Here is a 54,967-nt window from a genome sequence, read left to right on the forward strand (position 1 = left end):
GCGGCTCGATCAGCGCTTCGAGCGCCGCCCACGGTGTCACCGCTTCGATCTGGGCAAGGAACCGGTCGCGGCGCGTCATCTTCTTCTTGGCCGCGTACTCAAGGTCGGAGAAGCTCGATTGCATCGGGATCGTCACCGTCGTGAAGGAACTATGCGTATTGTCTCAAACAGAGCCGCCCGTGGGGCGATATGCAAACGAAATAATCAGCGTTTCCTTAGCGCATTGATGTGCCGTAGGTTATCGCGGGTTCGGCGAGCGAAATCTTCTATGAGGTGCTGATATTCCATAGGCGGATCACCAAATGCGGTCTAACGACGCTGTAGAAAAACCCGTTTCCAGGCCGAGTCGATCTTCCCGGCGTTCGCCGGTGCGGGGGAATTCGTCATCCGTTCAGTCCATTCGCTTCGGCATCTTCCTGCCTTGATTCATCGATCCGCTCAGGGTGCCAAGTGCCGAGGGGTGTGCCACCCCCGTAATCTATCCCGCATACCCGTGATGCGCCAGCTTCTCGATGTTGTGCATCATGCACCACAGCTTCCACTGAGCATCGACCTTCTGTCTGCCGCGCAGCGTGAAGCGGGTCAGGCGCTTGTTGTGCCTCAGATTGCCGAACACCGGCTCGACCGTCGCGAAGCGCGCCGCGATCATGCGTTTGCCGGTGTCCGAATCGATCCTCGCCTTCATGCGCTCGGTGTGGCTTTGGGTGCCGTCCCGCTTGCCCATGAAGAAAGCCACCTGCCGGGTCTTGGTGGTGTCGGGTTTCCTCAGGCACTGGCTTCGTCGCTCACACGGCAGGCAGTCGCGTTCGGCTCCGCAGAACTTGATCGCGTGGCGTCCGCCGATGGTGCAGTTCGAGCCGTTGGCATACAGCCGCTTACCCGCCGGGCACAGGCAGTGGCTGTGATCTTCTGCAAGCTGGAAGTCCTGCGGCCGGAAGCAGCGCGTCTTGTTCTCTTTGGCCGACTTGTCCCACAGCGTGTCCGGCGTGGTCTTGTGCTTGGCCTGCCTCGCGTAGCGCGGGTCGCGACTGCGATAGTGGTTGTCGCAGATCCAGGCGGCGATGCCACGCTCGGCCAGTTGCTTGAGGTTCGCTTCCGAGTGGTATCCGGCATCGGCGGCAAGCGCCACCCACAAGGGATGTCTGCACCCCCTTCGGGTGGCGCCCCAGCCAACAGTCATCCGGGATCAAGTCTTGAAACCCAGCATGTCTGACTCGGCCAGCGCTACCTCGCCTGAATCAGCGGCGGCTCGTCCATCAACGCGATCTGTTCGCGCAGGTTGAGGATGTGGTCTTGCCAGTAGCGGGGGCTGTCGAACCAGCTGAAGGCGTGGGGGAAGGCGGGGTCGTGCCAGCGCTGGGCGATCCAGGCGGCGTAGTGGATGAGGCGCAGGGTGCGCAGGGCTTCGGCCAGATGGCGTTCGGCGGGGTTGAAGTCGTGGAACTGGCGGTAGCCTTCGAGCACCACCGCGAACTGGCGGCGCTGCTGCTCCGGCTCGCCGCTCAGGAGCATCCACAGGTCCTGGATGGCCGGGCCGCTGCGCGCGTCGTCGAAGTCGACGAAGTGCGGCCCGTCGGGTGTCCACAGCACGTTGCCGGCATGGCAGTCGCCATGCAGGCGGATCTGCGCCACCGGGCCGGCGCGGTCGAAGCAGCGTGCCACGCCGTCGAGGGCCTGGTCGACCACGCTGCGCCAGCTGGTTTCGAGCTCCCTCGGCAGATAGGGCGTGGCCAGCACGGCGTCGCGGGCGTCGATGCCGTAGGTCTGGGCATTGATGGCCGGGCGATGCTTGAAGGGCCGCAGCGCGCCGACGGCATGGATGCGCGCCATGAAGCGGCCCATCCAGCGCAGCACCTCGTCGTCTTCGAGCTCCGGCGCGCGGCCGCCGCGACGCGGGAACACCGCGATGCGAAAGCCGCCGGCACTGTTCAGCGTGCGGCCGTCGAGGGCGAGTGGCGCGACCACCGGGATCTCGCGCTCGGCCAGCTCGGCGAGGAAGGCGTGCTCCTCGTCGATGGCCGCATCGCTCCAGCGGCCCGGGCGGTAGAACTTGGCCACCACCGGCGGCCCGTCATGGATGCCGACCTGGAAGACACGGTTCTCGTAGCTGTTGAGCGCCAGCACGCTGCCGTCGCAGTCCAGCCCGATGGCCTCCAGGGCATCGAGCAGGTGCTCCGGCGTGAGCGTGGCGAAGGGCGCTTCGAGCTCGCTCATGGGCGCTCTTTGGCCGTTTCGGGCGTGTAGGCCTCATGCAGGTCGACCGGTTTCGCGGCCTTTTTGCGCATGCGCAGGTTGAGCATCTCGACCGTTACCGAGAAGGCCATGGCGAAGTAGATGTAGCCCTTGGGCACATGGTTGCCGAAGCCGTCGGCGATCAGCACCACGCCGACCACCAGCAGGAAGGACAGCGCCAGCATCTTGATGGTGGGGTGCTCGGAGACGAACTCGCCGATCGGCTTGGCGAAGAACATCATCAGCCCCACCGAGGCGACCACCGCTGCGACCATCACGCCGAGGTGATTGACCATGCCGATGGCGGTGATGATGGAGTCGAGCGAGAACACCAGGTCGATGACGATGATCTGCGCGATCACCGCGGCAAAGGTGTTGGCCACGGCCTTGGAGGCGCTGCCTTCCTCGCCCTCCAGCAGTTGGTGCACCTCGCCGGTGCTCTTCCACACCAGGAACAGGCCGCCGGCGACGAGGATCAGGTCGCGCCCCGACAGGCCGTGGTCGATCACCGGCACGGTGAACAGCGGCTCGGTCATGCCGGCCAGCCACGATAGCGCGGCGAGCAGCGCGATGCGCATGAACATGGCGAGGAAAAGGCCGAGGCGGCGGGCGAAATCGCGCCGCTCGGGCGGCAGCTTGTCGACCAGGATCGAGATGAAGATGATGTTGTCGATGCCCAGCACCAGTTCCAGCGCGGTGAGGGTGAAGAAGGCGACGATCAGTTGCGGATCGGTCAGGAATTCAAGCATGGGGTCCTCGATGATGGCATTGCGGCGGCGGCCGCGGACGACGCGCCATCATACCAAGCCGTCACTTCGCCATGACGCCGGCCGCGCTACACTGCGGCCCATGAATACGATGAACGACGCCGACACGCTGTTCAGCGGCCAGATGCTCGCTACCCTGCGCGAGGCGCGCCATGTGGTGGTGCTGACCGGCGCCGGGGTCTCGGCCGAAAGCGGCGTGCCGACCTTCCGAGATGCGCAGACCGGCCTGTGGGCGCGCTACGACGCCACCGCGCTGGCCACGCCCGAGGCCTTTCGCGCCGACCCCGCGCTGGTGTGGGGCTGGTACGAGTGGCGCCGCGCCGCGGTGCTGCGGGCCGCCCCCAATCCGGCGCACACGGCGATCGCCGCGCTGGCCGGGCAGGTGCCGGCGCTGACCGTGATCACCCAGAATGTGGACGACTTGCATGAACGCGCCGGCAGCGCCCCGGTCATCCACCTGCATGGCCGGCTGATGAAGCCGCGCTGCTTTCGCTGCGGCACGGCCTGGCGCTATCCGGCCGGGATTCCGGACGAGCCCGAAGGCGGGCGCCGTGTCGCCCCGCCCGACTGCCCACGTTGTGCCGGCCCGATCCGCCCCGGCGTGGTGTGGTTCGGCGAGAGCCTGCCGGCCGACGAGTGGCAGTCGGCGCTGGCCGCCGCGGCCGGTTGCGATCTGATGCTCGCCGTCGGCACCTCGGCGCTGGTCTATCCGGCCGCCGAGCTGCCGCAGATTGCCGTCAATTCCGGCGCTACCCTGGTGCAGATCAACCCGCAGGCCACCAGCCTGGACGGCATCGCCCACTGGAACCTGCCCGGTGCCGCCGGCATCACACTGCCGGCGCTGTTGCAGGCTGCCTTTGCCGGCGACATGAACGCGACGGCCTGAGGCCGTCCCTGACCGAAACCACAGGAGACACCATGCAACTGAACGACAAAGTCAGCCTCATCACCGGCGCCGCCGGCGGCATCGGCCTGGCCATCGCCAAGCGCTTCGTCGCCGCCGGCAGCCGCGTGGCGATCGCCGACATCAACATGGACGCCGCCCGCCAGGCGGTGGCCGAACTGGGCGAGGATCGCGCCATGGCAGTGGCCATGGATGTGACCGACGAAGCCGCCGTCAATGCCGGCGTGCAGGCAGTGGTGGACCGCTGGGGCACGGTCGACGTGCTGGTGTCCAACGCCGGGGTGCAGATCGTGCACCCGATCGAGGAATTCCCCTTCGCCGCCTGGAAGAAGATGCTCGCCATCCATCTCGACGGCGCCTTCCTCACCACCAAGGCGGTCTTGCCGCACATGTACGCTCAGGGCAGCGGCAGCGTGCTGCTGATGGGCTCGGTGCATTCCAAGCTCGCCTCGCCGCTCAAGTCGGCCTATGTCACCGCCAAGCACGGCCTGATGGGCCTGGCGCGCGTGATCGCCAAGGAAGGCGGGCCCAAGGGCGTGCGCGCCAACGTCATCTGCCCCGGCTTCGTGCGCACCCCGCTGGTCGACAAGCAGATCCCCGAGCAGGCGCAGGCGCTGGGCATCTCCGAGAAGGAGGTGGTGGACAACATCATGCTCGGCGGCACCGTCACCAAGGAATTCACCACCCTCGAGGACGTGGCCGAAGTGGCGCTGATGTTCGCCGCCTTCCCCACCAACGCGCTCACCGGGCAGTCGCTCATCGCCAGCCACGGCTGGCACATGGAATGAGTACCTTGGCCGCACCGGCGCATGGCTTCGAGCAGGTGGCGCTGGCGCTGCAGGGCGGCGGCGCGCTCGGCGCCTATCAGGCCGGCGCCTACCAGGCGCTGGCCTCACGCGGCATCGCGCCCGACTGGGTGGCCGGGGTGTCGATCGGTGCCATCAACGCCGCGCTTATCGCCGGCAATGCGCCCGAGGCCCGCATCGCCGCGCTCGAAGGCTTCTGGCGGCGGGTGACGCGCTTCGGGCCGGGCAACTTCGCCCTGCCCGAGCCGCCGCTGCCGCCGGTGTTCAACAACCTGCTGTGGGCCGGGCGCAACCTCAGCTTCGGCCAGCCCGGCTTCTTCGCCCCGCGCCTGCCGCCGCCCTGGCTGTGGCCGGACGACCGGCCCGAGGCCTTGAGCTACTACGACATCGCCCCGCTGCGCGACACGCTGCTCGAATTCGTCGACTTCGACCGCCTCAACGACGGCCCGGTGCGCCTGTCGGTGGGGGCGGTGGACATCCACACCGGCAACTACGAATACTTCGACAACCGCGAGCGGCGCATCGGCCCCGAGCACATCATGGCCTCCGGCGCGCTGCCGCCGGGCTTTCCGCCGGTGGAGGTCGAAGGGCGCTTCTACTGGGACGGCGGGCTGGCCTCCAACACCCCGCTCGACTTCGTGCTGCACCACACCCCGCGCCCCGACACCCTGATCTTCCAGGTCGACCTGTGGCCGGCGCGCGGCGATCTGCCGCGCAACATCCGCGACGTGGCCGAACGCATCAAGGAGATCCAGTACTCCAGCCGCACCCGCCTCAACACCACCCACATGGTGCGCGAGATGGCGCTCAAGCGCCGCGTGCGCGAACTGCTCGCCGCCCTGCCCGGGCATGCCGAGGCCGGCACCCTGCTGGCCGAACTCGAAAAGGACTGTGCTGGCGGTGTCGCCACCATCGTGCACCTGATCTACCAGAGCCGACCCTACGAGCACGAAAGCAAGGACTACAACTTCAGCCGCCGCATGATGGAAGAGCACTGGCACAGCGGGGGGCATGATGTCGACCGGGTGCTGGCGACCCCCGGCGTGCTCGAACGGCCGGACGACCATGAAGGCATCCGGGTGTACGCCAGCGACCGCGTGTGAGCGCCGGCTGCGTCACACGCTATCCTGAACGGATCGAGAGGAGGACACCACCATGCGGACATCCACCATCATCCTGCCCAGCCTCATGCTGGGCCTGCTGGCCGGCAATGCCTTGGCCGACCCTGTCCCGCTCAAGGACTACGACCCGCCGCTCGACCCGGCCTTCGCCCAGATGATCCGCAACGCCGACCTGGACGCCGGCGCAGCCTTCTTCGAGCGCAAGTGCTCGCAATGCCACGACGGTTTCAAGGAAGGCGGCGACTTCAAGGGCCCGCACCTGTGGAACGTCATGGGCCGCATGCCCGCCGCACGCGAGGGTTTCCGCTATTCACCGGCGATGCAGGCGGTCAAGCGGCCATGGACCTACGCCACGCTCAGCTACTACCTCAAGGACACCGACGCCGCGGTGCCGGAGCGGGCGATGAATTTCGTCGGTATCGAAGACGACCAGACCCGGGCCAACGTGATCGCCTACCTGCGCACGCTGCATGATGCGCCGCCGCCCTTGCCGTGATCGACGCTGTTCTCGGCACGCTTTTCGAGGCGGTTGGCGAGGCTGTGCTTTGGTTGGCCAGCCGGGCGGCTGGTCGGCTGTTCGATCTGGAAGCGGCCGATGCGCGTCGTGTCGGCGAGTGGGCCGTGCTGGCGACGGTTGTCGTGATGCTGTTTCTGCTGACGGTGCTGGCGCCATAGCGGGGGGTGGTGCCTTCGGGGGAGGTTCGTTGGCCGGGTTTCGCCCCGGCGGGCGAGTTACTTCTTTGTCGCGCGACAAAGAAGTAACCAAGAAAACGCGCCCCGCTGCCGTGGCCCTTCGGGCTTCCCTCCCTCCGCAAGCGCGGGGCGGGCGACTTCGCAAACTCGCCCTGCGGGCTCAGACAGCGAAGCCGCTTTTCCCGCCCCGCACTTGCTGCGCTCGGCACGACAGAGGGGGAGGCGGGTGCCCATCGGTAAGGTTTTCGGTTTTCGCGCGGGCGATGGCGAAGCCGAGCCCACGCCCCCTTCCCCTTCTGTGCCGCCGAACGGAGCCCGGGGACGGCGGGAATTGTCGTGTCGCTGTTTGAGCCCGCAGGGCGAGTTCGCGACACGACCCGCCGGCGCCGGGCGTAGAGAGGGTACCGGCGAAGCCGGCGGCACAGTCGGGGGCGTTTTCTTGATTACTTCTTTGTCGCGACAAAGAAGTAATTCGCCCGCCGGGGCGAGACCCGGCCAACGAACCTGCGATGCGCAGGCTGCACTGGAGTGCGGGCCAAAGGCCACTCGGGCGGGGCCAGAAACCCTATGCCTCCGGCACTTCCCGAATCGCCGGCAAGCTTTCCCCCTCGGGGATGAACCTGAGCGCCACCCCGTTATTGCAGTAGCGCTGCCCGGTCGGTGCCGGGCCGTCGCCGAAGACATGCCCCTGATGGCCGCCGCAATGGGCGCAGTGGTATTCGGTGCGCGGCACGATCAGTTTGAAGTCGGTCTTGGTCTCGACCGCGCCGGGCAGCGGGCGCCAGAAGCTGGGCCAGCCGGTGCCGCTGTCGAACTTGGTGTCATGCTTGAACAGCGGGGTGTGGCAGGCGGCGCAGATGAAGGTGCCGGGGCGTTTTTCGTCGTTCAGCGGACTGCTGCCGGCGCGCTCGGTGCCTTCGTCGAACAGCACGTGGCAGGCGGCTTCGGGCAGGTCGGCGGCCCAGTCTTGGGGGGCTTTGCGACTCATGATCTCTCCTTGGGGCAGTTCTGGCCAGTGGACCACGCTCGGCGCGGCTGGTTGCCTCAACCAGGCCGGCGGGCGGTCATGGTGTCGAGCCAGCTGGTCAGCACCGAGCGGGCGATCGGCGCCAGTTGCGGGCCGTGCAGGGCGGTGGCGGCGCGCAGGGCGGGCAGGTTGATGCCGGCGGCGGCCAGCTCGCCGGTGTGGCCGATGAGCCATTGCTCGACGCGGGCGGGGTCCATTTCGAGGTGGAACTGCAGGGCCAGCCCATGGCGGCCGACCGAGAAGGCCTGGTGCGGGGTGTCAGCCGAGGCGGCCAGCCAGGTGGCGCCCTTGGGGATGTCGAAGGTGTCGCCGTGCCAGTGCAGCACGGGCAGATCGCCGACGGCGGCCAGCGGCGAGGCGCAGCCGGCTTCGGTCAGTTGCAGCGGGGCCCAGCCCAGTTCCTTGTGGCCACGCGGATAGACCCGGGCGCCGAGGGCCGCGGCCATCAATTGGGCGCCGAGACACAGGCCGAGCGTCGGGGCGCCGGCGGCGAGGCGGTCGGCGATGGCGTCGATCTCCTCGCGCAGATAGGGGTAGCGGTCGGTTTCGTAGACGCCGATCGGCCCGCCGCAGACGACCAGCAGATCGGCGCTGCGCAGCCGGCGCGGATGGGCGTCGACGCCAGCGTCGACAATCTCGATGGAATAGCCCCGCTGGCGCAGCGGCCCGTCGAACAGCCCCAGGTCTTCAAAGGCGACATGACGCAGAACGAGGGCGCGGGGCATGGCGAATCATCCTTGTCTGAAACGTTGCCGGGCGGCCAGGCCGAGCAGGCCGGTGAGCAGCATCAGGGCGCTGGCCGGTTCAGGCACGGCGGTGACCGGTTGGTTCAGGGTCGGGTAGTCGAGGGTGGCGACGCCGACATCCTGAACCGTAGCGTAACGCAGGTCGAGAAAGGATGGTTGATAGGCCTGCCCGTTGCAACCCGCACCGGTGAATCCGGCTTGTTGGCAGACGATCTCCGGCACGATATTCGTGCCGGCCGGGTCGACGATGGTGCTGCTGATGCCCAGCGACAGCGTCAGCGTGTCGCGACCGGAGAGGTCGTTTCCTTCGAGGTCGAAGAAGTAGCCGCTGGCCAGCGAGCCGGCCACCAATTGCGCCTGGACGCCGACCTGACGCTGGATCGGGTCGATCTGGCCGCCGACCACCGTGAAGCGGGCGATGCGGGTGCCGTTGTCGGCGCCGTAGAAGCCCTGGGTGCCGCCGAAATCGAGGGCGCTGTCGGCATACAGGTCGAGGGTGCCGCCGGTAAAGCCGCTGCCGAGCAGGCCGACGGCGCCGGTCACGTTGTAGCTGACGGTCAACTCATGGCTGCCGGTGTTGCCGACAACCTGGTAGGCGCCATGTTCCTGGAAGGTGATGCCCAACACGGCCCAGGACAGTTCCTGTTCGACGAAGCCGGCGCCGGCCACGTTGAGCGAGGAGACGAAGCTGGCGCCGGACCAGCCGGTGCCGGCGGTATTGAGATACCAGCCGCTGGCGGCGCGGGTCGGCAGCGAGAGGGTGGCGAGGGTTGCCAGCACGGCCAGCGGGATCAGTCGGGAAGGGCGCATACGAGGGCTCCTGTGAAAAGAGGGAATGCCCGCGTATGGTATGCCAGGTTGAATTCCTATGTCATTTTGTCAGCATATGTTTCTTTCCTGCCGGGTGCTCAGCCAGTGCAGCGCGCCGGCTCCGGCGGCCCGGCCGGTGGCCAGACAGGCGGTGAGCAGGTAGCCGCCGGTGGGGGCGTCCCAGTCGAGCATTTCGCCGGCGCAGAACAGGCCGGGGCGGGCGGTGGACATCAGCCGGTGGTCGAGGCCGGCGAAGCGCACGCCGCCGGCGGTGCTGATCGCCTCGTCGATGGGGCGCGCGCGCAGCACCTGCAGCGGCAGCGCCTTGAGGGTGCGGGCGATGGCGCCGGTATCGTCGAGCGCTGCACCGGACAGCGCTTCGCGCAGCAACGCGGCCTTGATGCCCTTGAGGCCGATGCGCCGTTGCAGGTGGTTGCTCAGCGAGCGGGCGCCGCGCGGGGTGGCCAGCGCGGCGGCCAGTTGGGCTTCGCTGCGCTCGGGCATGAGGTCGAGCACGATGGTCGCCGGCCCGGTGGCCACCGCCTCGCGCAGCACGGCGCCGAGGGCGTAGATCAGCGGGCCTTGCAGGCCGGCGGCGGTGACCAGGCATTCGCCCTGGCGGGTGTGCACCTGGCCGGCGGGGTCGGTGATGCTCAGGCGGACGGCCTTCAGGGGCTCGCCGGCGAAGCGTTCGCGAAAATGCGCGCTCCAGGCGATCTCGTAGCCGCAGTTGCTCGGCGTCAGCGGGGCGACATCGAGGCCGGCGTCGGCAAGTACCGGCGCCCAGCTGCCATCGGTGCCCAGGCGCGCCCAGCTGCCGCCGCCGAGGGCCAGCACGGTGGCGTCGGCGCGGTAGCCAACCGGGCCGGCGGGGGTGTCGAAGCGCAGCGCGCCGTCGGCATCCCAGCCGGTCCAGCGATGGCGGGGGTGGAGGTGCACGCCCGCCGCTTGCAGCCGCGCCAGCCAGGCGCGCAAGAGCGGGGCCGCCTTCATGCCGACCGGAAAGACCTTGCCGGAGCTGCCGACGAAGGTGTCGATGCCCAGCCCGGCGGCCCAGGCGCGAACGGCCGTGGCGTCGAAGCGCGCGATGAAGGGGGCGAGCGCGCCGTGATGGCGGCCGTAGCGGGCGAGAAAGGTGCTCGGGTCTTCGGCATGGGTCAGGTTGAGACCGCCGCGGCCGGCCATCAGCAGTTTGCGGCCGACGGTGGGCATGCGCTCGAACACCGCCACCGCGACGCCGGCCTGCGACAGGACGTCGGCCGCCATCAGGCCGGCCGGCCCGCCGCCGATGACGGCGACACGCGGAGGGGCTGCGGACATGGGGCGGGTATGAGGCATGGTGACGACGGCGGATCGGGAAGCGCTGATGATACCTGCCCGGTGCCTGCCCACGTCACACCCTTTTGCCTTGTCGGCTTGCGCGATGCTGCCCTGCACCATAGGCTTGGGGCCTGGGTGCGACCCGACCGGCGGTGTCGGGCGGCGCCTGCCAACCGATGAATAACCGACGGAGAAGCCATGCTTGAAACACTGATGAATACCGAGGCGATGGCCGCTTACGCCCGTGATTGGGGGCTCAACCTGATCTTTGCCCTGTTGATCTTCATCGTCGGCCGCTGGCTGGTGAAGGGTGTCGTGGCGGTGGGGCGGCGGGTACTGGCGCGCGCGGAGATGGACGAGATGCTGTCGCATTTCGTGCTGTCGATCGTACATGGCGTGCTGTTGCTGGTGATCGTCATCGCGGCGCTGAACCGGCTGGGGGTCGACACCACCTCGCTGGTGGCCCTGATCGGTGCGGCCGGCCTGGCGATAGGCCTGTCGCTGCAGGATTCGCTCAAGAACTTCGCCGCCGGCGTGATGCTGATTGTGTTCCGCCCGTTCAAGACTGGCGATTTCGTCGAGGCCGGCGGCACCACCGGCGTGGTGGAGAAGATCAACATCTTCAGCTCCACCTTCCGCACCCCCGACAACCGCGAGATCGTGGTGCCCAACGGCGCCATCTATGCCGGGGTGATCACCAACTACTCGGCGCGCCAGACCCGGCGCATCGACCTGCTGGTGGGCATCAGCTACGACGACGACATCCGCAAGGCCAAGTCGGTGGCCGAGGCGGTGCTGGCGGCCGACGAGCGCGTGCTGGCCGATCCGGCGCCGGTGGTGGCGGTGGCCAGCCTGGGCGACAGCAGCGTGAACCTGCACATTCGCCCGTGGGTCAAGACGGCCGACTACTTCATGGCGATGTGCGAGCTGACCGAGAAGATCAAGATCGCCTTCGACGAGAACGGCATCTCGATCCCCTATCCGCAGACCGATCTGCATGTGCGCCAGGTGATCCCCGCGCTGGCACCGGCGCCGGCCAAGGGCGACTGAGCCGAACCTCAGGCCGGGTGCGGATAGTCCGCCACCTGGCTGTCGGCCTCGGTGACTGGCGTGCCCGCGGCCAGCGCCAGCGGCAGCACGCCGGCCCATACCGGCCAGTCCAGGTCCTCCGGGGCGTCCTTGACACCGCCGCTGCGGATCTTGGCCGAGGCCTCGTCGAGGCGCAGACGCAGCATCGTGGTGGCGCGCAATTCCTTGTCGCTGACCGGGCGCAGCGCCGCCCAGCGCCCCGGCGCCACCTTGTCGATGAAGGCTTCCAGCGATTCGAGGAAGTGCGCCGTATCGTCCACCGTCTCGAAGCGGCCGTAGGCCACCACCGAGCGGAAATTCATCGAGTGGTGGAAGGCCGAGCGTGCCAGCACCAGGCCGTCGACCAACGCGATGCTGACGCAGGCCTCGCGCTCGGTGAGCGCCTTGAGCATGCGCGAGGCGCGCGCGCCATGAATGTACAGGTACTCGCCCATGCGCCAGTGCGCGGTGGGGATGGCGTGTACCACCCCGTCGAGCGTGAAGGACACATGGCACACCCAGGCCGTGTCGATGATCGCGGCGAGGGTGTCGAAATCGTAGTGGCCACGCTCGGGATGGCGGCGCATGCGGGTGCGAGGGCTGGGGGCGACGATGTCGTTCATGATGTCTTCCGGTTCAGTCGGTGATCAAACGGGGTTGGCAATCGAGCTCGGATTTGACCGAGTTGGCGATGAAGCAGGCCGCGTGGGCGGCGTGATGCAGCGCCTCGTGCTCGGCCGCGCTCGGTGTCTTGCCGGCGAAGCGCACCGCCGGGTGCAGCGTGACGGCGCGCATCCACTGCCGGCCGTCGGGCCCGGCGCTCATCACACCCTCGGCGGCGTCCTCGTAGTGGTCCACGCACCAGCCGTCGCGCGCGGCGAGCGACAGGAACCACAGCATGTGGCAGCTCGACAGCGCCGCCACGAAGGCTTCCTCGGGGTCCACCGCGGCCGCATCGGAATAGGGCAGCGGCACCACATGCGGCGAGGACGAGCCGGGCACCACCGCGCCGCCGTCGAAGCGCCATTCGTGGCGCCGGCTGTAGCGGTTGTCGGTGAAGGCCTGTTCGCCGCGTTGCCACACGATGGTGGCGGAGTAGTTGGCCATGGCGGGTCTCCTGGGTCAGGGGTGTCGCCAGATTAGTCATTCGCTGGCACCATGCACAGTGCCACTGCGCAATGTCTTTTTGGGGCCACGATGGATCTCACCTGGCTGCTCGCACCGCCTCTGCCCGAGGGCGTGCCGACCCAGCGCCTGCTCTACCAGCGCCTGCGCGCGGCCATCGTCGATGGCCGGCTGGCTGCCGGTACCCGTCTGCCGGGCAGCCGCCAGCTGGCGTCGGAACTGGGCATCGCGCGCAACACCGTGTTGTTCGCCTACGAGCAACTCGGTGCCGAAGGCTGCCTGCTGGCCGATCGCCAGGGCACGCGGGTGGCGGCACTGGCCGTGGCTCCGGTGGCCGAGCGGCCGGCGAGCTGGCCGGCGCTGGCCCGGCGCGCGGCGCTGGCGGCGTCACCGCTGCCCGCGGGCGCGCCCGAGCATGGTGCCTTCGCGCCGGGCGTGCCGGACGTGGCGAACTTTCCCTTTCGCGCCTGGCGCGGCTGCCTCGACCGGGCCTGGCGCACCGCTCGGCCGCGGCATCTGGGCTATGCGGTGCCGGGTGGCGAGCCGGCGCTGCGCGCCGCGCTGGCCGGCTATCTGGCTGCGGTGCGCGGCTTTCGGGTGCGGCCCGAGCAGGTTGTGGTCACCGCCGGCACGCAGGCCGCGCTCGAGCTGTGTGCGCGCCTGCTGGCCGACAGTGGCGACACCGTGTGGGTCGAAGATCCTGGCTATCCGGCGGCGCGCACGGCGCTGGCGATGGCCGGTCTGAGGCTCCACCCGGTGCCGGTGGATGGCGAGGGCATGGCGCCCGCCACCGGCGATTGGCAGGCACATCCGCCGCGCCTGGTGCTGGTCTGCCCGGCGCACCAATATCCGTCCGGCGAAGTGCTCAGCCTGCCGCGCCGGCTGGCCCTGATCGAGGGCGTGCGCGCGAGCGGCGGCTGGCTGATCGAGGACGATTACGACAGCGAGTTCGCCCGCGGCGGCCCGGCCCTGCCGGCCCTGTTCGGCCTGCAGCCCGAGGCGCCGGTGGTGTATACCGGCACCTTCAGCAAGACCCTCTACCCCGGCCTGCGCCTGGGCTACCTGGTGGTGCCCGAGGCGCTGGCCGAGACCTTCGTGGCTGCCTCGGCCACGCTGGCGCGGGCAGGGCAGGGCATCGAGCAGGCGGCGCTGGCGGACTTCATCCAGCGCGGGCACTACACGGCGCACCTGCGCCGCATGCGGCGGCTCTATCAGGCCCGCCAACGCGCCCTGCGCGAGGCACTGGCGCGCTGGCCAGGGCCGGAGCTGGCGGTCCGCGGCGGGGCTGCCGGCCTGCATCTGGTGCTGCGCCTGCCCGACGATTTGCGCGATGTCGACATGGTCGAACGGGCGGCCGCGCTGGGGGTGACGGTGCGCGCGCTGAGCCGCTACGCCTTGGGGCCGGCCCCGTGCAACGGCCTGCTGCTCGGCTACGGCGCCGTGCCCGAGGCGCAGATGGACGATGCGGTGCGCCGGCTGCGCCGCGCCATGCGGGGCTGAATCAGCCCGCGCCGTGGGCCGGGCCGGGTGTGCCGAGAGGCTGGGCGATGCGCCAGGTGACACCGCTCGGATCGGTGAGGCGGAACTCGCGCATGCCCCAGGGGCGGTCTTGCGGGCGGGTCAGAGTGACGCCGTAGATGTCGGCCAGCCGGGCGTCGTGGGCGCGCTGCCACCAGGCGTCGACATCGGCCACCAGCAGGTGCAGGCTGAAATTCTCGGCGACGATGGCCAGGTAGTCGTTTTCCAGCAGGAAAGCGGTGCGGCCCGCTTCGAAACAGGCCAGGTCGGGCGAGGCCCAGGTACAGGTAAAGCCCAGTGCCTCGTAGAAGCGCCGCGAGCGCTCGAAGTCGCGGGCGGGCACGAAGGCTTTGAGATCGAGGGTGTCGAGCGTGGGCATGGCTGGGCTCGCATGTCGCGCAATCACGACAGAGTGCCTCGTCGGCGGCCGCGCGGGCAAGCCTGGCGGGCCTTCGCGGATTGTTGCACTTCGTAACCGAGCCAGGCAGCGAGCGGCGCGACATGGCAAGATGGAGCCGTCCCGCCGTGCCGCCATGCCCGGCAAGACCCCTCAGAACAGGAGAAAAACAATGCGCACGACGCTCATCATCGCAGCTTTGGCCGGGGTGCTGGCCCTGCCCGGCTGCACCACCACCGAAACCCAGAACAAGACCATCGGCGCGGTCTCGGGCGCCGTGCTCGGCGGCGTCGTCGGCAACCAGGTCGGCGGCCGTCGCAGCACCGTGGTCGGCGCTGCGCTGGGGGGTGCCTTCGGCTATCTGATCGGCTCCCAGGTGAAGGTCACCGAACAGCCGGACGGCTCGGTCAAGCTCAACATTCCGGGCTCGGTGCTGTTCGACACCAACAGCGCCCGCATCAACCCCTCGTTTGCCCAGACACTCGACCAGATCGCCGGTACGCTCAACGAGCATCCCAACGCCATGGTCAATGTGGTGGGGCACACCGACAGCACCGGCTCGGCCGACTACAACCAGCGCTTGTCGCTCGACCGCGCCACCAGCGTCACCAACTACCTGCAGGGCCGCGGTGTGGCACCGGGGCGGCTGACGCCGACCGGGCAGGGCGAGTACATGCCGATCGCCGACAACGCCACGGCCGACGGGCGGGCGCAGAACCGCCGGGTGGAAATGTACGTGCGCTGACGGCACGGCCGTCCCGGCCTCGACACGGCGCGCCGCGGGACACCGCGCGCGCCGTTTTCGTTCCGGTCGGGCCGGCGATGTGGCGTATCCTGAGCGCCGTTTTCCTTGGAGCTTGAGGTGGCATGAAGATCGACGATCCGTTTGGGCGCAGCGCCCAGCGTCAGGCGCGCAATTACGCCTCGGTGTGCGAGGCCTTGCAGGCGGCCGGGGTGGACACCCCCGAGCAAGTTGAGCGCTGCCTGCGCAGCATGACCCGCAATTTGCTGATCGGCCTGGCGGTGATCGCCGCCCTGGTGCTGGCGGTGGCGGTGCTGGCACCGAACGCACTGCCGGCCGCCTTGGTGGGCGCGGCGGTGCTCGGCTTGTGGATGGGCGCGATGGCGGTCAACGGCCGCCGGCATCTGCAGCGCTATCGCCGGGAACGCTTCGAGCGTTGAGGGCGCGGGCGCGCCCGCGCCCGCTCAGTCGCCGCGCTCGAAGCGCAGGTGGATCCAGTTGGCGCGGGTGCGCACAAAGGGGCGTTGCAGGCGCTGGCCGATGAAGGCGGCGCGCGTGAGCAGTTTCTGGCCGAAGGAGCGCGCCGCCGGCGCCCCCACGGGCCGCGCGCAGTGCAGGCAGGGTTCGTCCTGGCTGTAGGTGCCGTAGGGGTTGCCGGCGCGGTCCATCAACCAGGCGCTGAGCGCGTTGGTGCGCTCCCGGTTGCTACCGACCAGACTGCGCTGCACCAGGCGCAGATCGGGGAAGAGCCCGGTCAGGCGCGCCTCGTCGAAGCGATTGACATGCCCCCAGGGCGGATTGCGGCCGCCACAATGACTGCAGGTGGTGCGCCCGACGCGGATGTCCTGGTCGAAGGGAACGCCGATCAGCAGGTGTTTGCGGCACACTCGTGCCAGTTCGGCGCAGGCCTGCTCCAGCCCCGGTGAAGGAATGTGCTCGAGCACCTCGGCGCAGAACACCAGGTCGAAATGCCGGTCGGGGTAGTCCAGCGCGGTGACATTGCCGGCCACGCAGACGACCTTGGGGTGGTCGATGTCGGGGCGGCTCAGATCGAGCGCCGTCACCTGCCCGAAACGCTCGGCCATGAGACGCGAGAAGTGACCGTCGCGGGCGCCGACATCGAGGGCCGTATCGCCGCCCGCGGGCATCAGCGACAGCAGGTCGTCGGTGCGCAGGCGTTCGGCCTCGCTGGCCCGATAGGTGTCCAGATCGCGCATGCCGGTTGGCCGTCAAAGGGTGGGGAGGGGGTGCAGCCTAACGAACGCGGTGGCGCCGTGTCCACTGCGGCGCCGGGGCGGCGGTGCGCTCGGGCTTGCCGTGGGTCTTGCGGCTGGACCGCCGGGCCCGACGCTCATGGCGCCGGGCCGACAGGCGGCTCAGGGCGAGCATCACGCGGAAGGCGACGAACAGCAGGACGAGGGTGACCAGGACCGGATGGGTCAGTGTGTCCCACAACAGGAACAGGAACTTGCCCAGCAGATTGCGGCCCGACTCGCTGGCCCAGGCCGCATCGCTGGGGCCGTGGCCGTTGCCGGCCGCCTGGGCCGTCCAGCCCGACGTCTCGAGGCGGGCATCGGCGCGCGCCGCGATCAGGCGCGCTGTGCTGGTGTCTTCGACACCGAGCGATTCGAGCAGCTCGCGGCTGATCGCGTTGATCTTTTCGTTCAGGCCACCGTCGAGCAGCGCGTTGAAGCGGTCGCGCATGCCGCGCATGCGTTGCATCAGGTCTTCGTCGTCGGCAAACCAGGCTTTGCGGTCGGGGTTGTCGAATACCAGCTCGTCGAGATTCTCGATGCCGTCGAGGAAGGGGGCGGGCATTTCCTCCTTGGGCGGCGTGACGCGGCGGCGGTCGGCCGGGTCGATTAGCGCCTCGCTGGGGGGGACGCCGGCGGCACCCAGTTCGACCGGTGCGTCGAGCAGGCGCTCGGGCGCATCCCCGGTGACGAAGGCGTCGCCTCGCAGCTGGGGGGTGGCCGCGGGGACGGGCTGAACCGCGGCCGACTCGAAGCCGGTCAGCGGCAGGGCATGGCCGGGGCCGAGCATGCAAAAGCACCAGAGGCCAAGGCCGATCCGGGCTGTCGGGCAGAAAAGGGCGCGCATGCGAGTGCCTAAGCAAATCCCGCACCATAGCAACAATGCTTTGTTTTTAATTGAAATTTTGATGCATGGATGAGTGGCTGGGGAGGCGGTGTCAAATTTGCTGACGTATTTCGCCCGGGTCGTGACCGGCGCGGCCCAGGGGCAGGGTGGCGGCAAAACATACGCCCTCGCCGGCCGGCAGGTTGTGCGCGCCGAGCGTGCCGCCGTGAAAGCCGGCGATCAGCCGGGCGACATAGAGCCCGAGGCCCAGGTGGGGCTCGTCCGGATGCTCGCTGCGGCGCCCGCTCACCAGCGACTCGAAGAGCTTGCCCTCGAGCGCGGCAGGCAGCGTCGGGCCGCGGTTGACGACACTCAGTTCGGCATGCTGCCCGGCCACCGTCAGGCGGATGCGGATGGCGCTGCCGCGCTCGGCGAAATCGCAGGCGTTGTCGACCAGCTTGTCGAGCATCTGGGCCGCCAGGTCGGGGGCGCCGCGCACCCACACCGGGCCGTCGGGCAGCTCGGTGTCGAAGGCTTGCTCGGGGTGCGCCAGGCGGTAGCCCTGAACGCATTCGGCAACCACGGCGCGCAGGTCGAAATGCTCCGGATCGGTGGTGCCCAGCGCCTGCTCCATGCGCGTGGCTTCGCTCATGCGGGCGAGGATGCGGGTCAGGCGGCGCAGCCCGGCATCGGCCCGTTCGAGATAGGTGTTGGCCGGCGGCGGGAGGGCTTCGAGCTGCAGGTTTTCGAGCGAGGAGCGCACCACCGCGACGGGCGTGCGCAACTCGTGCGACAGCCGGCTGGCCATCGATTCGAGGTAGTGGTGATGCTGGGCCAGGCGCGCCAGCAGGGTCGAGAAGCTGCGCGACAGGTCGCCGACCTCGTCGCCGGCGGTGGAGGCGGCGGTCAGCCCAGTGATGCGGCCGCGCGCATCGATGGCGCTCTCGGCCTCGTCGCGCAGGCGGCGGATGCGCCAGGACAGGCGCGAGGCGAAGCCAAGCACCACCAGCGCGGCAATCGCCAGCCCGGCAAAGGTCAGCAGGGCCAGCCGTTCGACCGCCGCATCGCGCACTGACTGGATCGCCAGCGTGCTCTCTTCCACCACCACCGCGCCTTGCACCTTGTCGGCCACCCACACCGGGTGGGCGGCGGCGACCACCAGCACCTCGCTGTTGCCGACCGGGCGCAGCCACGAGGTGGTGGCGCCGAACAGCGTGCCGGAGATCGCCTGTCCGCTCGGGGGCGACGCGTCGGTGAGTTGGGCGACCACATCCTCCTGAGGCTGCCCGACCTGGCCGAGCAGGGCGCGCCACAGGCGCATGAGCGGGCCGGCGCCGTTGCGATCATGCTTCGGCGGGACCAGCGAGCCGCTGTGGGCAATCACTTCGAGATCGCGGTCGACCACCCAGATGCGGGCGGTGCTGCGCTCCAGTCCGCGCAGGATGGCGCCGACCTCGGCGGCACCATCGACCGTGGGGGCCGGCGGCGGCGCGGGTAGGGAGTCGGCCGGCTGTTGCGGCATGCTGGCAATGGCCAGTTCGAGCACCTCCTCGCCGGGCGCCAGCGAATCGCTCAGGCTGACCGCACTGCTGCCCGGCATCCGCCCGAACAGCTGTGGCCGCTCGTGCAGGGCGGTGGCCACGGCGCGGGCGGTGGCGATCAGGCCCTGGCGCTGGCCGTCGAGCAGGAAGCGCTCCATCTCCTGCACATACTGGTAGCCCACCCAGGGCAGGGCGAGCAGGACCACGGCCACCAGGGCGAGCTTGCTGCGCAGGCCGATGCGAAAAGGCGTCACGGGGGAATCCGGTCGGTGGGCGGTGGCAAAGGGGCGCCGGGGTGTGCTGCGGCGCCCGGCTGACTATAGCACCGCCCAAATCGGCGCGCGGCGCCAAGCCACGTATCGAAACGTAATGAATTCCTGAAGGATTTCGCCGGCGCGCATGGTACAAAGTGCATTGCGCTGCAACGTGCCGAAATTCAGGAGCTCTCCGGGATGTCCGCCCTCTATTCGATTGTTTTTTCCGGCGATCTGCGCGACGGCTTCGCGCCCGAGCAGGTCAAAGCGCGCTTCGCGGCGCGTTTCGCCCTCAAGCCCGCCCAGCTGGCCCAGATGTTTTCCGGCCGGGAGATCACCCTCAAGAAAGGCTTGTCCGCCGACCAGGCCCGGCGCTATGTCGCCGAGCTCGAAGCGATGGGCCTGCAAGCCCATGCCCGCGCGGTCGGCGGGGCCGAGCCGGTAGCGCCGCCCAAGCCCGCGGCCACCGAGGCGGGCTATCGCATCGTCTTTGCCGGCAAGGTGTTGCCGGGCTTCTCCCGCGAGGCCGTCATGCGGGCGTCGGCCAGTCGCCTGCATTTCGATGCGCGCCAGCAGGCCATGCTGTTTTCCGGCAAGCGCGTCACCATGAAACGCGGCCTGAGCGAGGAAAAGGCGCGCAGCTACCTGACCACGCTGCGGCACATGGGCATGGACGTCGCGACCGATCCGGCCCTGCCGCGCCCGGCGCCCGTGGAGACATCGGCGCATGACGAGGCCACCGAGGCGAGTCTGATGGAGACGCAGTTTACGCCCGCCGCGCCCTATAACTTCGAGAACACTTTCCACAGCAGCTCGTCGCTCGACATGCTGCGCTCGGACGACGATGATCTGCCGCCCCTCCCCGACCCGGCCAACCCAGCGCTGGGCCATGCGCGATCGGCGATGATGCAGACCATCATCAACCCGGAGGCGATGCGCGACTATGAGGCGGCGCTGGCCGACGACCCCGAGCTGTCGGCGCTGCGCGAAGCCCATGACGCGCCGGCGCCAGCGCCGCGGCGCGTGCCGTCCACGCCGGTCGATTTCGATTTCACCGCACCGCCGGTGTCCCGGCCGGTGCCACCGCCGACCGCCACGGAGCCGCCGAAACCGGCGCCCGAGCCGCAGCCAGTGCCGCCGTCGGAGCCCCCGGCTCCGCAGGCGCCGGCGGCCGTCCTGGCGCCGCTCGACGATCGGCTTGCCACCCAGACGCCGCCTGAACCGCCCGCGCGCACCAGCCGCACCGGCACCTTGATCGCCGTGCTGGCGGTGGCGGTGCTGGTGGCGCTGGCCTTGTTCTACCTGGGCGGCGGCTGACGGCCCGGCGATGCGCTATGGGCGCCAGCGATAGCCGGCGCCGTAGACACTCTCGATGCGGTCGAAGCCGTTATCCACGGCGGCGAATTTCTTGCGGATGCGCTTGATGTGTGAGGTGATGGTGCCGTCGTCCACCACCAGGTGGGCGTCGGCCATCAGCTGATCGCGGCTCTTCACATGGCCGGGGTGGCGCGCCAGGGTGTGCACCATCCAGAACTCGGTCAGCGTCAGCGGCACCGGCTGGCCGTGCCAGTGCGCCGTGAGCCGGCTGATGTCCAGCCGCAGCCCGCCGCGGTCCAGCTGTTCGTTCTGCGCCGGGGCGTCGGCCAGCACGTCGACACGGCGAAACAGCGCCGCCACGCGGGCCAGTAGATGCGGCAGGCTGATGTCCTTGGTCAGGTAGTCGTCGGCGCCGAGGCGCAGGCCCGAGACCACGTCGAAGTCGCTGTCGCGCGCGGTGAGGAAGATGATCGGCAGCCGCTGCGACAGGGCGCGCAACTCGGCACACAGGGTGAAGCCGCCTTCGGGCTCGTCGCCCAGGCCGATATCGATGATCGCCAGCTCCGGCAGGCGCTCGCGAAAGGCGGCCAGCGCGCTGGGCCGGTCGGCATAGGCCGACACCTCGTAGCCCTGGCGGGCGAAGGCGTCGGTGTAGTTGGCGCGGATGGCGGCTTCGTCTTCGACAATGGCAATTCGGCGTCCCATGGGGCGCTACTCTAGCACCGCGCGGGCGGCGTCGGCGCGTGCCATTTTTTTGCCACATTTGATCCCTGCTTTGCCCGAATCGGTGCCCGAATCGGCCGGTTTTCCCCGTTTCAATGGTGGTGTCCAAAAACGCCATTCGAATGGAGAACCCCATGACCCCCGCACCGCTTGGCTTTCGAGATCGTGCCCGCGAAGTCGCCGAACTGCTCGCTCGTCTGTTGCTGATGTTCGTTACCGGCCTCGGCGTCAGCCTGGCGCTCGGCGCGCTGGTGTTGATGCTGGCAGCGCCGGCGCAGGCGGCCGAATCCGGCGACGGTGGCGTGCAGCAGGGCACCTTGCTGTTTCGTGGCGCCGACGGCGGCGATCCGGCCGCTGCGCCCTTGTTGCACACCGATGTCACGCTGCGGGTTAGCGGCCCGATCGTGCGCGCCCGGGTGGTGCAGCGCTTTCGCAACCCGGCCGACGACTGGCGCGAGGGCACCTATGTGTTCCCGCTGCCGGAGAACGCGGCGGTCGATCGCATGCGCATCCAGGTGGCGGACCGGGTGATCGAGGGCCAGATCCAGGAGCGCGCGCAGGCCAAGGCCACGTATGAGAAGGCCAAGGCCGAAGGCAAGGCAAGCGCGCTGGTGTCGCAGGAGCGGCCCAATGTGTTCACCACCCGCGTCGCCAACATCGGGCCGAAGGACGAGATCCGGGTCGAGATCGAATACCAGCACACCCTCGACTACGCGGTCGCCGACGGCGTGGGGCGCTACAGCCTGCGCTTCCCGATGGTGGTGGCGCCGCGCTACATCCCCGGCCAGGTGGTGGGCGACGAGGAGAGCGGTGCCATTCTCGGTACCGACATGGTCCCCGATGCGGCCGCCATCCTACCGCCGATGCTGCTGCCCGACGAGGCCGGCCCGATCGTCAATCCGGTCAGCCTCAATGTCTATCTGGATGCCGGCGTGCCGATCGCTGCGGTCGACAGCCCCTTCCACCGGGTGCGCATCGATACCCTCAAGCCCTCGGTGCGACGCATCCGCCTGAGCGAGGGGCGCACGCCGGCCAATCGCGATTTCGTCCTCAACTGGACGCTGGCCGCCGGCGCCGCGCCGCATGCCACGCTCTTCGTCGAGCCGGGCAAGGACCGCGACCACGCCCTGCTGATGCTGGTGCCGCCGGCGCCCAGCGCGGTGGGCAAGCGCCTGCCGCGCGAGGTGGTGTTCATCGTCGATACCTCGGGCTCGATGGAAGGCGCCTCGATCGTCCAGGCGCGCGAGGCGCTGGCCATGGCGCTGGGCCGACTGGGGGCCGAGGACAGCTTCAACGTCATCGAATTCAATTCCAACGCCAAGGCGCTGTTCGACACGGCCCGGCCGGCCAGCGGCGAGCACGTCGCGCAGGCGGTGCGCTGGGTGCAGGCGCTGCGCGCGAATGGCGGCACCGAAATGGCCGGCGCGCTGGACTTGGCGCTCGACGGCCGGCGCAACCCCGACCGGGTGCGCCAGGTGATCTTCCTCACCGACGGCGCGGTCGGCAACGAGGCCCAGCTGTTCGGCCTGATCCAGCAACGCCTGGGCGACTCGCGGTTGTTTACCGTGGGCATCGGTTCGGCGCCCAACAGCCACTTCATGCGCAAGGCGGCGCAGGCCGGGCGCGGCAGCTTCACCTACATCGGCAAGGTCGAGGAGGTGCGCGCGCGCATGGCCGAACTGTTCGCCAAGCTGGAGTCGCCGGTGATCAAAGGATTGACCGTTACCTGGCCGAGCGGCGCGCGTGCCGACGCCTCGCCCGATCCGCTGCCCGACCTGTATCTGGGCGAGCCGGTAGTGGTGGCCGCGGCGATCGACCGCACCGTGGGCGGCGAGGTGCGCCTGAGCGGCGATTCGGGCGCCATCCGCTGGAGCAGCTCGCTGTCGCTCGATGACGCCAACCCGGGCGAGGGCATCGGCGTGCTGTGGGCGCGGCAGAAGATCGACCACTGGATGGACACCCTCGCCGACGGCGCCGACGAGGCCGCCGTGCGCGAGAAAGTGCTGGCGCTGGCGCTCGAATTCCAGCTGGTGAGCCAATTCACCAGCTTCGTCGCGGTCGACACCACGCCCGCCCGCTCGGCCGACGCGCGCCTCAAGTCTGGTGCCGTGCCCAGTCACTTCCCGGCCGGCTGGTCGCCGTCCGGCGTGTATGGCGAATTGCCCCGGGGCGCCACCGATACGCGCTGGCATGTGTTGATGGGCCTGATCGCGCTGGCCGCATTTTTCCTCACCCGTACGCCGCGCGTACGCCAACTGACGATGAAGGGGTAAGCCATGAGCACCGTGTGCCACAACTGCCGTCATCCTGAATTCCTGGGCGTCGAGTGCGCCTGGCCGGCGCCCGGTTGCAGCGCCACCGCCGCGCCGCGCCGTCGGCCTGTTGTGTCCTGGCTGGTCAGGACGGTGGCGGCCGCCAGCCTGCTGGTGGCGTTGCTGCAGTTCGGCCAGGCCGGCTACATCCAGGCCAAGGCCTGGCTGGCCCAGGCGCTGATCGCCCAGGCCTGGCAGAAGACGCTGGCCGGGCAGACGCAGGTCAAACCCTGGCCGTGGGCCGACACCTGGCCGGTGGCGCGGCTGAGGGTGCCGTCGCGCGGGGTCGAGCTGTATGTACTGGCCGGCAGCGAGGGGCGCAGCCTGGCCTTCGGGCCGGGGCATGTGTTCGGCACCGCCCAACCCGGCGCGGCCGGCAACAGCGTGATCGGCGGCCATCGCGACACCCACTTCGCCTTCCTGCAATGGGTGCAGGCGGGCGAGACGGTCGAGGTGGAGATGCCCACCGGCGCGGTGGCGGTGTACCGCATCAGCGACCAGCGGGTGGTCGACAAGTCCGACACCGGGGTGATGGCCTCGCCGCCGGACAGCCACCGGCTGACGCTGGTGACCTGCTACCCCTTCGACGCGCTGCGCGCGGGCGGGCCGCTGCGCTACGTGGTGACGGCCGAGGAGGCCGGCACGCCGCTGTAGGCGCTCGCCCTGCGCACATCAAACGCCGAAGGCGCCCGCGGGCGCCTTCGTTTTTTTGGGGCGGGGGTCAGGCGCCCAGTTCGTAGCGCAGCAGGCCGCGCTTGCCGGCGCCGAGCTTCAGCGCATGCTCTTCCATCGAGGTGCCCGAGCACAGCTGCAGGGTGTACTCGCCGGCCGGCAGCGGGCCGAGCGTGATGTTGCCGTGGGCACGCGCGAGCAGGATGCGACGGCCTTCGGCATCGAGCACTTTCACCTGGATGGCCTTTTCGGCCGCTTCGGTGCCGGCGGTGGCGGCCGGGCGCAGCTTGAGCGGGAACAGTTCGGGATGGGCGTCTTCGTTCTCGTTGGCGCGCGCGCTGCGCTTGCTCGCGGCGCTGCTGAAGGAGGCCTTGTCGGTCATCGACGGTGCGGGCGTGGTGGCTGCGGTGGCGGCCGTCGGCACGGCCAGGGCCATGGCGGCGGTGCCGAGAATCTTGCGGACGTTGCTATCCGATCTACGGGTCATTCTGTGCTCCAGGTCGCCGCCGGCTCTCGGTGGCTGGCGGGCGGGTCAGGGTCGGTCAATGCCATTTTGGGGCACTTGTTCGAGTTTCAAGTCCCGGCTCGGTGACTCGGGACGCCTGTGTGACCGGGGCGGTGGCGCCGAGTTCGGCGCCGTTACAACTGTAAAGATGCGGATTCAAAAAGGGTGCCGGCACCCGCAGGTGCCGGCTGGCCGAATGCCCCGGTTGGGGCCGGGGCTGGGGGTGACGCGGGGCCTCAGGCGACGGCCGCGATGGCCGCAGCGAGGATGTCCAGGCCTTCGTCGAGCGTGGTCTGCTCGATGGTGAGCGGCACCATCAGGCGCAGCACGTTGCCGTAGCTGCCGCAGGCGAGCAGCAGCAGGCCGCGGCGGAAGGCCTCGGCGATGACCGCGCGGGTCAGCTCGGCCGACGGCTTGGCCGGATCGCCACCCTCGAAGAACTCCACCGCCACCATGGCGCCGAGGCCGCGCACGTCGCCGATGACGGCGTGCTGCCCGGCCATGTCGCGCAGGCGCGCCTGCATGTGCGCGCCGATCTCGGTGGCGCGTGCGCACAGCCCTTCGGCCTCGACCACGTCGAGCACCGCGTGGGCGGCGGCGCAGGCGGTCGGATGGCCGGCATAGGTGCTGCCCAGGCCGCCCGGGGCGAGGGCGTCCATCACCTCGGCGCGACCGACCACCGCGGCGATCGGGAAGCCGCCGCCCAGGCCCTTGGCCAGGGTGGTGATGTCGCCGGCCACGCCGGCATGCTCCATGGCGAACAGCTTGCCGGTGCGGGCGATGCCGGTCTGGATCTCGTCGGCGATGAGCAGGATGCCGTGCGCGTCGGCCAGCGCGCGCAGGCGCTGGAGGAACTCGGGCGGCGCCGGGTAGTAGCCGCCTTCGCCCTGCACCGGCTCGACGATGAAGGCGGCCACGCGGTGCGCCTCGATGTCGCACTTGAAGAGCTGGTCGATGGCCTGGAAGCTGTCATCGATGCTCACCCCGTGCAGCGCGCAGGGGTAGGGCACATGGTAGATCTCGGCCGGGAAGGGGCCGACGCCGGCCTTGTAGGGGGCGATCTTGCCGGTCAGGCCGAGGGTCAGCAGGGTGCGGCCGTGAAAGCCGCCCTGGAAGGCGATCACGCCGGGGCGGCCGGTGGCGGCGCGGGCGATCTTGATGGCGTTTTCCACCGCTTCGGCGCCGGTGCTCATGAGCAGCGTCTTCTTGGCGAAGTCGCCGGGGGCTGCCGCATTGAGGCGCTCGGCCAGGCGCAGGTAGCCGTCATAGGCGACGACCTGGAAGCAGGTGTGGTTGTACTGGTGCAGCTGGGTTTCGACGGCTTGCACCACGGCCGGATGGCTGTGGCCGGTGTTGACCACCGCGATGCCGGCGACGAAGTCGATGTAGCGGCGGCCTTCGACGTCCCAGATTTCGGCGTTCTTTGCGCCGCTGGCGAACAGGCCGTGGGCCTGGCCGACGCCGCGCGGCAGGGCGCTCTGGCGGCGGGCGAGCAACTCGGCGTTGTTCAGGCCGGGGAGCTGGGTGTGTGCGTTCATGCGGTTCTCCGAGGTGTTGTTGTTGGCGGCGCTTATTGCACGCCGCCCATGCACAGATATTTGATTTCGAGGTAGTCCTCGATGCCGTATTTGGAGCCTTCGCGGCCCAGGCCGGAGGACTTCATGCCGCCGAAGGGCGCCACTTCGGTGGAAATGATGCCGGTGTTGATGCCGACGATGCCGTACTCCAGCGCGCCCGACACACGCCACACGCGGTTCATGCCTTCGGCGTAGAAGTAGGCGGCCAGGCCGAATTCGGTGTCGTTGGCCATGGCGATGGCCTCGGCCTCGTCCTTGAAGCGGAACAGCGGCGCCACCGGGCCGAAGGTTTCCTCGCGGGCGACGGCCATGGCGGGGGTCACGTCGGCCAGGATGGTCGGCTCGAAGAAGGTCCGGCCGAGCGCATGGCGCTTGCCGCCGGCGACGATGCGGGCGCCTTTGGACACGGCGTCGTTGATGTGCTCCTCGACCTTCTCGACCGCGTTCATGTCGATCAGCGGGCCCTGGCTGGTGCCGTCGTCGAGACCGTTGCCGACCTTGAGCCCGGCCACCGCGGCGGCCAGTTTCTCGGCGAAGGCGTCGTACACGCCGTCCTGCACCAGCAGACGGTTGGCGCACACGCAGGTCTGGCCGGTGTTGCGGTACTTGGAGGCCATGGCGCCCTGCACGGCGGCGTCGAGGTCGGCGTCGTCGAAGACGATGAAGGGGGCGTTGCCGCCCAGTTCGAGCGACAGCTTCTTGATGGTCGGCGCGCACTGGGCGGCCAGTTTGATGCCGATCTCGGTCGAGCCGGTGAAGGTCAGCTTGCGCACCGTGGGGTTGGCGGTCAGCTCGCCGCCGATGGCGGTGGCCGAGCCGGTGACCACGCTGAACACGCCTTTGGGCACGCCGGCACGCTCGGCCAGCACCGCCAGTGCGAGCGCCGAGAACGGCGTCTGGCTGGCGGGCTTGAGCACCATGGTGCAACCGGCGGCCAGGGCCGGGCCGGCCTTGCGGGTGATCATCGCGGCCGGGAAGTTCCACGGCGTGATGGCGGCGCACACGCCGATCGGCTCCTTGGTGACGACGATGCGCTTGTCCGGCTGGTGGCCGGGGATCACGTCGCCGTAGATGCGCTTGCCTTCCTCGGCGAACCACTCGATGAAGGAGGCGGCGTACAACACCTCGCCGCGCGCTTCGGTCAGCGGCTTGCCTTGCTCAGCGGTCATCAGCACGGCCAGGTCGTCCTGGTTGGCGACGATCAGGTCGAACCAGCGGCGCAGCACTTTGGCGCGATCACCGGCGGTGCGCGCGCGCCAGGCCGGCCAGGCGGCGTCGGCGGCGGCGATGGCACGGCGGGTTTCGTCCGCGCCCATGCGCGGCACGCTGCCGAGCGTCTCGCCAGTGGCGGGGTTGGTGACGGGCAGGGTCTCGCCGGAGTCGGCGTCGACCCAGGCGCCGTCGATGTAGGCCTGCTGGCGCAGCAGGCCGGGGTCCTTGAGTGTCAGGCTCATGTCGGTTTCCGTTCTTCAGGGGTGAGGTCAGGCGGTGCGGGCACCGCGAATGCGTTCGTTGCGGCGTCGCAGCGCTTCGAGGGTGATCAGCATCAGGGTGGACAGCACGATCAGGATGGTGGCCACGGCGGCGATGGTGGGGCTGATGTTCTCGCGGATGCCGCTGAACATCTGGCGCGGCAGCGTGGCCTGCTGCGGGCTGGCCATGAACAGGGTGACCACCACCTCGTCGAAGGAAGTGGCGAAGGCGAACAGCCCGCCGGAGATCACGCCCGGCGCCACCAGCGGCAGGGTGACGCGGAAGAAGGCGGTCACCGGGTTGGCACCGAGGCTGGCCGCGGCGCGCACCATGTTGAAGTCGAAGCCTTGCAGCGTGGCGGTGACGGTGGTGATGACGAAGGGCACGCCGAGCACCGCGTGCGAGAGGATCAGCCCGGTGTAGGTGCCGGTCAGCCCGAGCGGGGCGAAGAACAGGTACATGGCCACGCCGACGATGACCAGCGGCACCACCATCGGCGAGATCAGCACCGCCATCAGCAGCGTCTTGCCGGGGAAGTCGCTGCGCACCAGGCCGATCGAGGCCAGGGTGCCCAGCGCCATGGCGATGATCGTGGCGGCCGGCGAGACGATCAGGCTGTTCTTGAGCGACTGCTGCCAGGACGGCGAGGTCAGGAAGTCTTCGTACCAGCGCAGCGAGAAGCCCGACATCGGGTACATCAGGAAGCTGTCTGAATTGAAGGACAGCGGGATGATGACCAGGATCGGCAGCACCAGGAAGGCCAGCACCAGGCCGACCAGCACGCGCAGGCCGATGTACCAGGCGCGCTCGAGGGGGGAAGCGTAGGCGTTCATGACGACTCCTCCGAACTTGTGAATAAATCTACTGCGCGTGCCGATTGCTGCGTTGCTCACTCGCTCACTCCTCGCCTATCCAATTGATATGTCTCGTCGTTCGCTCGTTCGCGCCTTGCACTCGGCCCTGCTCGCAACGATTTCTTCACAAGTTCTCAACGCCCGGCCGGGGCTTGACTGGCCCCCAGCCGGCGGGCGTAGAACACATACAGCACCAGGGTGGCGGCGAGCAGTACGGCGGACAGCGCGGCGGCCATGCCCCAGTTGATGGTCTGGTTGGTGTAGAAGGCGATGAAGTAGCTGACCATCTGCTCCTGCGGGCTGCCCAGCAGCGCGGGGGTGATGTAGTAGCCCATGCAGATGATGAACACCAGCAGCGAGCCGGCGCCGATGCCCGGCAGCGTCTGCGGGAAGTACACCTTCCAGAAGCTCTTGAACGGCGGACAGCCCAGCGACATGGCGGCGCGCATGTAGACCGGCGAGATGCCCTTCATCACCGAATACAGCGGCAGCACCATGAAGGGCAGCAGGATGTGCACCATCGCGATGTAGACGCCGATGCGGTTGAACACCAGCTGCAGCGGGGCGTCGGTGATGCCGAGCGCGATCAACGCCTGATTGACCAGGCCGTCGTTCTGCAGCAGCACGATCCAGGCGGCCACGCGCACCAGCACCGAGGTCCAGAACGGCAGCAGCACGAAGATCATCAGGTTGTTGCTCTTGTCCTGCGGCAGGTTGGCCATCAGGTAGGCCACCGGGAAGCCAAGCAGCAGGCAGCACACGGCGACGATCAGGCTCATCCAGAAGGTGCGCCCGAGGATGTCGAGGTAGATGGACTCTTCGGGCGGCGTGGCGGCCAGATCGCCGTCGGCGTCGATGGTCAGGTCGAGCGCCGAGAGCATGTAGAAAGCGGTGTAGGGCGAGCCGGTGCGCTTGATGGTCTGCCAGATGTCGACATCGCTCCAGCGCGAGTCGATGCTCATCAGCGCGCCTTGCGGATCGACGCCGTCGTCGAGCGGCATCTTGCGCGCGGTTTTCATGATCAGCGAGCGATAGCCCGGCGTTTCGCGATTGAGCCGCTTGGCGGCGGTGCCCAGCTCCGGCGTGCCGCGGATGGCGGTCAGCTCGCGGGTGAGGGCGGCGTAGGCCTCGGCCGGCGGCAACTCGTCGCCCGACCAGTGCTTGAGCACGGCGAGGGTCTGCGGCAGGGCGCCGTGCACTTCGGGGTTGTCGACACTGCGTTTGAGCAGTGCGGCGATCGGCCAGATGAAGGCAATGGCGAGGAACAGCGCCAGCGGCAGGATCAGCGCGCCGTACAGCAGCTTGCGGCGCCGCTCGGCGCGACGCAGTCGCTGCTTGAGGCCGACGACGGGATCGTTCGGCGGTGCGCTGAGCGACAAGGTCTCGGTAGGCATGGGCGTCTTCCCGGTCTTGGAGGGGCTGGCCCGCCCGGGGGATTCGGGGGCGAGCAGGCCAGCGGGAGCGGTGCGTCAGGCGATGGGCTGCCGGCCCGTGGGCCGGCAGCGGCAGGGCTGGCTCAGCGAGCGGCCCAGGCGTTGAAGCGCTGCTCCAGGTCTTCGCCGTACTCGACCCAGAACTCGGTGTTGCTCGGCAGCGCGCCCTTCAGGTTGGCCGGGGCGGTGGGCAGATCGGCCGCCACCTTGGCGTCCATCATGCCGACCGCGCCCTGATGCGTCGGGCCGTAGGGGATCAGCGCGGCGTACTGGCTCTGCGGCTTGGCCTGGCTGGCGAAGCGGATGAAGTCGTAGGCTTCCTTGATGCGCGGCGAGCCGGTCGGGATGGCCCAGGAATCGACGTCGTACACGCTGCCGTTCCAGACGATCTTGAGGTTCTTGCCCTCGGCCTGGGCGGCGGCGATGCGGCCGTTGTAGGCCGAGCTCATGACCATGTCGCCGGAGGCGAGCATCTGCGGCGGTTGGGCGCCGGCTTCCCACCACTGGATGTTGGGCTTGAGTTCATCGAGCTTCTTGAAGGCGCGATCGACACCGGCGGGGGTGGCCAGCACGGTGTACACATCGGCCGGCTTGACGCCGTCGGCGAGCAGGGCGAATTCCAGCGTGAACTTGGCGCCTTTGCGCATGCCGCGCTTGCCGGGGAAACGCTTGACGTCCCAGAAGTCGGCCCACGAGGTCGGCGCCTGTTTGAGCTTGTCGGCGTTGTAGGCCAGCACGGTGGACCACACGAAGGTGCCGATGCCGCATTCGCCCACGGCCTTGCCGATGTAATCGCTCTTGTTGCCGATCTTGCTGTAGTCGAGCTTCTCGTACAGACCTTCCTCGCAGCCGCGCGCCAGCTCGGGCGATTCGACCTCGACCACGTCCCAGGTGACGTTCTTGGTCTCGACCATGGCCTTGATCTTGGCCTGTTCGCCGTTGTACTCGCCGGCGACGATCTTGACGCCGCTGGCGGCCGCGAACGGCTCGTAGTAGGCCGCCTGCTGCGCCTTCTGGTTGGCGCCGCCGAAGGAAATCACGGTCAGGTCGGCATGGGCGGCACCGCTCAGGGCAGCGGTGCCGAGCAGGGCGAGGGTGGACGTCAGCTTCATGGAAAGTCTCCTTGGTGTTTGCGTTTTGGCTGAGGGGTGAAGCGATCGGTCAGGCCGGCATGGGGGTGAGCGCCCGGATGTGCTCGGGGGCGATCTCCACATGCACCTGCTGTCCGGCGCCGGGGCTTTGCGCGAGCCGCGACACCGGGGTTTTGACGGTAAAGGTGGTGCTGCCGGCGACGCGCAGGCGGATGCGCAGGTGGTCGCCCAGGTAGATCAGCTCTTCGACCTGCGCCGGCAGGCGGTTGGCGCCGTCGGCGTCGGCGACGATGCGCACCCGCTCGGGGCGGATCGACAGCATCGCCGCCTCGCCGCTGCGGCCGACGCCGCCGTTGGCCGCCTTGAGGAAGCTGCCGTCGACCAGGCGCACGCCGCAGCTGTCGCCGTCGTCATGCTCGATGCGCCCGTCGAGTGCGTTGTTCTCGCCGATGAAGCTGGCGACGAAGGCGTTGGCCGGTGCGTCGTAGAGGGCGTCGGGGCGGTCGATCTGCTGGATGATGCCCTTGTCGAACACGGCGATGCGGTCCGACATGGTGAGCGCCTCGCTCTGGTCGTGGGTGACGAAGACGAAGGTCACGCCGAGGCTCTGGTGAATATGCTTGATCTCCAGCTGCATGTGCTCGCGCAGCTGCTTGTCGAGCGCGCCGAGCGGCTCGTCCATCAGCACCAGCTTGGGCTCGAAGACCAGTGCCCGGGCCAGCGCGATGCGCTGCTGTTGGCCGCCCGACAGTTGTTGCGGGTAGCGGCCGGCGAAGTCCTGCAGCTGCACCATCTCCAGCGCCCGCTTGACCTTGGCGTCGATCTCGGCGGCCGGCAGCTTGCGCACGGCGAGCGGAAAGCGCAGGTTCTCGCCGACGGTCATGTGGGGGAACAGGGCGTAATTCTGGAACACCATGCCGATGCCGCGCTTGTGCGGCGGTACGGTGTCGATGCGCTGGCCGTCGAGGCGGATCTCGCCGCCGGTCGGTGTCTCGAAGCCGGCGAGCATCATCAGGCAGGTGGTCTTGCCGGAGCCGGAGGGGCCCAGCAGGGTCAGGAACTCGCCCCGCGCGATGTCGAGGTTGAGATCCTTGACGATGAGGTTCTCGCCGTCATACGTCTTCTGGACACGGCGAAAAGTGACGATCGGGTCTGCGATGGGCTGCATATGAGCTCCTTTGACGCTGGATCGGTGCCGTTTGTGGCAACAAGTGATGCAGTTTAAGCGCACAATTGTCTTGAATCGGGAACCAATCTGGATAGGTTTGAAGGAACCAATCGAAAACTCATGAATGCAGAGCTGATAGGTGCGCTGATCGCCCAGCGCTTGTGGAGCCAGCCTGGCGCGTCGCTGCTCAAGACGCGCCTGTATCTGGTGTTGCGCCAGGCGATCCTCGACGGCGCGATTCCGACCGGCATCAAGCTGCCGCCATCGCGCATGCTGGCCGACGCGTTGTCGCTCGGCCGCAATACCGTGGTGCGGGCCTACGACCAATTGCTGATCGAGGGCTACCTGGAAACCCGGGTGGGTGACGGCACCTACGTGGTCGAGTCGCTCAGCGTGCCCGGTCGGCGGGCCGCGTCGCAGACACCCCGGCCGCCGGCGACGACTGAGTTGCTGTCGCTGCGCGGTCGCCGGATCGCCGGCACGGGCGCCTCCAGCTCGGTCCAGCACGGCGCCTTCATGCCCGGCATTCCGGACACCGAGCATTTCCCCTTCACCACCTGGCGGCGCCTGCTGTCCAAGTATGTGCGTCGCGAGCAATCGCATCTGCTGCACTACGGCGTCGGCGGCTTCGGCCCCTTGCGCACGGAGCTGGCCGACTATCTGCGCGCTACCCGCCTGATCCAGTGCGAACCGCGCCAGGTGATGATCTTCAACGGCACGCACCAGGCCATCGACCTGTGTGCCCGGCTGCTGTGCGATGCCGGTGATCGGGTGTGGATGGAGGAGCCCGGCTACTGGGGGGCGCGCACCGTGCTGCAGGCCGCCGGGCTGCAGGCCGAGCCGATCGCACTGGACGACAAGGGCATCGCACCTACCGAGGCGGATTGGGAAAAACCGCCGCGGCTGGTGTTCATGTCGCCCTCCAGCCAGTATCCGACCGGCATCGTGCTGTCGCTGGAGCGTCGGCTGGAGTTGCTGGCCAAGGCGCGCGAGCACGGCGCCTGGTTGATCGAGGACGACTACGACAACGAGCTGCGCTATCACAATCGCCCGGTGGCCTCGCTGTTCGGCCTCGACGGTGCCGAACGGGTGATCTACCTGGGCACCTTCAGCAAGGTGATGTACCCCGGCCTGCGACTGGCCTACCTGGTGGTGCCGCCGGCGCTGGTCGACGCCTTCGCCGCCGGCAATGCCGAGATGTACCGCGAGGGGCGGCTGACCGACCAGGCGGCGCTGGCCGAGTTCATCGCCGAGGGGCATTTCGCGGCGCATCTCAAGCGCATGCGCGCGATCTACCGCGAGCGCCGCGATGCCTTGCGGAGCATTCTCAGCACCCGGCTCGGCGACGCGCTGACCGCCTCGGGCGGCGACGGCGGCCTGCACCTGCTCTACTACTTCAATGCGCCCGTCGACGACGCCGTGCTGGCCGCGGCGAGCATGGCGCGCGGCGTGGTGTTCCGGCCGCTGTCGATCTACTACCTCGACCCCGACCGGGCGCGCAGCGGCATGAACCTGGGCTACGCCTGCGTGCCGATGCCGCGCATCGGGCCGGCGGCGGACATCCTCTGCCAGGTGCTCGAACAGGGCTTTGCAGAGCTCGGCCGCAGGTGTCCGGTGGGCTGTTAGAATCGGCAGCTTCGACTTTCCGACGCAAGGACGAGGCCGGTGCTGCCGGCGGGAAACGCGATGTCTGGAACCCTGTTTATCGTCACCGCGCCCTCCGGCGCGGGCAAGACCACCCTGGTCAAAGGCCTCCTCGAGCGCGATGATGCGGTGCATCTGTCGATCTCCTACACCACCCGGGCGCCGCGCGCCGGCGAGGCCGACGGGCGCGAATACCATTTCGTGGATGTGGCTAGGTTCCGAGAATTGCGCGATCGCGGCGAGTTTCTCGAATGGGCGGAAGTGCACGGCAACTACTACGCCACCTCGCGCGTCTGGCTGCAGGCGCAGATCGAGGCCGGGCGCGACATGCTGCTGGAAATCGACTGGCAGGGCGCGCAGCAGGTGCGCAAGGCCTTTCCCGGTGCGGTCGGCGTGTTCATCCTCCCGCCATCAACCGACGAGCTCGAACGCCGCCTGCGCGGACGCGGCACCGACAGCGAGGATGTGATCGGCCGTCGGCTGCTCGCGGCACGTGGCGAGATGCGCCATGTGGCCGAGTTCGATTACGTTATAATTAACAACGAATTGCCTGCAGCGCTGGATGATCTGGTGGCTGTTGTGCGCGCCGCCCGGCTGCGCTATGCCAACCAGCATGCGCGTCACCTGACCTATTTTGATTTCCTCGAGAAGGATTGAGCTTTCATGGCCCGTATCACGATTGAAGATTGTCTGAAGAAGATCCCCAACCGCTTCCAGCTGACCCTGGCAGCGACCTACCGTGCACGCCAGCTGACCACCGGCAACGAGCCGCAGATCGAGCTGGACCGCGGCGACAAGGACAAGCCGACGGTCATCGCCCTGCGCGAGATCGCCGCCGGCAAGGTCGGCCTGGAAGTGCTCAACCGAGGCCAGGCCTGAGCGTGCGATGACGCACCGCGCGGCTGGCATCTGAACCGGCAGGATCGGGTTTCACATGGATGTCGGCCGCCCTGTTCCCGCGCCTTTCGGACCACCGGCGTCCAGCGTGCCCACGCTGGACTTCGAGCGGCTGAAGGCCAAGATCAGCACCTACCTGCGGCCCGAAGACGTCGGTCGCGTCGAGGCCGCCTACCATTTTTCGGCCGCGGCCCACACCGGGCAGTACCGCATCAGCGGTGAGCCCTACATCACCCATCCGGTCGCCGTCACCGAACTGGTGGCCGAGTGGAACCTCGATGCCCAGGCGCTGACCGCCGCGCTGCTGCACGACGTGATGGAGGACACCTCCGTCACCAAGGCCGAGATCACCGAGCGTTTCGGCCGGGTCACCGCCGAGCTGGTCGATGGTCTGTCCAAGCTCGACAGGATCGAATTCCGCTCTCAGGAAGAGGCCCAGGCCGAGAATTTCCGCAAGATGCTGCTGGCCATGGCCACCGATCTGCGGGTGATCCTGATCAAGCTGGCCGACCGGCTGCACAACATGCGCACACTCGACTACGTGCGCCCCGCCAAGCGCCGGCGCATCGCCCGCGAAACTCTCGAAATCTACGCCCCGATCGCCAACCGGCTGGGCCTCAACGGCTTGTACCGCGAGTTGCAGGAACTGTCGTTCATGCACAAGTACCCCTTGCGCTACCAGGTGTTGTCGAAGGCCATCAAGGCGGCCCGCGGCAATCGCCGCGAGGTGGTCGGCAAGGTGCTGGTGGCGCTGGAGGCGCGCCTGCCGCAGTGGGGGATCTCGGCCGAGATCCAGGGGCGCGAAAAGCACCTCTACGGCATCTACCGCAAGATGATCGAAAAGCGCCTGTCGTTCTCGCAGGTGCTCGATATCTACGGCTTTCGCGTGATCGTGCCCGACGTGCCCTCGTGCTACCTGACCATCGGCTCGCTGCATGCGCTGTACAAGCCGGTGCCGGGCAAGTTCAAGGACTACATCGCGATCCCCAAGGCCAACGGCTACCAGTCACTGCACACCACGCTGATCGGCCCCTACGGCACGCCGGTCGAGGTGCAGGTGCGCACGCGCCAGATGCATCATGTGGCCGAATCCGGCGTGGCCTCGCACTGGCTGTACAAGGATGACGAATCGAGCCTCTCCGAGCTGCACCAGAAGACCCACTCCTGGCTGCAGTCGCTGATCGACCTGCAGTCGGCCTCGGCCGAGGCCACCGAGTTCCTCGAACACGTCAAGATCGACCTCTTCCCGAGCGAGGTCTACGCGTTCACGCCCAAGGGCCGCATCCTCTCGCTGCAGCGCGGCGCCACGCCGGTCGATTTCGCCTATGCGGTGCACACCGACATCGGCAACCGATGTGTGGCCTGCCGGGTCAATGGCGATCTGGTGCCGCTGCGCACCGAGCTGCGCAACGGCGATCAGGTCGAGATCATCACCGCCGCCCATGCCGGCCCCAACCCGGCCTGGCTGGCCTATGTGCGCACCGGCAAGGCGCGCGCGCAGATCCGCCACTTCCTCAAGTCGGCCCAGCATGACGAAGCCGTGGCGCTGGGCGAGCGCCTGCTCAATCAGGCCTTGCGCGAGCACGGGCTGACGCTGGGGCAGATCAGCATGTTTGCCTGGGACCGCTTCCTCGGCGATGCCGGGGTGCGTGACCGGCGCGAGATGTTCGCCGACATCGGCCTGGGCAAGCGCCTGCCGGTGATCGTCGCGCGGCGGGTGGCCGAGGCGCAGGACCAGGAGTCCGGCCGGCCCAACGTGATCAAGCCCAAGCCGCTCGGCGCGGTGCTGATCCGCGGCAGCGAAGGCACGGCGGTGCAGCTGGCCAAGTGCTGCCACCCGATCCCCGGCGATGACATCATCGCCACCATCCGCAAGGGGCAGGGGCTGGAAGTGCATGTGGACGATTGCCCGGTGGTGGCGCGCCGGCGTGGCGACCGCGGGCGCTGGATCGATGTCGGCTGGGAGCCGGCCGAGGGGCGGCTGTTCGAGGCGGCGATCCGGGTGCTGACCATCGACAACCGCGGCGTGCTGGCCAAGGTGGCGGCGGCGATCGCCGATGCCGACGCCAACATCCTCAACGTCACCATGGATGTCGAGCAGGCGCCCTACACCGCCCTGCAATTCGTGCTCGAGGTAGAAAACCGGGTCCATCTGGCGCGGGTGATCCGGGCGGTGCGGGTGCAGCCTTCGGTGACCCGCGTGTCGCGCATCAAGAGCGACGCCAAGCGCTGAGGCGGCGCGAAATTGACCGCCGCCACTGGCGCATCGATGGCGACTTCCCTAGAATCGCGCGGCTGAATCAGGAGAGAGCAATGGCACTGTACGAATCCGAGCACACCAAATTCATGCGCGAGTGGATGGCCCAGCACCCGCAGGAGCAGCAGGAGCAGCAGGCCGGTCGTGCCCTGTGGTGGGACAAGCCGCAGGACGCCGAAGCGCGCAAGCGCGCCGCCGCCGCCAAGGTGCCGACCAAGGCCTACTACTACCAGCCCGATTGATGCCTTGACCCTGCCGCACCGCCTGGCGGTCGTCGATCTGGAAACCACCGGGGCCCACCCGCTGCGCGACCGGATCACCGAGATCGCCATCGTTCTGCTCGAAGACGGCCGCGAGGTCGAGCGCTGGAGCAGTCTGGTCCGGCCCGGGCGGCCGATCCCGGCGACGATTCAGACCTTCACCGGCATCACCGATGCCATGGTGGCCGACGCACCGCCCTTCGACGCGCTGGCCGACACCGTGCTGGCGCTGCTCGACGATGCAGTGTTCGTGGCGCACAACGCGCGCTTCGATTTCGGCTTCCTCAAGTCTGCCTTCGCCGAACTCGACAAACCCTTCGACGCCGCGGTGCTGTGCACCGTCAAGCTCTCGCGCGCTCTTTACCCGCAACATCACCGCCACGGCCTGGACGCCCTGATCGAGCGCCACAGCCTGCGCTGCTCGGCACGCCACCGGGCGATGGGCGATGTCGAGGCGCTGTGCCAGTTCCTCGACCAGGTCCGCGACGCTTTCCCGGCCGACACCCTGGCGCGCGCGGTCGAGCGGGCCATGAAGGCCCCGTCGCGCCCACCCGGGCTGCCCGATGGCGTACTCGAAGGCATGCCCGACAGCCCGGGCGTGTATTTCTTCTTCGGCGAAAACGACCTGCCGCTCTACATCGGCAAGAGCAAGCGCATGCGCACCCGGGTGATGTCGCATTTCGGCGCCACGCGCCTGAGCGGCAAGGCGGCCGATTTGGTGCGCCAGGTGCGGCGTGTCGAATGGGAGCAGACTGCCGGCGAGCTCGGGGCCCTGCTGCTCGAAGCCTGTCTGGTCAAGCATGACGCGCCGCTGCACAACCGGCAGTTGCGCAAGAACGAGGAGGTCTTCGGCCTGCGCCTGTTGCCGAGCAACAAGCGCAAGGGCGCGGTGCTCGAACGTGTCCCCTTGTCCGGCGGCGATCCGCGCGCCTGGGCGGATGTGCACGGCGCCTTTCGCACCCGCAAGGAGGCGGACAACCTGCTGCGCGAGCTGGCCTATCTGTATCGGCTGTGCCCGCGCCGGCTGGGTCTGGAGAGCGGCCGCAGCGGCGCCTGCATGGCCCATCAGATGAAGCGTTGCGCCGGGGTGTGTGCCGGCAAGGAGACCCCCGCCGCGCACGACCAGCGCCTGGCCGGCGCGCTTGCCGGCAAGGGGCTCAAGCCCTGGCCCTGGTCGGGGCCGGTGCTGGTGCACGAACAGGATCCGGCCACCGGGCTCGCCGCCTGGCATGTGCTCGACGCGTGGTGTTATCTGGCCACCGAAGAGACCGAGACGGCCGCGCGCAAGGCGCTGGCCGGGGCGACCTACGCCTTCGATCTCGACATCTACCGTGTGCTGTTGCGCTGGTTCGATGCGCCGGCGCATCGCCAGGCGGTCACCGAAAGATTGACCTAGATTCGGTCCCGACCGATCAATCGCCCAAGTTTGATCGCAATCAAGTCTGACCGGTCGTGACGGGTGTCCAATAAGAACCCACACGGTTTCTAGGGATTTTTCCCCGTCATGGATGTCGCCCGTCGCGGATTTCTCCGCGGCCGTTTCCGCTCTGTCACTGCCGAGTCCCGCCCCCCCTGGGCGTTGGCCGAAGCCGCTTTCCTCGATCGGTGTTCGCGTTGCGATGCGTGTGTTACGGCCTGTCCGACCGGGGTGGTGCGCGTGGGCGACGGTGGTTACCCGACGATCGATTTTTCGCGTGGCGAATGCACCTTCTGCGGTGACTGCGTCACGGCCTGCGAGACCGGTGCCCTTCGGCGTGAAGCGGATGCCCCGGCCTGGACGATGAAGGCGCGTCTGGGCGACGCGTGTGTGGCCCGCAAGGGCGTGGAATGCCGGATCTGCGGTGAAAACTGCGAAGCCGGCGCAATCCGTTTCCGGCCCGCCCTGGGCGGCATCTCGCGGCCGGAAATGAACGAGGGGATATGCACTGGCTGTGGCGCCTGCGTGGCGCCGTGTCCGGTCGGCGCCATTGCCGTCAGCAACCCGATGGAGGGTCAACAATGAAAATCGCAAGTCTTGTGGTTCGGGTCGCCCCCGAACACGTCCGGGCGCTGACCGAGGCGCTCCTGGAAATTCCCGGTGTCGAGGTACATGGCGGGTCGCCCGATCAGGGTCGCTTGATCGTGACCGTGGAGGATGGCGAAGGCTACTCGACGATGGATTCCATTCTGGCGGTCAACCTGAACAAGCACGTGCTCGGGGTGACGATGGCTTATGAATATACCGATGAAGGTCTCGAATTGCAGGAACAGGAGGCGTGAAATGACTATGGATCGACGTGGTTTCATCAAGGCCAATGCCGTTGCGGCGGCTGCGGCAACAGCGGGGATCAGCCTGCCTGTGACGGTACAGGCGGCCGACGCGACAGCGACCGATGTGCGTTGGGACAAGGCGGCCTGTCGCTTTTGCGGCACCGGCTGTTCGGTGCTGGTCGGCGTGCAGAAGGGACGCGTGGTGGCCACCCAGGGTGACCCGGATGCACCGGTCAACCGGGGCCTGAACTGCATCAAGGGCTACTTCCTGTCCAAGATCATGTATGGCGAGGACCGCCTCACCAAGCCGCTGCTGCGCATGAAGAACGGCAAGTTCGACAAGAACGGCGAATTCACGCCGATCTCGTGGGATCAGGCCTTCGACATCATGGCCGAGAAATGGAAGGCCGCGCTGGCCAGCGACATGAAGACCAACGCCGGCAAGCCGGCCGACCAGCTCATGTCCAGCATCGGCATGTTCGGCTCCGGCCAGTGGACGGTGTGGGAAGGCTATGCCGCCGCCAAGCTGTGGAAGGCCGGCTTCCGTTCCAACAACATCGACCCGAACGCGCGCCACTGCATGGCCTCGGCTGTGGCCGGTTTCATCCGCACCTTCGGCATCGACGAGCCGATGGGCTGCTATGACGACATCGAGAACGCCGACGCCTTCGTGCTGTGGGGTTCGAACATGGCCGAGATGCACCCGATCCTGTGGTCGCGCCTGACCGACCGGCGCCTGACCCACAAGGGCTGCGAGGTGCATGTGCTGTCGACCTTCGAGCACCGCTCCTTCGAGTTGTCGGACAACGGCATGATCTTCACGCCGCAGACCGACCTGGCGATTCTCAACTATGTTGCGAACTACATCATCCAGAACAAGGCGGTGAATCTGGAGTTCGTGAAGAAGCACGTCAACTTCAAGAAAGGCAAGGACGACATCGGCTACGGCCTGCGTCCGACCGATCCGCGCGAGAAGGCGGCCAAGAATGCCGACAAGGTCGGCGGTGCCGATCCGATCACCTTCGAGGAGTATGCGGCCTTCGTGTCCGAGTACACCCTGGAGAAGACCGCCAAGCTGTCCGGCGTACCGGCCGAGCGCCTCGAAAAGCTCGCTCAGCTGTATGCCGATCCGAGCAAGAAGATCGTGTCGTTCTGGACCATGGGGTTCAACCAGCACACCCGCGGGACCTGGGCGAACAACATGATCTACAACATCCACCTGCTGACCGGCAAGATCTCCACGCCGGGGTCGGGGCCGTTCTCGCTCACCGGCCAGCCGTCCGCCTGCGGCACGGCGCGCGAAGTGGGCACCTTTGCCCACCGCCTGCCGGCCGACCTGGTGGTCATGAACCCGGCCCACCGCGCCACCTCCGAGAAGATCTGGAAGCTGCCCGAGGGCCTGCTCAACGGTAAGATCGGCTTCCATGCCGTGCTCCAGAGCCGCATGCTCAAGGACGGCAAGATCAGCTGCTACTGGACCTCGACCACCAACAACATGCAGGCCGGTCCGAACATCAACGACGAGATCTACCCGGGCTGGCGCAATGACAAGGCCTTCGTGGTGGTGTCGGACTGCTACCCGACCGTCTCCGCGCTGTCGGCCGATCTGATCCTGCCGACCGCGATGTGGACCGAGAAGGAAGGCGCCTACGGCAACGCCGAGCGCCGCACCCAGTTCTGGCGCCAGCAGGTCGCCCCCCCGGGCGAGGCCAAGTCCGACCTGTGGCAGTACGTCGAGTTCTCCAAGCGCTTCAAGGTCGAGGAAGTGTGGCCGGCCGAGTTGATCGCCAAGAAGCCGGAGTACAAGGGCAAGACCCTGTACGAGGTGCTCTACGCCAACGGTCAGGTCGACAAGTACCCGATGTCGGACATCGCCAAGGCCAACGATCACGCCTGGAAGGGCTACATGAACGACGAGTCCAAGGAATTGGGCTACTACCTCCAGAAGGGTCTGTTCGAAGAGTACGCTGCCTTCGGCCGTGGCCATGGTCACGATCTGGCCGACTTCGATGCCTATCACAAGGCGCGCGGCCTGCGCTGGCCGGTGGTCGACGGCAAGGAGACGCTGTGGCGCTTCCGCGAGGGCTACGATCCGTATGTCGAGAAGGGCACCGACGTGCAGTTCTACGGCCACAAGGACAAGCGCGCCGTGGTCTTCGCGCTGCCCTACGAGAATCCGCCCGAGATGCCGGATGCCGAATACGACATGTGGTTGTGCACCGGCCGGGTGCTGGAGCACTGGCACACCGGCTCGATGACCCGCCGCGTGCCCGAGCTGCACCGTTCGGTGCCCGAGGCGCAGGTCTTCATGCATCCGGACGACGCGGCGCGGCGCGGTCTGCAGCGCGGCATGCAGGTGAAGGTGACCTCACGCCGGGGCGACATGGTCGCCCAGCTGGAGACCCGTGGGCGCAACAAGCCGCCGGTCGGCCTGATCTTCGTGCCGTTCTTCGACGAAGGCCGCCTGGTGAACAAGCTGACGCTCGATGCGACCTGCCCGATCTCGAAAGAGACGGACTTCAAGAAGTGTGCCGTCAAGGTCACCAAGGCCTGATGGTGTCACACGCAAAGTGAGTAAGTGCGACACACGCGGGGCAGCCACACGCCCCGCCGCGTCGCCACACATCATGAGTACGCAAAAAAACACCCGCCCCTCCGCTGATGGCAAGTCTGGCCAGGCGCGCCGCCGTTTCCTCAAGGAAATGGCCGGCGCGGCGGGCGGCGCCTGCATGCTGGCACTGGGGGTGGGGCTGTATGGCACGGAAGCCTCGGCCCGCCCGGCGAGCGCGATCCGGCCGCCCGGCGCCTTGCCGGAGCCGGAATTCCTGGCTGCCTGTGTGCGCTGTGGCCTGTGTGTGCGGGACTGCCCGTTCGATACCCTGAAGCTCTCCGAGCTGGGGGACAACGTGGCCACCGGCACGCCGTATTTCGAAGGGCGCAAGGTGCCCTGCGAGATGTGCGAAGACATCCCCTGCGTGAAGGCCTGTCCGACCGGTGCGCTCGATCGCGAGCTGACCGACATCGGCAAGGCGCGCATGGGGCTGGCGGTGCTCATCGACCAGGAAACCTGCCTCAACTTCCTCGGCCTGCGCTGCGACGTGTGCTATCGCGTGTGCCCGGTCATCGACAAGGCCATCACGCTGGAGCTGGTGCACAACCCGCGCTCCGACCGGCACGCCATGCTGCTGCCGACGGTGCATTCGGACGCCTGTACCGGCTGTGGCAAGTGCGAGCATTCGTGCGTGTTGCCCGAAGCGGCGATCAAGGTCCTGCCGTACGCGCTGGCCCAGGGCAAGGCGGCCGAGCACTATCGCAAGGGCTGGGTCGAGAAAGAGGCCGCGGGCGGCTCGCTGATCGGCGAGCAGCAGCAGTTGCCGATGCGCGGGCTGGAAGATCGCAAGTACGGCGACACTCGCGTGGCGCCCGGATACGTGCCGCCGTCGGCCGAGCCGTCCCGGCCTGCCGGGATCGATTCGGGGTGGAAGCCATGAGTACCGTCAGCCAGACGCATACCGCCGTGCCCGCGACCTCGGTGAAAGGCGCCGCCCGTGCGGGCGTGATGGCCCGCCCGGGGGCCGAAGCGGTGCAGGAAAAAGGTTGGTGGCGGGCGCACAAGTGGTTGCTGCTGCGCCGCGCCAGTCAGCTGGGGATCCTCGCGCTGTTCCTGCTCGGGCCGTGGTTCGGGCTGTGGATCGTCAAAGGCAATCTGTCGTCGAGCCTGACGCTCGGCGTGTTGCCGCTGACCGATCCCTACCTGCTGCTGCAGTCGGTGGCCGCCGGCCAGTGGCCGTACAAGGAAGCCGTGCTCGGTGCCGGCATCGTCGCCGCCTTCTATCTGCTGTTCGGCGGCCGCCTGTTCTGTTCGTGGGTGTGTCCGGTGAACCTGGTGACCGATGCCGCCGCCTGGCTGCGGCGTCGGCTGGGCATCAAGGGCGGCAAGGTGCCGAGCGAATACACCCGCTACTGGCTGCTCGGCCTGATGCTGGCGGCCTCGGCGCTGACCGGCAGCCTGGCCTGGGAATGGGTCAATCCGGTCTCGATGCTGCATCGCGGGTTGATCTTCGGCTTCGGCCTGTCCTGGGGCATCGTGCTCGGCGTGTTCGTCTATGACCTGCTGCTCGCCAGCCGCGGCTGGTGCGGACATGTGTGTCCGGTGGGGGCGTTTTACGGCGTGCTGAACAAGACGGCGTTGATCCGCGTCACGGCGGACAAGCGTGCCGAGTGCAACGATTGCATGGACTGTTTTGCCGTCTGCCCGGAACCGCAGGTGATCCGGCCGGCATTGAAGGCGGTGGCGCAGGACCACCCATTGATTCTTGACCAAGACTGTACCAGCTGTGGGCGTTGCATTGACGTTTGCAGCAAGGATGTATTCAGATTGACCACCCGATTCGATAGGAGCGAGTCATGAAAAACAAGACCCGTAATCTTGTAGTCGCCTTGTTGGCAACCGTGAGCCTGGGCATTTCTCTGGGCGTTCAGGCGGACGAAGTCCAGTCGCTGCGGGGGCGGGATGTTGCGGCGCCCGAGTTGCCGACCGGCGGATATGTCGTCAAGAAGGACCAGGCGCCGATTCCGCGCGACTATGTCCAGCAACCGCCGTTGATTCCGCACAAGATCGACGGCTACACGGTCACGACCAACTTCAACAAGTGCATGGACTGTCACTCCTGGACCCGCTACCGCGAGACCGGGGCGACCAAGGTCAGCCTGACGCACTTCAAGGATCGTGACGGCAAGGAATTGTCGAACATCTCGCCGCGGCGCTACTTCTGCAATCAGTGCCATGTGCCGCAGACCGACGCGCCGGCCCTGGTCGACAACACGTTCAAGAAAGCCGAAGGCTTGCGCTGAACACCGCAACAAGGGAGCTAGATGATGAGCTACGACAATAAAAAGGGCGGCCTCCTGGGGCGCCTGCGCGGAGCCGGGCTCGGGCTGGTGCTGCTGGTGTTCGTGGCGGGCATTCTGTTCTGGGGCGGCTTCAACACCGCCATGGAATGGACCAACCGCGAGGCGTTCTGCATCTCCTGCCACGAGATGGAAGAGAACGTCTACAAGGAATACCGCAACACCATTCACTACTCGAACCGTAGCGGCGTGCGTGCGACCTGTCCCGACTGCCATGTGCCGAAGGACTGGACGCACAAGATCATCCGCAAGATCCAGGCCTCCAAGGAGCTGTGGCATCACTTCCTCGGTACGGTCGACACCCCCGAGAAGTTCGACGCCAAGCGCCTGCAGCTGGCCGAGAACGAATGGCGTCGGATGAAGGCGACCGACTCGCGCGAGTGCCGCAACTGCCACAACTTCGAGTACTTCGACTACTCGATCCAGGGCCGTCGCTCCACCCGCATGCACCAGGACGGTTTCGCCGAAGGCAAGACCTGCATCGACTGCCACAAGGGCATTGCCCACCAGTTGCCGGCCGTCGAGCAGGACATCGGCGCCGACAAGGGCGGTGCCGCGCCGGACGTGTTCCATCCGGCGGAAGAAAAGCCGGCCGGCACTCAGAACTGACGCCGTCGGCACAAGCAACGAATCGGGCGAAGGGCCGCGCAAGCGGCCCTTTTTTTCGACGCATCGATTTGATTTTGCACATATCCTTTTGCGCTGCAATGTGATGAAATCGCGCCCATGCTGGAAGTGACCGAACTCGCCTGCCTGCGCGGCGATCGCATGTTGTTTGCCGATGTGGCGCTGACCGTCCAGGCCGGTGAGCTGGTTCGTATTGCGGGCCCCAACGGGGTCGGCAAGACCAGTCTGCTGCGTCTGCTGTGTGGCCTGGCGCAGCCCGAGCATGGGCAGGTGAGCTGGAAGGGCCAGCGGCTCGAGCGCACCCGCGAACGCTTTCACCGCGAAGCGCTGTACCTGGGCCATGCCGCGGCGCTCAACGATTTGCTGACACCCCTCGAAAACCTGCGCTTCGCCGCGGCCTGTCACGGCCTGGGTGTGGATGCCGGCCGCTGCGAGTTGGCGCTCGAGCGCATCGGTCTCGGTCCGCAGCGCGACCTGCCGGCCAAGGTCCTGTCGCAGGGGCAGCGCCGCCGGGTCGGCCTGGCGCGGCTGTATTTGTCCGAGAACGTGCCCCTGTGGGTGCTCGACGAACCCTTCACCGCTCTGGACGTGGCCGCCGTGCGCGATCTGGCCGACTGGCTCGATGCCCATTGCGCCCATGGCGGCATGGTGGTGATGACCACCCACCAGGACGTGCCTTTCGCCACCCCGATGCGCACCTTCGATCTGGCGGAGTCGGCATGCTGAGTGTCTTCCTGGAGGTGCTGCGCCGCGACCTGCTGCTGGCCTGGCGCAACCGCGCCGACGTGCTGGTGACGCTGGCCTTCTTCACCATCGTCGCCTGTCTGTTCCCCTTCGGCGTCGGCGCCGAGCCCAATTTGCTGCGCACCATCGCCCCCGGCGTGCTGTGGGTGGCGGCGCTGCTGGCGACCCTGTTGTCGCTGCACCGCCTGTTCGCGCAGGACCACACCGACGGCGTGCTCGAGCAACTGCTGCTGTCGCCGGAGCCGCCGGTGCTGTGGGTGCTGGCCAAGGTGCTGGCGCACTGGCTGACCACCGCCGTGCCCCTGATCGTCGCGGCACCGGCGCTCGCGTTGCTGTTTGACATGACGCAAAGCGCCACCATGGTGCTGGTCCTATCCTTGCTGCTCGGTACGCCGATCCTGTCCTTGCTTGGCGGGGTCGGGGCGGCGCTGACCCTGGGCTTGCGCGGCGGTGGCATGTTGCTGGCGCTGCTGGTGTTGCCGCTGTTCGTGCCGATCCTGATTTTCGGGGCGGGCGCGGTCGATGCCGACCTCGCCGGCACCGGGGCTGCGGCGCACCTGATGCTGCTCGGCGGCGGTTCGTTGGCGGCGCTGGCACTGGCGCCGTGGGCGAGTGCGGCGGCGCTGAGAATTGCGGTAGAGTAGGGCCCCGAAAAAACAAGCGGTTACATTTGGTGGCCGCTGCTATCGACCTTGCAAGGCCATGGAAACCGGACAACGCTTCAGTCTCTTTCGCTATGCCGCACCGCAGCAGTTCTATCCGCTGGCGGGGCGCCTGGCGCCCTGGTTCGCGGCGGCCGCAGTGGTGTTCACGCTGATCGGCCTGTATCTGGGCTTTTTCGTCGCGCCGACCGATGCGGTGCAGGGCGAGGTCTATCGGGTCATCTTCATCCATGTGCCGGCGGCCTGGATGTCGATGTTCGTCTATTTGATCATGGCCTTCTGGTCGGCGGTCGGCATCGTCTTCAACACCCGCCTGTCGGCGATGATGGCGCAGGCGCTGGCGCCCACCGGGGCGATGTTCTGTTTCGTGGCGCTCTGGACCGGCGCCCTGTGGGGGCGGCCGACCTGGGGCGCCTACTGGGTGTGGGACGCGCGGCTGACCTCGCAGCTGCTGCTGCTGTTCCTGTATTTCGGCTTCATGGCCCTGACCCGCGCCATCGAAGACCCGCGTCGTGCCGACAAGGCCGGCGCGATCCTGGCGCTGGTCGGCGCGATCAATGTGCCGATCATCTATTTCTCGGTCAAATGGTGGAACACCCTGCACCAGGGCGCCTCGGTCAGCCTGACCAAGGCGCCGAGCATGGCCACCACCATGTTGATGGCCATGCTGGTGATGGCGCTGGCCGCGTGGGCCTACACCATCGCCGTGGTGTTGTGGCGTGTCCGGCCGCTGATCCTGGAGCGCGAGCGCCATACCGAATGGGTCGGCGACGTGCTCGAAACGTCGGAGGCACGGGCATGATCTGGCAATCCTGGTCGGACTTCTGGTCCATGGGCGGCGCGGCCTTCTTCGTGTGGGGCTCGTATGGCGTCACCTTTGCGCTGATCGCGCTGGAACTTGTACTGGTATTGCGCCGTCGGAAGCAGGTGGTTCATCGGTTGCAGCGTCTGCGTCAGGCCATGAAGGCCAGCGCCAGGCGCAAGGAGATTCATCAATGAAAGCCAGACAGAAACGTCTGATCCTGATCCTCGCCGGCGTGGCGCTGCTGGGCGGTGCCGTAGCCCTGGTGCTGTCTGCCTTCCAGCAGAACCTGGTGTTCTTCCACACGCCCACCGAAGTGGCCGACGGCAAGGCGCCCTCCGGGCGCACCTTCCGCATCGGCGGCATGGTCGAGGACGGTTCGATCAAGCGCGACGCCGACGGCATCACCGTGCGCTTCTCCATCACCGATACCGCCAAATCGATCCCGGTCTCCTACAAAGGGCCGCTGCCCGACCTGTTCAAGGAAGGCAAGGGCGCCGTGGTGCAGGGCGCGCTGGGCCCCGACGGCCAGTTCGCCGCCACCGAAGTGCTCGCCAAGCACGACGAAAACTACATGCCGCCCGAAGCCCAGGACGCCATCGACCAAGCCCACAAGACGGCAGCGACGGTGGCCCAATGATTCCCGAGCTCGGCCATTTCGCCCTCATTCTCGCCTTCCTCGTCGCGCTGCTGCAGGGCGTCGTGCCGCTGATCGGTGCGCACCAGTACCGCACCCCCTTGATCGCCGTGGCCCGGCCGGCCGCGCTGGCCCAATTCGCCTTCATGGCACTGGCCTTCGCCTGTTTGACCTGGGCCTTCGTGGCCAACGACTTTTCGGTCGAGTATGTCGCCCAGCATTCCAACACCAAGCTGCCGGTCTACTACCGGATCACCGGGGTGTGGGGCAGCCACGAAGGCTCGCTCTTGCTGTGGGGGCTGATCCTCTCCGGTTGGACGCTGGCCGTGGCGGTGTTCTCGCGCACGCTGCCCGACATCTTCGTCGCCCGCGTGCTCGGCGTGCTCGGTCTGGTCAGCGGCGGCTTCACCTCCTTCATCCTGTTCACCTCCAACCCCTTCACCCGGCTGCTGCCGGCGGTGGCCGAAGGGCAGGATCTGAACCCGCTGCTGCAAGACCCGGGCATGATCATTCACCCGCCGCTCTTGTACATGGGCTACGTGGGCTTCTCGGTGGCCTTCGCCTTCGCCATCGCAGCGCTGATTTCCGGCCGGCTCGACGCCGCCTGGGCGCGCTGGTCGCGCCCCTGGACCAGCGTGGCCTGGGTGTTCCTGACGCTCGGCATTGCGGTCGGCTCGGGCTGGGCCTATTACGAGCTGGGCTGGGGCGGCTGGTGGTTCTGGGATCCGGTCGAAAACGCCTCCTTCATGCCCTGGCTGGTCGGCACCGCGCTGATCCACTCGCTGGCGGTGACCGAAAAGCGCGGCGCCTTCCGCAGCTGGACGGTGTTGCTGGCGATTGCCGCCTTCTCGCTGTCGCTGCTCGGTACCTTCCTGGTGCGCTCCGGCGTGCTCACCTCGGTGCACGCCTTCGCCACCGATCCGCGTCGCGGCCTCTACATTCTCGGTCTGCTGGTGCTGGTGATCGGCGTGTCGCTGATGCTCTTCGCCTGGCGCGCGCCCAAGCTCGCCGGCGGCGGCAAGTTCTCGCTGGTGTCGCGCGAGTCGGTGCTGCTGGCCAACAACCTGCTGCTCTCGGTGGTGGCCACCTCGGTGCTGCTCGGCACGCTCTATCCGCTGTTCCTCGATGCGCTGGGCCTGGGCAAGATCTCGGTCGGCCCGCCCTACTTCGAATCGGTGTTCCTGCCCCTGATGGTGCCGGTCGTGCTGTTGATGGCGCTCGGCCCGCTGCTGCGCTGGAAGGGGCACGACCTCGGCGCCATCGCCGTCAAGCTCGCGCCGTGGCTGGCCGGCAGCATCGCGCTCGGCGTGGCCGGCGCCTGGCTGGCCGGTACGATGAGCTGGCGCATGATCGTCGGCATGACGCTGGCCGCCTGGGTGCTGATCGTCAATGCCGTGTTGCTGGTCGAGCGCCTGCGCGAGCGGCCGGGTGCGGCCACCGGTGCCCGGCTGCGCGGCATCACCCGCGCCTGGTGGGGCATGTGGCTGGCCCATGTGGGGATCGGCATCTTCATCATCGGGGTGGCCATGGTCAATGGCACGCAGACCAACCTCGACGTGAAAATGCGGGTCGGCGATACCGCCACCCTGGGCGGCTACGACTTCGAACTGACCGCCATCAACGACGCGCCCGGCCCGAACTACGCGGCTGCCGAGGGGGTATTGAGCGTGACGCGTGCGGGCAAGCCGGTGGCCGAGCTGACGCCCGAGAAACGCATCTACCTCGCCCGCCAGATGCCGATGACCGAGGCCTCGCTGGACATCGGCCTGTTCGGCGACATCTACGCCTCGATGGGTGAGCAGATCGACGACACGACCTGGATCGTGCGGCTCTATCTCAAGCCCTTCATCAGCTGGATCTGGTTCGGCTGTCTGTTGATGGCCTTTGGTGGCGGTCTGGCCGCGGCCGACCGGCGCTATCGCCGGCTGGCGGCTCGTACTGCGCCGGATGCCGGCGCGCATCAAACTGCCTGAAGAGTCCCATGAAAGCCAAGTTTCTCGTTCCCCTGTTCCTGTTCCTGCTGCTGGTCGGCTTCCTCGGATTCGGCTTGAGCCTCAATCCGCGTGAGGTGCCCTCGCCGCTGATCGACAAGCCCGCGCCGGACTTCACCCTGGCGCGGCTCGACACGCCCGAACAGACCCTCGGCCTGAGCGACATGAAGGGCCAGGTGTGGCTGCTCAACGTGTGGGCCTCGTGGTGCGTGGCCTGCCGGCAGGAGCATCCGGTGCTGGTGGCGCTTTCCAAGCGCAAGGAAGTGCCGATCGTAGGTCTCAACTACAAGGAAGTGCGCGGCGACGGCACGATCGACATGCGCAAGGTGCCCGAGCAGAACGAGCTGCCGATGGCCATCGAGCGTGCGCGCGGCTGGTTGCAGAGCCATGGCGACCCCTACGATGTGAGCATCCTCGACATCAACGGCCGTGTCGGCATCGACTTCGGCGTCTATGGCGTGCCGGAGACCTTCCTCATCGACAAGCAGGGCGTGATCCGCTACAAGCACATCGGCCCGATCACCCCCGACGCCCTGCGCGACACCATCCTGCCCAAAGTGGCCGCCCTCAAGGCGGAATCCTGATCATGCGACGTTTTCTATTGGCCTGCGGGCTGACGCTGTTCGCCCTCGCCGGCCATGCCGACACGGCGGCGCCGGTGGCGGCCGATCCGGTGCTCGAAGAGCGTGTCATGGCGCTGTCCCACAAGCTGCGCTGCCTGGTGTGCCAGAACCAGTCGATCGCCGAATCCGACGCCGACCTGGCGGTGGACCTGCGCGGCCAGGTGCGCGAGCAACTGAGCGCGGGGCGGAGCGAAGACGAGATCGCCGACTACATGGTGGCGCGCTACGGCGATTTCGTGCTCTACGAGCCGCCCATGCGCGCCAGCACCCTGCTGCTGTGGCTCGGCCCCATCGTGCTGGCGGTGGTCGGCATCGGCGTGCTGATGATTCGCCTGGCGCGGCGCAACAAGGAAAGCGCGCCCGCACTGGATGAGGCGCAGCGCGCACGGGCGCGCGCCTTGCTCGAAGAAAACGACAACGACGGAACACAGGCATGAGTAGCTTCATCGTATTTGCCGCGCTGCTCGTGGTGGGCGCCCTGTTGATGGTCGCGGTGCCGCTGTTCCGCAGTGCGTCGAACGCGCCGTCGAACGACGACGCCAACACACTGCAGGCCAAAACCGCCTTGTCGGTGCTGCGCGAGCAGCTGGCCGAGCTCGATGCCGATGTCGCCGCCGGCGACATGTCCCAGGCCGACTACCAGCGTACCCGCGAAGAGCTCGAGCGCCGCGCGCTGGAAGAGGGCGAAACCCGGTCGGGCACGCTCAGCGCAAAACCGGCGCGCGCCTGGGGGATCGCCACCTTGCTCCTGTTGCCGGTGCTGGCGGCTTACATCTACATCGAAATCGGCACGCCCGAAGGGCTGGACCCGACCCTGGCGGGCGGCCCCGACAGCCATCAGGTGACCCAGGCCCAGGTCGAGGAGATGGTGGCGACCCTGGCCCAGCGGCTCAAGGAGAACCCCGACAACCCCGAAGGCTGGTTCATGCTGGCGCGCTCCTACAACGCGATGGGGCGCTTCAACGAAGCGGCCGAGGCGTTTGCCGAGCTCGCCAAGCGCATGCCGGACGAGCCGCAGGTGTACGCCGACTGGGCCGATGCGCTGGCCGCGGCCAACAACCGCTCGCTGGCCGGCGAACCGGCGCGCTTGATCGACAAGGCGCTGGCCCTCGATCCGGACAACATCAAGGCCCTCGCCCTGTCGGGCAGCGCGGCCTTCCAGGCCGAGGACTATGCCCGGGCGGCCGCCCAGTGGGAGCGCATCTTGCCGCAGCTGCCGGCCGACAACGAACTGGCCGTGTCGATCCGCCAGGGCATCGCCGAGGCGCGCCAGCGTGCCGGCATGGCGCCGATGGCCGACGCGCCGGCGGCGCCCGCGGGCGCCGGCATTGGGCTGACCGGGACGGTGGCATTGGCGCCGGCGATGGCCGACAAGGCGGCGCCGGAGGATGTGGTCTTCATCTATGTGCGGCCGGAAGGCGGCGGCATGCCCTTCGCCATCCTGCGCAAGACGGTGGCCGAGCTGCCGCTGCAGTTCGACTTCGCCGGCGTGCCGTCGATGGCCGGCGACCGGCCGATTCCGGCCAAGGTGGAAGTCGGCGTGCGCATTTCGAAGAGCGGCAATGCCGGCGCCCGGCCGGGCGATCTGGAGAGCGGCGTGCAGGCCGTGCCGCCCGACGCGGCCGGGCTCAAGCTCCTGGTCGACACCGAACGGCCGTCCTGAGCCGCGGCACGACACGAAAAACCCCGGGGGCCTCCCGGGGTTTTTCGTTCAGTTGGCCAGTACCGGGGCCGGGCTGTCGACCCCGGCGAACCAGGTGCTCTGGATCGCTTCGTGCACCCGGATGAAGCCCAGCTGCAGCTCGTCCATGAAGGCATGCAAGCGGTCGGGGGACTCGGCCAGCAAGGCGGCATCCTCGGTCGCCAGCAAGCCTTTGAGCTCGGTGACGCGCTGGCAGGCGAGGGCGCTGCGCGGCAGGGTGTACAGCTTGCGGTGCAGGTTGCTCAGGCAGCGCTGCAGCGCACGCGGGAAGCGCGGATCGAGCAGGATGAAGCGCACCACGTCGGGCCCGCGCACCCGCAGGCGCACCTGCTGGCGATACATCTGGTAGGCCGACAGCGACTTGAGCACGCTCATCCACTGCAGGTTTTCGAAGGGCGTCAGGTCGCCCGGCGTGCGCGGCAGCAGGTTGGCCGAGCGCACGTCGAGAATGCGCGAAATCATGTCGGCGCGCTCGAGGTAGCCGCCGACGGCACAGAAGGTGCGCGCCGGGGTGTCGCTCAGGCTGCCGTCGAGCATGCCGGTGAGCGCCTGCGAGCCGCGGATCACCACGCGCAGGAAGTCGTCGAGCCGGCGCAGGTCTATGGTGCCGCTGAAGATCTCGCTGCATTCGAGGAACAGCCGGTTCACTTCTTCCCACACCTCGCGCGGCATGACTTCGCGCGTGGTGCGCAGGTTTTCGCGGGCCGCGGCCAGGGCGCCGAGAATCGAGCCGGCATAGCGGCGGTCGGCGCACAGGAAGGTCAGCACGCTGGCCGCGTCGCGGTCGGTGTAGTAGCGATTGTAGATTTCGTCGGCGCCGCTGATCGAGATCAGCGAGGACCAGCCGAGCGTGGCGGTGCCCGGGAAGTCGAGCATCAGGTGGCGGCTGACCCGCACCAGGCGCGCGGTGTCTTCGGCGCGCTCCAGGTAGCGCGCCATCCAGTAGAGGTTTTCGGCAACGCGTGACAGCATGATCAGCTCCCTTGTCCGGTGGTGTCGACGATCCAGGTGTCCTTGCTGCCGCCGCCTTGCGAGGAGTTGACCACCAGCGAGCCCTTGACCAGGGCAACCCGGGTCAGGCCGCCGGTGGTGACATAGGTGTCGGCGCCGGAGGACAGGATAAAGGGGCGCAGATCCACATGGCGCGGCTCGACGGCCTCGTCGGTCAGGGTGGGGGTGACGGACAGGCTCAGCGTCGGCTGGGCCATGTAGTTGCGCGGATTGGCCTCGATCAGTTCGGCGAACTTGGCGCGCTCCTCGGGCGTGGCATGCGGGCCGACCAGCATGCCGTAGCCGCCGGACTCGTTGGCCGGCTTGACCACCAGCTTGTCGAGGTTGGCCAGCACGTACTTGCGATCGTCGTCGCGCATGCACAGGTAGCTGGGCACGTTGGGCAGGATCGGCTCGGCGTCGAGGTAGTAGCGGATGATCTCCGGCACGTAGGCATACACCACCTTGTCGTCGGCCACACCGGCGCCGGGGGCGTTGCACAGCGCCACATTGCCCTGGCGCCAGGCACGCATGACGCCGGGGATGCCGAGCGCGGATTCCGGGTTGAAGACTTCGGGGTCGATGAACAGATCGTCCACCCGGCGGTAGATCACGTCCACATGCATCAGGCCATCGATGGTGCGCATGTAGACGCAATCATCGCTGCCGACGATGAGGTCGGAACCTTCGACCAGGTCGACGCCCATCTGCTGGGCCAGGAAGGCGTGCTCGTAGTAGGCCGAATTGTAGATGCCGGGGGTGAGCACGACGATGTTGGGCTCGGCGATCTGGCGCGGCGACATGGCGGCGAGCATGTCGTAGAGCTGGGCCGGGTAGTCGTCCACCGGCAGGATGCGCCCGGTCTGGAACAGCTCGGGCATGACGCGCTTGGTGACGTTGCGGTTCTCCAGCATGTAGGAGACGCCGGAGGGGATGCGCAGGTTGTCTTCGAGCACATAGATGGTGCCGTCCTTGTCGCGCACCAGGTCGGAGCCACAGATATGCGCCCAGATGCCGCCCGGCGGGTGGATGCCGACGCATTGCTGGCGGAAATTGACCGATTGCTCGAGCAGCTCGGCGGGGAACACGCCGTCCTTGATGATGCGCTGCTCGTTGTACAGATCGTCGATGAACAGGTTGAGCGCCTTGACCCGCTGCTTGAGCCCGGCTTCGACCTGTGCCCACTCATGGCTGGGGATGATGCGCGGCACGATGTCGAAAGGCCAGGCGCGATCGATCATGTCGCCGTCGGAATAGACGGTAAAGGTGATGCCCATGATCTGGATGGCCACCTCGGCCGCCGCCTTCAGGTCGCGCACTTCCTTGGCGTCGAGCGAACTGAGGTACTGGCATAGGGCTTCGGCGGCGGGTCGCGGTCGCCCCGCACCGGACAGCAATTCGTCGTAGAGGCCTTCGCAGGCATAGTTGTTCCAGTCGATTTGCGGCATGGCTTCTCCCTCGGGCTGGGCATCCGGATGACTCCGGATGCACCTGTTTGGTGCGTTCGATCGAGCTATCGGTTCCCTTGCCGGCCTCGTCATCGGGCCGGGCGGGCCGCCCGGCCGGTGATCGGGCCGGCGAGGTGCGTCGATGTGGCGTCAGCCTCGATGCAGCAGTTGCAAGAAGTGTTCCGGCGCCATCGCGGGGTGATACAGATAACCTTGGCCGATATCGCAACCATACTCGCGTAGCCGG

General features: G+C 67.9%; 58 protein-coding genes and 1 pseudogene (1 of these 59 cut by a window edge). 34 read left to right on the forward strand and 25 right to left on the reverse strand.

What is annotated here, in order from left to right; genetic code table 11:
- The 4 genes and pseudogenes from I8J34_RS17880 to I8J34_RS17895 form a co-directional block, all read right to left on the reverse strand.
- A pseudogene (locus I8J34_RS17880) lies at positions 1-124 on the reverse strand (IS5/IS1182 family transposase); the annotation flags it as partial.
- Positions 125-478: 354 nt separating this feature from the next.
- Entirely contained in the window at positions 479-1,129 is a 651-nt protein-coding gene (locus I8J34_RS17885; protein WP_214362994.1) for a transposase, read from the reverse strand.
- Positions 1,130-1,224: 95 nt separating this feature from the next.
- Positions 1,225-2,214: a serine/threonine protein kinase gene (locus tag I8J34_RS17890; RefSeq protein WP_214362995.1), complete on the reverse strand. Its 990-nt coding sequence runs from the start codon at positions 2,212-2,214 to the stop codon at positions 1,225-1,227.
- Positions 2,211-2,981, reverse strand: a complete 771-nt coding sequence (locus I8J34_RS17895; protein WP_214362996.1) for a TerC family protein — start codon at positions 2,979-2,981, stop codon at positions 2,211-2,213. Before I8J34_RS17895 ends, I8J34_RS17890 begins: the two co-directional genes overlap by 4 nt.
- Before the next feature lie 100 nt (positions 2,982-3,081).
- On the opposite strand from I8J34_RS17895, the gene I8J34_RS17900 reads away from it, so the two are divergent.
- From I8J34_RS17900 to I8J34_RS17920, 5 genes are read left to right on the forward strand one after another with little or no spacing between them, the layout of a single operon-like run.
- Positions 3,082-3,885 carry an SIR2 family NAD-dependent protein deacylase gene (locus I8J34_RS17900; protein ID WP_230411900.1) on the forward strand — a complete coding sequence of 268 codons (804 nt, stop codon included), beginning with the start codon at positions 3,082-3,084 and terminating at the stop codon, positions 3,883-3,885.
- 32 nt (positions 3,886-3,917) lie between these two features.
- Positions 3,918-4,691, forward strand: a complete 774-nt coding sequence (locus tag I8J34_RS17905; RefSeq protein ID WP_214362997.1) for a 3-hydroxybutyrate dehydrogenase — start codon at positions 3,918-3,920, stop codon at positions 4,689-4,691.
- Positions 4,688-5,812, forward strand: coding sequence for a patatin-like phospholipase family protein (locus tag I8J34_RS17910; protein ID WP_214362998.1), 1,125 nt, complete (start codon positions 4,688-4,690; stop codon positions 5,810-5,812). Before I8J34_RS17905 ends, I8J34_RS17910 begins: the two co-directional genes overlap by 4 nt.
- Before the next feature lie 52 nt (positions 5,813-5,864).
- Positions 5,865-6,326: a c-type cytochrome gene (locus tag I8J34_RS17915; RefSeq protein WP_214362999.1), complete on the forward strand. Its 462-nt coding sequence runs from the start codon at positions 5,865-5,867 to the stop codon at positions 6,324-6,326.
- A complete protein-coding gene (locus tag I8J34_RS17920; RefSeq protein WP_214363000.1) occupies positions 6,323-6,505 on the forward strand; it encodes a hypothetical protein in 183 nt (60 codons plus the stop codon). The genes I8J34_RS17915 and I8J34_RS17920 overlap by 4 nt, the downstream gene beginning before the upstream one ends.
- A 583-nt stretch (positions 6,506-7,088) precedes the next feature.
- On the opposite strand, the gene msrB is transcribed toward I8J34_RS17920, so the two are convergent.
- From msrB to I8J34_RS17940, 4 genes are all read right to left on the reverse strand, one after another.
- Positions 7,089-7,511 (reverse strand): peptide-methionine (R)-S-oxide reductase MsrB, encoded by a 423-nt coding sequence (msrB, locus tag I8J34_RS17925; RefSeq protein ID WP_214363001.1) that lies wholly within the window; start codon positions 7,509-7,511, stop codon positions 7,089-7,091.
- 56 nt (positions 7,512-7,567) lie between these two features.
- On the reverse strand, positions 7,568-8,275 hold the full coding sequence (locus tag I8J34_RS17930; RefSeq protein ID WP_214363002.1) for a glutamine amidotransferase: 708 nt from the start codon (positions 8,273-8,275) through the stop codon (positions 7,568-7,570).
- A 6-nt stretch (positions 8,276-8,281) separates the two neighbouring features.
- Positions 8,282-9,106 carry a PEP-CTERM sorting domain-containing protein gene (locus I8J34_RS17935; protein WP_214363003.1) on the reverse strand — a complete coding sequence of 275 codons (825 nt, stop codon included), beginning with the start codon at positions 9,104-9,106 and terminating at the stop codon, positions 8,282-8,284.
- 69 nt (positions 9,107-9,175) lie between these two features.
- Positions 9,176-10,426, reverse strand: coding sequence for a TIGR03862 family flavoprotein (locus tag I8J34_RS17940; protein WP_214363004.1), 1,251 nt, complete (start codon positions 10,424-10,426; stop codon positions 9,176-9,178).
- A 198-nt stretch (positions 10,427-10,624) separates the two neighbouring features.
- On the opposite strand from I8J34_RS17940, the gene I8J34_RS17945 reads away from it, so the two are divergent.
- Entirely contained in the window at positions 10,625-11,476 is an 852-nt protein-coding gene (locus I8J34_RS17945; protein WP_214363005.1) for a mechanosensitive ion channel family protein, read from the forward strand.
- 8 nt (positions 11,477-11,484) lie between these two features.
- On the opposite strand, the gene I8J34_RS17950 is transcribed toward I8J34_RS17945, so the two are convergent.
- Positions 11,485-12,117: a pyridoxamine 5'-phosphate oxidase family protein gene (locus I8J34_RS17950; RefSeq protein ID WP_230411901.1), complete on the reverse strand. Its 633-nt coding sequence runs from the start codon at positions 12,115-12,117 to the stop codon at positions 11,485-11,487.
- Positions 12,118-12,130: 13 nt separating this feature from the next.
- The gene (locus I8J34_RS17955) at positions 12,131-12,601 is read right to left on the reverse strand and encodes an OsmC family protein (RefSeq protein WP_214363006.1); all 471 of its coding nucleotides are present in this window, start codon (positions 12,599-12,601) and stop codon (positions 12,131-12,133) included.
- 90 nt (positions 12,602-12,691) lie between these two features.
- Between I8J34_RS17955 and pdxR (I8J34_RS17960) the strand changes: the two genes are divergently transcribed.
- Complete coding sequence (gene pdxR / locus I8J34_RS17960) at positions 12,692-14,119, forward strand: MocR-like pyridoxine biosynthesis transcription factor PdxR (RefSeq protein ID WP_214363007.1); 1,428 nt, start codon at positions 12,692-12,694, stop codon at positions 14,117-14,119.
- Position 14,120: 1 nt separating this feature from the next.
- Here the strand turns inward: pdxR (I8J34_RS17960) and I8J34_RS17965 are convergent, their stop codons facing one another.
- Complete coding sequence (locus I8J34_RS17965; protein WP_214363008.1) at positions 14,121-14,516, reverse strand: VOC family protein; 396 nt, start codon at positions 14,514-14,516, stop codon at positions 14,121-14,123.
- Positions 14,517-14,706: 190 nt separating this feature from the next.
- Here I8J34_RS17965 and I8J34_RS17970 point away from each other — a divergent pair, with 190 nt between their 5' ends.
- Together I8J34_RS17970 and I8J34_RS17975 are read left to right on the forward strand one after the other, a co-directional pair.
- A complete protein-coding gene (locus I8J34_RS17970) occupies positions 14,707-15,279 on the forward strand; it encodes a YiaD family glycine zipper/OmpA-like lipoprotein (RefSeq protein WP_214363009.1) in 573 nt (190 codons plus the stop codon).
- A 122-nt stretch (positions 15,280-15,401) separates the two neighbouring features.
- Positions 15,402-15,716: a hypothetical protein gene (locus I8J34_RS17975; RefSeq protein WP_214363010.1), complete on the forward strand. Its 315-nt coding sequence runs from the start codon at positions 15,402-15,404 to the stop codon at positions 15,714-15,716.
- A 24-nt stretch (positions 15,717-15,740) separates the two neighbouring features.
- Here the strand turns inward: I8J34_RS17975 and I8J34_RS17980 are convergent, their stop codons facing one another.
- The 3 genes from I8J34_RS17980 to I8J34_RS17990 form a co-directional block, all read right to left on the reverse strand.
- Positions 15,741-16,493 carry a class I SAM-dependent methyltransferase gene (locus tag I8J34_RS17980; protein WP_214363011.1) on the reverse strand — a complete coding sequence of 251 codons (753 nt, stop codon included), beginning with the start codon at positions 16,491-16,493 and terminating at the stop codon, positions 15,741-15,743.
- Positions 16,494-16,530: 37 nt separating this feature from the next.
- Positions 16,531-17,319, reverse strand: coding sequence for a hypothetical protein (locus I8J34_RS17985; protein ID WP_214363012.1), 789 nt, complete (start codon positions 17,317-17,319; stop codon positions 16,531-16,533).
- A 148-nt stretch (positions 17,320-17,467) separates the two neighbouring features.
- Entirely contained in the window at positions 17,468-19,150 is a 1,683-nt protein-coding gene (locus I8J34_RS17990; protein WP_214363013.1) for an ATP-binding protein, read from the reverse strand.
- Positions 19,151-19,348: 198 nt separating this feature from the next.
- Between I8J34_RS17990 and I8J34_RS24960 the strand changes: the two genes are divergently transcribed.
- Positions 19,349-20,467 carry a hypothetical protein gene (locus I8J34_RS24960; RefSeq protein WP_214363014.1) on the forward strand — a complete coding sequence of 373 codons (1,119 nt, stop codon included), beginning with the start codon at positions 19,349-19,351 and terminating at the stop codon, positions 20,465-20,467.
- Positions 20,468-20,482: 15 nt separating this feature from the next.
- Here I8J34_RS24960 and pdsR read toward each other — a convergent pair whose 3' ends face one another.
- The gene (gene pdsR / locus I8J34_RS18000; RefSeq protein ID WP_214363015.1) at positions 20,483-21,172 is read right to left on the reverse strand and encodes a proteobacterial dedicated sortase system response regulator; all 690 of its coding nucleotides are present in this window, start codon (positions 21,170-21,172) and stop codon (positions 20,483-20,485) included.
- A gap of 152 nt (positions 21,173-21,324) precedes the next feature.
- Between pdsR and I8J34_RS18005 the strand changes: the two genes are divergently transcribed.
- Both I8J34_RS18005 and I8J34_RS18010 read left to right on the forward strand, forming a co-directional pair.
- Positions 21,325-23,463, forward strand: coding sequence for a marine proteobacterial sortase target protein (locus tag I8J34_RS18005; protein WP_214363016.1), 2,139 nt, complete (start codon positions 21,325-21,327; stop codon positions 23,461-23,463).
- A 3-nt stretch (positions 23,464-23,466) separates the two neighbouring features.
- The gene (locus I8J34_RS18010; protein ID WP_214363017.1) at positions 23,467-24,156 is read left to right on the forward strand and encodes a class GN sortase; all 690 of its coding nucleotides are present in this window, start codon (positions 23,467-23,469) and stop codon (positions 24,154-24,156) included.
- 67 nt (positions 24,157-24,223) lie between these two features.
- Here the strand turns inward: I8J34_RS18010 and I8J34_RS18015 are convergent, their stop codons facing one another.
- The 7 genes from I8J34_RS18015 to I8J34_RS18045 form a co-directional block, all read right to left on the reverse strand.
- Positions 24,224-24,661, reverse strand: a complete 438-nt coding sequence (locus tag I8J34_RS18015) for a hypothetical protein (protein WP_214363018.1) — start codon at positions 24,659-24,661, stop codon at positions 24,224-24,226.
- Between the two features lie 254 nt (positions 24,662-24,915).
- Positions 24,916-26,217: a 4-aminobutyrate--2-oxoglutarate transaminase gene (gene gabT, locus I8J34_RS18020; RefSeq protein WP_214363019.1), complete on the reverse strand. Its 1,302-nt coding sequence runs from the start codon at positions 26,215-26,217 to the stop codon at positions 24,916-24,918.
- 32 nt (positions 26,218-26,249) lie between these two features.
- Positions 26,250-27,710: an NADP-dependent succinate-semialdehyde dehydrogenase gene (gene gabD / locus I8J34_RS18025; protein ID WP_214363020.1), complete on the reverse strand. Its 1,461-nt coding sequence runs from the start codon at positions 27,708-27,710 to the stop codon at positions 26,250-26,252.
- A gap of 27 nt (positions 27,711-27,737) precedes the next feature.
- Positions 27,738-28,562, reverse strand: coding sequence for an ABC transporter permease (locus I8J34_RS18030; protein ID WP_214363021.1), 825 nt, complete (start codon positions 28,560-28,562; stop codon positions 27,738-27,740).
- Positions 28,563-28,717: 155 nt separating this feature from the next.
- Complete coding sequence (locus I8J34_RS18035; RefSeq protein ID WP_214363022.1) at positions 28,718-29,977, reverse strand: ABC transporter permease; 1,260 nt, start codon at positions 29,975-29,977, stop codon at positions 28,718-28,720.
- Between the two features lie 122 nt (positions 29,978-30,099).
- Positions 30,100-31,128: an ABC transporter substrate-binding protein gene (locus I8J34_RS18040; protein ID WP_214363023.1), complete on the reverse strand. Its 1,029-nt coding sequence runs from the start codon at positions 31,126-31,128 to the stop codon at positions 30,100-30,102.
- A gap of 49 nt (positions 31,129-31,177) precedes the next feature.
- The gene (locus I8J34_RS18045; protein ID WP_214363024.1) at positions 31,178-32,275 is read right to left on the reverse strand and encodes an ABC transporter ATP-binding protein; all 1,098 of its coding nucleotides are present in this window, start codon (positions 32,273-32,275) and stop codon (positions 31,178-31,180) included.
- 120 nt (positions 32,276-32,395) lie between these two features.
- Here I8J34_RS18045 and pdxR (I8J34_RS18050) point away from each other — a divergent pair, with 120 nt between their 5' ends.
- The 22 genes from pdxR (I8J34_RS18050) (at position 32,396) to ccmI (ending at position 52,243) form a co-directional block, all read left to right on the forward strand.
- Positions 32,396-33,901: a MocR-like pyridoxine biosynthesis transcription factor PdxR gene (gene pdxR / locus I8J34_RS18050; protein WP_214363025.1), complete on the forward strand. Its 1,506-nt coding sequence runs from the start codon at positions 32,396-32,398 to the stop codon at positions 33,899-33,901.
- 60 nt (positions 33,902-33,961) lie between these two features.
- Positions 33,962-34,576, forward strand: a complete 615-nt coding sequence (gene gmk, locus I8J34_RS18055; RefSeq protein WP_214363026.1) for a guanylate kinase — start codon at positions 33,962-33,964, stop codon at positions 34,574-34,576.
- Between the two features lie 6 nt (positions 34,577-34,582).
- A complete protein-coding gene (gene rpoZ, locus I8J34_RS18060) occupies positions 34,583-34,798 on the forward strand; it encodes a DNA-directed RNA polymerase subunit omega (protein WP_214363027.1) in 216 nt (71 codons plus the stop codon).
- Positions 34,799-34,853: 55 nt separating this feature from the next.
- Positions 34,854-37,049, forward strand: a complete 2,196-nt coding sequence (locus I8J34_RS18065) for a RelA/SpoT family protein (protein ID WP_214363028.1) — start codon at positions 34,854-34,856, stop codon at positions 37,047-37,049.
- Positions 37,050-37,129: 80 nt separating this feature from the next.
- Positions 37,130-37,315: a DUF3460 family protein gene (locus I8J34_RS18070; RefSeq protein ID WP_214363029.1), complete on the forward strand. Its 186-nt coding sequence runs from the start codon at positions 37,130-37,132 to the stop codon at positions 37,313-37,315.
- A 4-nt stretch (positions 37,316-37,319) separates the two neighbouring features.
- Positions 37,320-38,729, forward strand: coding sequence for an exonuclease domain-containing protein (locus I8J34_RS18075; RefSeq protein WP_214363030.1), 1,410 nt, complete (start codon positions 37,320-37,322; stop codon positions 38,727-38,729).
- A gap of 108 nt (positions 38,730-38,837) precedes the next feature.
- The gene (napF, locus tag I8J34_RS18080) at positions 38,838-39,335 is read left to right on the forward strand and encodes a ferredoxin-type protein NapF (RefSeq protein WP_214363031.1); all 498 of its coding nucleotides are present in this window, start codon (positions 38,838-38,840) and stop codon (positions 39,333-39,335) included.
- Entirely contained in the window at positions 39,332-39,592 is a 261-nt protein-coding gene (locus tag I8J34_RS18085) for a chaperone NapD (protein ID WP_214363032.1), read from the forward strand. The genes napF and I8J34_RS18085 overlap by 4 nt, the downstream gene beginning before the upstream one ends.
- 1 nt (position 39,593) lies before the next feature.
- Positions 39,594-42,137 (forward strand): nitrate reductase catalytic subunit NapA, encoded by a 2,544-nt coding sequence (gene napA, locus I8J34_RS18090; protein ID WP_214363033.1) that lies wholly within the window; start codon positions 39,594-39,596, stop codon positions 42,135-42,137.
- Positions 42,138-42,210: 73 nt separating this feature from the next.
- Entirely contained in the window at positions 42,211-43,074 is an 864-nt protein-coding gene (gene napG, locus I8J34_RS18095) for a ferredoxin-type protein NapG (protein ID WP_214363034.1), read from the forward strand.
- Positions 43,071-43,994 carry a quinol dehydrogenase ferredoxin subunit NapH gene (gene napH / locus I8J34_RS18100; protein ID WP_214363035.1) on the forward strand — a complete coding sequence of 308 codons (924 nt, stop codon included), beginning with the start codon at positions 43,071-43,073 and terminating at the stop codon, positions 43,992-43,994. The genes napG and napH overlap by 4 nt, the downstream gene beginning before the upstream one ends.
- On the forward strand, positions 43,991-44,437 hold the full coding sequence (locus tag I8J34_RS18105) for a nitrate reductase cytochrome c-type subunit (RefSeq protein WP_214363036.1): 447 nt from the start codon (positions 43,991-43,993) through the stop codon (positions 44,435-44,437). The genes napH and I8J34_RS18105 overlap by 4 nt, the downstream gene beginning before the upstream one ends.
- A 24-nt stretch (positions 44,438-44,461) precedes the next feature.
- Positions 44,462-45,103, forward strand: a complete 642-nt coding sequence (locus tag I8J34_RS18110) for a NapC/NirT family cytochrome c (RefSeq protein ID WP_214363037.1) — start codon at positions 44,462-44,464, stop codon at positions 45,101-45,103.
- 117 nt (positions 45,104-45,220) lie between these two features.
- Positions 45,221-45,847, forward strand: a complete 627-nt coding sequence (ccmA, locus tag I8J34_RS18115; protein WP_214363038.1) for a cytochrome c biogenesis heme-transporting ATPase CcmA — start codon at positions 45,221-45,223, stop codon at positions 45,845-45,847.
- Complete coding sequence (gene ccmB / locus I8J34_RS18120) at positions 45,841-46,509, forward strand: heme exporter protein CcmB (RefSeq protein ID WP_214363039.1); 669 nt, start codon at positions 45,841-45,843, stop codon at positions 46,507-46,509. The genes ccmA and ccmB overlap by 7 nt, the downstream gene beginning before the upstream one ends.
- 58 nt (positions 46,510-46,567) lie before the next feature.
- On the forward strand, positions 46,568-47,329 hold the full coding sequence (gene ccmC, locus I8J34_RS18125) for a heme ABC transporter permease CcmC (RefSeq protein ID WP_214363040.1): 762 nt from the start codon (positions 46,568-46,570) through the stop codon (positions 47,327-47,329).
- A complete protein-coding gene (gene ccmD / locus I8J34_RS18130) occupies positions 47,326-47,526 on the forward strand; it encodes a heme exporter protein CcmD (RefSeq protein ID WP_214363041.1) in 201 nt (66 codons plus the stop codon). The genes ccmC and ccmD overlap by 4 nt, the downstream gene beginning before the upstream one ends.
- Positions 47,523-47,969 (forward strand): cytochrome c maturation protein CcmE, encoded by a 447-nt coding sequence (gene ccmE / locus I8J34_RS18135; protein ID WP_214363042.1) that lies wholly within the window; start codon positions 47,523-47,525, stop codon positions 47,967-47,969. Before ccmD ends, ccmE begins: the two co-directional genes overlap by 4 nt.
- The gene (locus tag I8J34_RS18140; protein ID WP_214363043.1) at positions 47,966-49,939 is read left to right on the forward strand and encodes a heme lyase CcmF/NrfE family subunit; all 1,974 of its coding nucleotides are present in this window, start codon (positions 47,966-47,968) and stop codon (positions 49,937-49,939) included. Before ccmE ends, I8J34_RS18140 begins: the two co-directional genes overlap by 4 nt.
- Positions 49,940-49,947: 8 nt before the next feature.
- Positions 49,948-50,541, forward strand: coding sequence for a DsbE family thiol:disulfide interchange protein (locus I8J34_RS18145; RefSeq protein WP_214363044.1), 594 nt, complete (start codon positions 49,948-49,950; stop codon positions 50,539-50,541).
- A gap of 2 nt (positions 50,542-50,543) precedes the next feature.
- Entirely contained in the window at positions 50,544-51,017 is a 474-nt protein-coding gene (locus I8J34_RS18150; RefSeq protein WP_214363045.1) for a cytochrome c-type biogenesis protein, read from the forward strand.
- A complete protein-coding gene (gene ccmI / locus I8J34_RS24965; protein WP_304513494.1) occupies positions 51,014-52,243 on the forward strand; it encodes a c-type cytochrome biogenesis protein CcmI in 1,230 nt (409 codons plus the stop codon). Before I8J34_RS18150 ends, ccmI begins: the two co-directional genes overlap by 4 nt.
- Before the next feature lie 48 nt (positions 52,244-52,291).
- Here the strand turns inward: ccmI and I8J34_RS18165 are convergent, their stop codons facing one another.
- The 3 genes from I8J34_RS18165 to I8J34_RS18175 form a co-directional block, all read right to left on the reverse strand.
- Positions 52,292-53,254: an alpha-E domain-containing protein gene (locus I8J34_RS18165; RefSeq protein ID WP_214363046.1), complete on the reverse strand. Its 963-nt coding sequence runs from the start codon at positions 53,252-53,254 to the stop codon at positions 52,292-52,294.
- A 2-nt stretch (positions 53,255-53,256) separates the two neighbouring features.
- Positions 53,257-54,720: a circularly permuted type 2 ATP-grasp protein gene (locus I8J34_RS18170; RefSeq protein WP_214363047.1), complete on the reverse strand. Its 1,464-nt coding sequence runs from the start codon at positions 54,718-54,720 to the stop codon at positions 53,257-53,259.
- Between the two features lie 150 nt (positions 54,721-54,870).
- Positions 54,871-54,967, reverse strand: partial view of an EAL domain-containing protein gene (locus I8J34_RS18175; RefSeq protein ID WP_214363048.1) — the end only. The gene runs 2,711 nt beyond the window's last position; the window shows 97 of its 2,808 coding nt (coding positions 2,712-2,808); its start codon lies beyond the right edge, outside the window; the stop codon is at positions 54,871-54,873.

Origin of the sequence: Denitromonas iodatirespirans (assembly GCF_018524365.1) — a bacterium.
GTDB classification, from domain to species: Bacteria; Pseudomonadota; Gammaproteobacteria; order Burkholderiales; family Rhodocyclaceae; genus Nitrogeniibacter; species Nitrogeniibacter iodatirespirans.

Coding starts and splice junctions, on each gene's coding strand:
- I8J34_RS17945 (WP_214363005.1), top strand. CDS start 10,625: ATGCTTGAAACACTGATGAATACCGAGGCGATGGCCGCTTACGCCCGT.
- napH (WP_214363035.1), top strand. CDS start 43,071: ATGAGTACCGTCAGCCAGACGCATACCGCCGTGCCCGCGACCTCGGTG.
- I8J34_RS18070 (WP_214363029.1), top strand. CDS start 37,130: ATGGCACTGTACGAATCCGAGCACACCAAATTCATGCGCGAGTGGATG.
- I8J34_RS17900 (WP_230411900.1), top strand. CDS start 3,082: ATGAATACGATGAACGACGCCGACACGCTGTTCAGCGGCCAGATGCTC.
- ccmB (WP_214363039.1), top strand. CDS start 45,841: ATGCTGAGTGTCTTCCTGGAGGTGCTGCGCCGCGACCTGCTGCTGGCC.
- I8J34_RS18105 (WP_214363036.1), top strand. CDS start 43,991: ATGAAAAACAAGACCCGTAATCTTGTAGTCGCCTTGTTGGCAACCGTG.
- I8J34_RS24960 (WP_214363014.1), top strand. CDS start 19,349: ATGTCCGCCCTCTATTCGATTGTTTTTTCCGGCGATCTGCGCGACGGC.
- I8J34_RS18145 (WP_214363044.1), top strand. CDS start 49,948: ATGAAAGCCAAGTTTCTCGTTCCCCTGTTCCTGTTCCTGCTGCTGGTC.
- pdxR (WP_214363025.1), top strand. CDS start 32,396: ATGAATGCAGAGCTGATAGGTGCGCTGATCGCCCAGCGCTTGTGGAGC.
- I8J34_RS17980 (WP_214363011.1), bottom strand. CDS start 16,493: ATGCGCGATCTGGACACCTATCGGGCCAGCGAGGCCGAACGCCTGCGC.
- I8J34_RS17950 (WP_230411901.1), bottom strand. CDS start 12,117: ATGAACGACATCGTCGCCCCCAGCCCTCGCACCCGCATGCGCCGCCAT.
- I8J34_RS18045 (WP_214363024.1), bottom strand. CDS start 32,275: ATGCAGCCCATCGCAGACCCGATCGTCACTTTTCGCCGTGTCCAGAAG.
- pdxR (WP_214363007.1), top strand. CDS start 12,692: ATGGATCTCACCTGGCTGCTCGCACCGCCTCTGCCCGAGGGCGTGCCG.
- rpoZ (WP_214363027.1), top strand. CDS start 34,583: ATGGCCCGTATCACGATTGAAGATTGTCTGAAGAAGATCCCCAACCGC.
- I8J34_RS18085 (WP_214363032.1), top strand. CDS start 39,332: ATGAAAATCGCAAGTCTTGTGGTTCGGGTCGCCCCCGAACACGTCCGG.
- I8J34_RS18035 (WP_214363022.1), bottom strand. CDS start 29,977: ATGCCTACCGAGACCTTGTCGCTCAGCGCACCGCCGAACGATCCCGTC.
- ccmI (WP_304513494.1), top strand. CDS start 51,014: ATGAGTAGCTTCATCGTATTTGCCGCGCTGCTCGTGGTGGGCGCCCTG.
- I8J34_RS18065 (WP_214363028.1), top strand. CDS start 34,854: ATGGATGTCGGCCGCCCTGTTCCCGCGCCTTTCGGACCACCGGCGTCC.
- I8J34_RS17985 (WP_214363012.1), bottom strand. CDS start 17,319: ATGCTCGGCCCCGGCCATGCCCTGCCGCTGACCGGCTTCGAGTCGGCC.
- ccmE (WP_214363042.1), top strand. CDS start 47,523: ATGAAAGCCAGACAGAAACGTCTGATCCTGATCCTCGCCGGCGTGGCG.
- I8J34_RS18170 (WP_214363047.1), bottom strand. CDS start 54,720: ATGCCGCAAATCGACTGGAACAACTATGCCTGCGAAGGCCTCTACGAC.
- gabD (WP_214363020.1), bottom strand. CDS start 27,710: ATGAGCCTGACACTCAAGGACCCCGGCCTGCTGCGCCAGCAGGCCTAC.
- I8J34_RS17935 (WP_214363003.1), bottom strand. CDS start 9,106: ATGCGCCCTTCCCGACTGATCCCGCTGGCCGTGCTGGCAACCCTCGCC.
- pdsR (WP_214363015.1), bottom strand. CDS start 21,172: ATGGGACGCCGAATTGCCATTGTCGAAGACGAAGCCGCCATCCGCGCC.
- I8J34_RS18165 (WP_214363046.1), bottom strand. CDS start 53,254: ATGCTGTCACGCGTTGCCGAAAACCTCTACTGGATGGCGCGCTACCTG.
- I8J34_RS18140 (WP_214363043.1), top strand. CDS start 47,966: ATGATTCCCGAGCTCGGCCATTTCGCCCTCATTCTCGCCTTCCTCGTC.
- I8J34_RS17915 (WP_214362999.1), top strand. CDS start 5,865: ATGCGGACATCCACCATCATCCTGCCCAGCCTCATGCTGGGCCTGCTG.
- ccmC (WP_214363040.1), top strand. CDS start 46,568: ATGGAAACCGGACAACGCTTCAGTCTCTTTCGCTATGCCGCACCGCAG.
- napG (WP_214363034.1), top strand. CDS start 42,211: ATGAGTACGCAAAAAAACACCCGCCCCTCCGCTGATGGCAAGTCTGGC.
- ccmA (WP_214363038.1), top strand. CDS start 45,221: ATGCTGGAAGTGACCGAACTCGCCTGCCTGCGCGGCGATCGCATGTTG.
- I8J34_RS18150 (WP_214363045.1), top strand. CDS start 50,544: ATGCGACGTTTTCTATTGGCCTGCGGGCTGACGCTGTTCGCCCTCGCC.
- gmk (WP_214363026.1), top strand. CDS start 33,962: ATGTCTGGAACCCTGTTTATCGTCACCGCGCCCTCCGGCGCGGGCAAG.
- gabT (WP_214363019.1), bottom strand. CDS start 26,217: ATGAACGCACACACCCAGCTCCCCGGCCTGAACAACGCCGAGTTGCTC.
- I8J34_RS17975 (WP_214363010.1), top strand. CDS start 15,402: ATGAAGATCGACGATCCGTTTGGGCGCAGCGCCCAGCGTCAGGCGCGC.
- I8J34_RS18110 (WP_214363037.1), top strand. CDS start 44,462: ATGAGCTACGACAATAAAAAGGGCGGCCTCCTGGGGCGCCTGCGCGGA.
- I8J34_RS17890 (WP_214362995.1), bottom strand. CDS start 2,214: ATGAGCGAGCTCGAAGCGCCCTTCGCCACGCTCACGCCGGAGCACCTG.
- I8J34_RS18030 (WP_214363021.1), bottom strand. CDS start 28,562: ATGAACGCCTACGCTTCCCCCCTCGAGCGCGCCTGGTACATCGGCCTG.
- I8J34_RS18010 (WP_214363017.1), top strand. CDS start 23,467: ATGAGCACCGTGTGCCACAACTGCCGTCATCCTGAATTCCTGGGCGTC.
- I8J34_RS17905 (WP_214362997.1), top strand. CDS start 3,918: ATGCAACTGAACGACAAAGTCAGCCTCATCACCGGCGCCGCCGGCGGC.
- I8J34_RS17930 (WP_214363002.1), bottom strand. CDS start 8,275: ATGCCCCGCGCCCTCGTTCTGCGTCATGTCGCCTTTGAAGACCTGGGG.
- napA (WP_214363033.1), top strand. CDS start 39,594: ATGACTATGGATCGACGTGGTTTCATCAAGGCCAATGCCGTTGCGGCG.
- I8J34_RS17895 (WP_214362996.1), bottom strand. CDS start 2,981: ATGCTTGAATTCCTGACCGATCCGCAACTGATCGTCGCCTTCTTCACC.
- I8J34_RS18040 (WP_214363023.1), bottom strand. CDS start 31,128: ATGAAGCTGACGTCCACCCTCGCCCTGCTCGGCACCGCTGCCCTGAGC.
- I8J34_RS18005 (WP_214363016.1), top strand. CDS start 21,325: ATGACCCCCGCACCGCTTGGCTTTCGAGATCGTGCCCGCGAAGTCGCC.
- ccmD (WP_214363041.1), top strand. CDS start 47,326: ATGATCTGGCAATCCTGGTCGGACTTCTGGTCCATGGGCGGCGCGGCC.
- I8J34_RS17940 (WP_214363004.1), bottom strand. CDS start 10,426: ATGTCCGCAGCCCCTCCGCGTGTCGCCGTCATCGGCGGCGGGCCGGCC.
- I8J34_RS17965 (WP_214363008.1), bottom strand. CDS start 14,516: ATGCCCACGCTCGACACCCTCGATCTCAAAGCCTTCGTGCCCGCCCGC.
- I8J34_RS17955 (WP_214363006.1), bottom strand. CDS start 12,601: ATGGCCAACTACTCCGCCACCATCGTGTGGCAACGCGGCGAACAGGCC.
- napF (WP_214363031.1), top strand. CDS start 38,838: ATGGATGTCGCCCGTCGCGGATTTCTCCGCGGCCGTTTCCGCTCTGTC.
- msrB (WP_214363001.1), bottom strand. CDS start 7,511: ATGAGTCGCAAAGCCCCCCAAGACTGGGCCGCCGACCTGCCCGAAGCC.
- I8J34_RS17970 (WP_214363009.1), top strand. CDS start 14,707: ATGCGCACGACGCTCATCATCGCAGCTTTGGCCGGGGTGCTGGCCCTG.
- I8J34_RS17910 (WP_214362998.1), top strand. CDS start 4,688: ATGAGTACCTTGGCCGCACCGGCGCATGGCTTCGAGCAGGTGGCGCTG.
- I8J34_RS18015 (WP_214363018.1), bottom strand. CDS start 24,661: ATGACCCGTAGATCGGATAGCAACGTCCGCAAGATTCTCGGCACCGCC.